Here is a 56,805-nt window from a genome sequence, read left to right as displayed (position 1 = left end):
CTCCCGGTGCCCAGCTACTCTCGGACCGGCGTCACTTGATTGCGGAAACCGAATCCCCGGGAGTTGGCGAAATGACGGTCTCGTCCGAATTGTCTAGCGCGGCATGGGCTGCGAGTTTGCCCGACTCGTTGCGCGGCAACCTCGTATCGCTCGAGGAGGCGTACTTCCGCCACGTCGACGCGGGCGACGCCGACTGCGCGGTGCCCGCGACCTCCACCCAGATCTTCCGCTGCCACGTGGATCTCGCGGTCAAGCGCGTGCCCGGCACCGCCAATGTGCGTGTGTACCACCACGATGACGACACCGATCTCGGCGCCGCCGTGCAGCTGGTCACCGATGACATGCCGCTGCTGGTGGAATCGGTCACCTCCTTCCTGAGCCGCATGGGCGTGAGCCTGAGCGAGGTCGTACACCCCATCTTCGAGGTCACCCGCAACGGTGACGGCCTGCTGGAAACCGCCGTGCCGCACGAGGTCGACGGCAACGGCGCCACCGGCCTGCGCGAATCCTGGATGCATCTGCAGCTGCACCCCTCCGTCAGTCGCGAACTGCTGGAGAAGGTCGAGACCACGCTGCCCGACGTGCTCACCGACGTCCGCCAGGTCATCGAGGACACCAGCGCCATGCGCAAGGCGCAGGAACAGGTTGCCGGCGAACTCGTCGCGGCGGTGGCCGCGGGCACATCCCCCTACCCCGCAAGCGATCTCACCGATTGCGCGAACCTGCTGCACTGGCTGGCCGACGGGCACTTCACCGTGCTCGGCTACGCCCGCTACGAGCGCACCTCGATCGACGGTCACCCCAAGTCGACCATCGTGCCCGGCACCAGTCTCGGCGTGCTGCGGCCCAACGTGGGCACCGACTTCCGGGTACCGGACAACAGCGGCGATCAGCCGCTGCTGATGCTCACCCAGGGCCTGGTGCCCGCCACCGTGCACCGCGCGGTCTACCCGTACTTCGTCGGCGTGGCCGCCATCGACACCGACGGCACGGTGCTGGGCGTCCACCTGTTCATCGGCGTCTTCACCGTCACCGCGCTGCATGAGAACGTCCTGGACATCCCGGTCATCGAGGGCCGGGTGCACTCGATCATCGAGTCCAGCGGATTCGACCTGGACTCGTTCTCCGGTCAGGAGATGCTCGAGGTCATCCAGTCGTTCCCGCGCACCGAGCTGTTCTCCTCCGACGGCGACACCCTGCGCCGGACCGCCAGCCAGGTCCTGAATGTCGGTATGCGGCGGCAGGTTCGGCTCTTCATGCGCATGGACACCTACGGCCGCTTCGTGGCCTGCATGGTGTACCTGCCGCGCGATCGCTACACCACCCGGGTCCGGCTCGAGATGCAGGACATCCTGGTCCGCGAACTCGCCGCCGACTCGATCGACTATTCGGCCAGAGTCTCCGAAAGTGACCTGGCGAGTGTGTATTTCACGGTCCGCCTGCCGGATCAGGGCGGTGCGGCCGACACCTCCGAGCCGAACCGGCTGCGCATCCAGCACCTGCTCGCCGAGGCCAGCCGCACCTGGGACGACCACCTGCGCGACGCGGTCGCCAACTCCACCACGGTGGATCCGGCGGTGGTGCAGCGCTACGCCGACGCCTTCCCCGAGAGCTACAAGGAGGACTTCAAGTCCTCCCGGGCCCTGGCCGATATCGTTCGGCTGCAAGGACTTCGGGAAGGCGGGATCGAGCAGCATCTGTACCGGCGCGCCGATTCCGATCCGGGTTCCTGGCGCTTCACCCTCTACATCGGCGGCACCGGCATCTCGCTGAGTCAGGTGCTGCCCGTGCTGCAGAGCCTGGGCGTGGAGGTGATCGACGAACGCCCGCACCAGATCGAGCTGGGCCGCGGCTCCGAACAGTGGATCTACGATTTCGGCCTGCTCGCCCGCCCGGAGCTGCTGCGCAGCGCGCTGGACAGCAACCTGGACGCCGAACTGGTGGAATCCTCCGCCCGCATGGCCGCCCTCGACGATCACGTGCGCGGCTTACGCGAGCGCTTCACCGAGGCGTTCGAGGCGCTCTGGTACGGCTACGCCGAAGCCGACGGACTCAACGAGCTCGTGCTGCGCGGCGGCCTGGACTGGCGCGCGGTGTCGATCCTGCGCGCCTACGCCAAATACCTGCAGCAGGCCGGATTCCCGTACAGCCAGGCCAATATCACCCGCGTGCTGCTGGCCTACCCGGACGCCGCCCGCATGTTCGTCGACCTGTTCGCCGCGCTGTTCGATCCCGACTCCGCCGACGACGAACACGCCCGCGATCTGGAAGGCGCGGTGCGCCATCGCATCGACGAGGTGGTGAGCCTGGACGCGGACCGCATCCTGCGCGCCATCCTCGGCCTGATGAAGGCGACGCTGCGCACCAACTACTACGTCACCGACGCCGAAGGCCAGTCGCGGCACTACCTCTCGTTCAAGGTGGAGCCGCGCGAGATCGCCGAACTCCCCAAGCCGCGACCGCAATTCGAGATCTTCGTGTACTCGCCCCGGGTGGAGGGCGTGCACCTGCGCTTCGGCCCGGTCGCGCGCGGCGGCCTGCGCTGGTCGGACCGCCTGGAGGATTTCCGCACCGAGATCCTGGGCCTGGTCAAGGCCCAGGCGGTGAAGAACGCCGTCATCGTCCCGGTCGGCGCCAAGGGCGGGTTCGTGGTCAAGCAGCCGCCGGCCGCCACCGCCGATCCGGTCGCCGACCGGCAGGCGCTGCAGAACGAGGGCGTGGCCTGCTACCGCACCTTCATCTCCGGCCTGCTCGACGTCACCGACAACGTGGATCGCGGCACCGGCGAAGTCATTCCGCCGCACCGGGTTCGCCGCCGCGACGGGGACGACACCTACCTGGTCGTCGCCGCCGACAAGGGCACCGCCACGTTCTCCGACATCGCCAACGCCGTGGCCGAGCACTACGGCTTCTGGCTGGGCGACGCCTTCGCCTCCGGCGGATCGGTGGGCTACGACCACAAGGCCATGGGCATCACCGCGCGCGGCGCGTGGGAAAGCGTCAAGCGGCACTTCGCCGAGATGGACATCGACACCCAGACGCAGGATTTCACCGTCGTCGGCATCGGCGACATGAGCGGTGACGTGTTCGGCAACGGCATGCTGCTGTCCCGGCACATCCGCCTGGTCGCGGCATTCGACCACCGGCACATCTTCCTCGACCCCGATCCCGACGCGGCGACCTCCTACGCCGAGCGCGAGCGCATGTTCGCGCTGCCGCGCTCGTCCTGGGCCGACTACGACCGCTCGCTCATCAGCGAGGGCGGCGGCGTCTGGGACCGCACGGTGAAATCGGTTCCGGTCAGCGCGCAGGCCCGCGCGGCCCTGGGCCTGGCCGACGACGTGACGGCGCTGTCCCCGCCCGAACTCATGCGCGCGATCCTGCAGTCCCCGGCGCAGCTGCTCTGGAACGGCGGCATCGGCACCTACATCAAGTCGGCCGCCGAAACCAACGCCGAGGTCGGCGACAAATCCAACGATGCCATCCGCGTCAGCGGAAAGGACCTGCGCGTCAAGGTGATCGGCGAGGGCGGCAATCTCGGCGCGACCGCGCTCGGCCGCATCGAGTTCTGCCTGCACGGCGGCAAGATGAACACCGACGCGCTGGACAACTCCGCCGGCGTGGACTGCTCGGACCACGAGGTCAATATCAAGGTGCTGCTGGACGGCGTGGTGTCGGGCGGGCAGCTGCCCGAGTCCGAGCGCAATCCGCTGCTGGCCTCGATGACCGACGAGGTCGCCGCACTGGTGTTGCAGGACAACGTGTCCCAGAACTTCCTGATGGGCCTGTCGCGGGCCGAGGCGCCGCGCATGCTGAACGTGCACAAGCGCGTCATCGAGGAGTTGGAGGAGCGGCGCGGGGTCGACCGTGAGCTCGAGGCGCTGCCCAACGACGCCGAGATCAAGCACCGCACCGAACTCGGCATCGGCCTGACTTCGCCCGAGCTGTCGAATCTCATGGCGCACGTCAAGCTTTCGCTCAAGTCCGACCTGCTCGCCGGTGATCTGCCGGACAGCCCGTACTTCTCGGCCCGGCTGCCGCACTACTTCCCGACCGCGCTGCGCACCCGCTTCGGCGCGGCCATCAAGAAGCATCGGCTGCGCCGCGAGATCACCACCACCATGCTGGTGAACGAGGTGGTGGATCTGGGCGGCATCACCTATGCCCATCGCCTCAACGAGGAGATCGGCGCGACCGCGTCGGATTCGGTGCGCGCCTTCACCGCGGCGACCCAGATCTTCGGCCTGCACTCGATCTGGGAGCGCATTCGCGCGGCCGAGGTGTCCACCGCGGTTCAGGACATCCTCGAGCTCGAGACCAAGCGCACCCTGGATCGGGCCTCGCGCTGGCTGCTCAACAACCGGCCGCAGCCCATCGCGGTCGGCGCGGAGATCCACCGGTACACGCGCGAGGTCGCCGAACTCGCACCGCAGGTGCAGGGCTGGCTGCGCGGGCATCACATCGACAACCTGCACGGGCAGTCGCAGACCCTCATCGATCAGGGCGCGCCCGCGGATCTGGCGACCGAGGTGTTCGCGCTGCTGAATCTGTTCCCCCTGCTCGATGTGATCGATATCGCCGACATCACCGATCGCGACGGTGCGGAGGTGGGCGCGCTGTACTACGCGCTCAACGATCACCTCAAGATCGATTGGCTGTTGCAGGCGGTCAGCCACCTCGAGCGCGGTGATCGCTGGCACGCGCTGGCCCGGCTCGCGCTGCGCGACGACATGTACGGCTCCCTGCGCTCGCTGACCCTCGATGTGCTCTCCGGCGGTGACCCGGAGGAGACAGCCGAGGAGAAAATTGCATACTGGGAGTCGAAAAATCAGTCCCGGCTGGGTCGCGCCCGCGCTGCCCTCTCGGAATTGTTCGAATCAGGAACCCACGACCTCGCCACGCTGTCGGTCGCGGCGCGGCAGGTGCGCAGCATGGTGAGCGGGGTGGGAGCCCAATCGGAGGTACCGCGTTGACGAGTGTCGATTCGCTGAACGGCCACGAGCAGGCTGTGCGCAGCGGCGCACCGCGCCGTTTCCACACCAAGGTCGAGGTGCGCTGGTCGGATATGGATGCCTTCCAGCACATCAACCATGCCCGTATGGTGACCCTGCTGGAGGAAGCCCGGATTCCGTGGCTGTTCACCGATGACCGCCCCACCGTTCGGCTGCGGACCGGGTGCGTGCTCGTCGATCTGCGCGTGCAGTACAAGGGGCAGCTTCGGCACGAGGATTCCCCGCTCGATGTGTCCCTGTGGATCGAGCGGCTGCGGGCGGTGGACTTCCGCGTCGGCTACGAGGTGCGCGCCGCGGGCGCCGATCCGGATTCCCCGCCCGCGGTGATCGCTTCCACCCAGCTGGCCGCGTTCGACATCGACACCCAGCGACTACGCCGGATCACCCCCGAAGAGCGCGATTACCTGGCGCTGTGGCTGGCCGACTGAGCCGACCTCGCGACAGTGACTTCGGGAGAACTCACCCTCCACGTTCCCGACCCCGCCGAACGCGAGAATCTCGCGGCCTTCCTGACCCATGCGCTGCGCCTGGATCCGGCGGCGGTGGTCCGGCTGCGCCGGCGCGGTGATCGGTACGTATCGGCGTGGGCCGGAACAGGTTTCGAGGCGCTGGCGGTCCGCACCGTGGTCGCGACGCTGGGCATGGACGATGTGACCGTCGCCGGTGACGTCGTGCGCTCCGGCCTGCACGGCCCGGATTCGGCCGCACCCTTCGCGCTGGGCTACGCGATGGATTCGGCCTGGCGCACCGCGCTGCCGCCCGAGTCCGGTTTCGTGCACGTGGACGACGTGCCCGCGCGCATGCTCGTCGAACTCGCCGAGCGCGGTGCGGAATTGGCCCAGGAGCACGGCAGCGGTCACGGCCCGCCCGCCTCGCTGCTGGACCAGACGGTGCTGACGGTCTCCGGCGCCGGCCAGGAGGTCGGTGTGCCCATGCGGGTCGTATTCGCGCTCACCGCAATGGATTTCATTCCGCACGGCGGTGAGAAGGTTGATTCGCGGCGCATTTCGGTGGACGAGATCGTCCGGGTCCGGGCCGCGCCGACCTGGCTGCGCCTGGATGCCCGCTACGGCTCGGTGGCGCGCCGCCGCGGTGCGGGCCTGTCCCTGTTCACCAATTGAGCGCGGCGCCCGCCCGGGAAACGCAGGAATTTCCTTGGCGGGCACCGTTTTTCCGTAATTCGGGTGTTCGCCCGGCCGGGAAGCCTCATAACCGGCAGCAAATCGCAACACAGGTGCGCTTTGCGCGCGGCCGTGTTGAAATCTAGCCATGACAAACCCCAAGCCCCCGACCTGGGCTGTTCTGGTTGTCCTGGCCGTGGCGGCCGCCGTGGCCCTGTCCGCGCTCTTCGTGGTGGTCATCGCGGTGACCTCCGATACCCTGCCGCTGCTGGTCCCCGGTGTTGCCGCGCTCGTGCTGGCCGGCTGGGTCGGCAATCGCGGCCTCCAGCTGCGCGCCCGCAGCACCGCCGACTGACGCCTGGCGCGAAAACCTGTGTGCGGCTGCCGATTCACGGCAGCCGCGGTTCAGTGCACCCCGAGAAAGCGCAGCCCCGCCGTGACGAACGCGGCGGCCAGAATCACCACCAGCAGCGGTGCGCGCCGCCATGCCAGGGCGGTGGCAACGACCACGCCCGCGGGTAGCGCCAGGCCGATCTCGGTGTCGCGCGCGGGCATGAGGGTGGTGACCACCAGGGCGGTCAGCAGGACGACCGAGGCGATCTCGAGGAGCTTCACGATCCGGGGCGAGACCTTGACGCGGCTGCGCAGCGCCGGACCGGCGAAGCGAAAAGCGAAGGTGCCCAGCGCGAGTGCGAACGCGCCCAGCAGCAGGGCCTTGGTCACGGCCGCCTCCGGTGGCGGGCGGTGGCTGCGGACGAGTGCCTCATGCCGGTTCGGCCGTCTGCTCGGCGTCGTCCGGCGCGGCCCGGCGCGCAACCAGCAGCACCGCGGTCAGGGCCAGCAGCACGGGGAGTCCCGCACCGACGAACGGCGTGGTGATCGCGGCGACCGCCGCGCCCGCGAGCGCGGCGGTGCGGGTGAGCGGGTCGCGCAGCGCGGGCAGCACCAGGGTGATGAGCACGGCGGGGAAGACCGCGTCCAGGCCGAAGGCGTTGGGGTCGGGCACCACCGAGCCCAGCGCCGCGCCGATGGCCGCGCCGAGTGGCCAGGCCGCCACCACCGCCAGCCCGCAGGCCCAGTAGGCGGCGTGCCGGCGCGGCCGGTCGGGCTGGGCCAGCGCCATGGCGACCGATTCGTCGTTCATGACGTGGGTGCCGATCAGGCGTCGCCAGCCGGTGCCGACCACGTCCGGCACGGACAGTCCGTACGGCACGTGCCTGGCGTTGACCAGCAGGCCCGCCAGCACCGCGGCGACGAGTCCGCCGCCGGCGGTGATGATGCCGATGAACACGAACTCCGAGCCGCCGGCGACCACCGCCACGCTGAGCAGGATGGGCAGCCAGGCGGGCAGCCCGGCGGTGACGGCGTTCGCCCCGTAGGAGACGCCGATCATGGCCACGGCAAGGCAGATCGCCGCGATACCGGTGAGCACACCCCGATCCAGTGTTCGCCATATCGAACGCATGACGTCTATATTGAACGCATCGGGCGCGGTTAGTCAAAGCCGAATCGGTCACGGCGGGTACTGTGTGTATCCGTCATGACGCAGTCCGAAAGTCCTTCGCCCCGGCCGGCCCAGCCGCCGCAGCAGACGATCGCGGCCGCGCTGCGCCGCGAGCGCACCCGCGCCGGGCTCTCGCTGACCGAGGTCGCGCGCCGTGCCGGGATAGCGAAATCCACACTGTCGCAACTGGAATCGGGCGCGGGAAATCCGAGCATCGAAACCCTGTGGGCGCTGTGCGTCGCGCTGGACATCCAGTTCTCCCGACTGCTGGATCCGCCGAGCCCGCAGGTTCAGGTGATCCGGGCGGGCGAGGGCGCGATCCTGGCCTCGTCCCAGGCAGAGTATCGGACCACGCTGCTGGCGGCGTCACCGCCGAACGCGCGCCGCGACATGTACCGGGTCACCGCCGAACCCGGGCACCCCCGCGAGTCGGACCCGCATTCACACGGCGTGGTCGAGCACATGGTGCTGGGCGCGGGCCGGGCCATGGTCGGACCAGCCGAGGCCCCCGTGGAACTGGGTCCCGGGGATTACATCTGCTACCCGGGCGACCGCCCGCACGTCTTCGAGGCGCTGGAACCCGGTACCTGGGCGCTGCTGATCAGCGAATACAGCTGATCAGGCCGCGCCCTCGCCGAGATACTGCAACCACGTCGGATCCAATTCCGAACTCGCCGACAGCAATCGCCAGTGCGGTCCCTTGGGGGAGACCAGCTGATGATGCAGCGTCCAGCCGAGCTCGCTGAGTAGCTTGTCCGCCTTGCGGTGGTTGCACGGCGCGCACGAGGCGACGCAGTTCTCCCAGGTGTGCGGCCCGCCGCGACTGCGCGGGATGACGTGGTCGATGGTCTCGGCCTTCGCGCCACAGTAGGCGCAGCGATATCGATCGCGATGCATGAGCGCCGCGCGGGTCATCGGCACCCGGGCGCGATAGGGGACGTGCACGTAGTTGCGTAGTCGAATGACCGAGGGGAGCGCGACCGAGGTGCCGGCGGAATGCACGACCGGGCCTTCGGGATTGTCGTGCACGGTCTGGGCCTTGTCGCAGATCAGCAGGACGATCGCGCGGCGCGCGGACAGTGCGGTGAGCGGCTCGTAGGTGGCGTTGAGCAGCAGGACGCGGCTCTTGGACCAGACCGAGACGGCCGGTGTTTCGGGCGGGCGATGCGCGGAATGCGCGCCGGGATACGAATGGTCGGACAAGATGTGCAGCGGAGTAGCCCCCGAGCCACGATTGTGGACGTCGGCGGGCTGGAGTTGTCGATGAGTGCGCCCCTCGTGCCGGGCGCCGTGCCGCTGCTTCATTGGGCATACCCCGAGTTCGTATTCGTCCGATGGTGTGGTATCTCGGCAGACTGCCACCCAGTTGACCATGGAATCCCGCAGATTGCACGGTGATTTCGCACATTGTCGGGCACAAACGGATGAACGGCCCGTGACAATCCGGAATGGGCCCTTCACCGGCGCGGAAGCGGCCCGTCCGGGCGGTTTGCGCGGGCGGTGCGCGGGGTGCGAGCGGCCCGCGGGCGGCCGCCCCGGCGCGGGGCCGAAGTGGACACTGCACAATGGATGCCGTGACTGGCGAGCAGACAGCGACATCGTTCTATGAGGCCGTGGGCGGCGCGGAGACCTTCGATCGGCTGGTCTCGGTCTTCTACCGGGAAGTCGCCCAGGACGAACTGCTGCGCCCGTTGTATCCGGAGGAGGATCTCGGTCCCGCCGAGCGCCGCCTGCGCATGTTCCTCGAGCAGTACTGGGGTGGCCCGCGCACCTACGGCGAGGAGCGCGGACATCCGCGCCTGCGCATGCGCCACCATCCGTTCAAGGTCGGTCCGCTCGAGCGCGACGCGTGGCTGCGCGCCATGCACATCGCGGTCGCCGAGATCGAACCCGAACTGCTGGACGCACCGCATCGTAAGCAGCTGCTCGACTACTTCGAGATGGCCGCCAATTCGCTCATGAACTCGCCTATCTGAATTCATTTCGCAGAAGTACCACGCTCCCACAGTGTTTCCTGTAGGGCGCGTTGTCCGCTCATCATTTGCTGAATCTGGACAAGTGTCGCCGACGCGCCTCCAACGGCGCTGGGCTTTGGCACCATTGCGGCTGTGAACGAGAACTCCGCCGCCCTGCCCGCCGACCTATCCGCGCCGGCGGCGCCGTGGTGGAGATCGGCGGTGTTCTATCAGGTGTATCCGCGCTCGTTCGCCGATTCGAATGGCGACGGCGTAGGTGACCTGGGCGGGTTACGCGAGAAGCTGGGATATCTCGAACTGCTCGGGGTCGACGCGCTCTGGATCTGCCCGGTCATGCTCTCGCCCATGGCCGATGGCGGATACGACGTCGCCGACCCGCGCGATATCGACCCGCTCTTCGGCGGGCTCGCCGCGATGGACGCGGTGCTCGCCGAGGCGCACGACCGCGGTCTGCGGGTCACCATGGATCTGGTCCCCAATCACACCAGCGATCAGCATCTCTGGTTCCAGCAGGCCCTGCACGCGCCGCCCGGCAGCCCGGAGCGCGCCCGCTACATCTTCCGGGACGGCCGCGGTCCGAAAGGCTCGGAGCCGCCCAATAATTGGCCGAGTATCTTCGGCGGCCCGGCCTGGACCCGCGTGATCGAGTCCGACGGCCTGCCCGGGCAGTGGTACCTGCACATCTTCGCGCCCGAGCAGCCCGATCTGAATTGGGAAAACCCGGAGGTGGCAGCCGATTTCGAGGACACCATCAGATTCTGGCTGGCCCGCGGGGTCGACGGATTCCGGATCGATGTCGCGCACGGTATGGCCAAACCCGCCGGCCTGCCCGATATGGCGCACCCGGAAGGGCAGTTCGACGGCGACACCCTGGTGGTGCACGACGACGGCGATCCGCGTTTCAACGATCCCGGCGTGCACGCCATTCACCGGCGATTACGCACGATCATGGACCAGTATCCGGACACGGTCGCCATCGGCGAAGTCTGGGTCGACGACAATGTGCGCTTCGGTGAGTACGTCCGACCCGACGAGCTACATCTGGCATTCAACTTCCGTCTCGCCGAAACACCATTTCACCCGGACCGAATTCGCGCGGCCATCGACAATTCGCTGTGCGCCGTGGAGGCGGTTGGCGCGAGTCCGACCTGGACCCTGTCCAATCACGATATCGAGCGCGAGGTCACCCGCTACGGCGGTGGTGCGGCCGGTCAGGCCCGCGCTCGCGCGATGATCCTGCTCGAACTCGCATTGCCCGGCGCGGTATTCGTTTACAACGGAGCCGAATTGGGCCTGCCCAATGTCGATGATCTGCCCGAGTCGGCGCTGCAGGATCCCACCTGGGAGCGTTCCGGGCACACCCTGCGCGGGCGGGACGGCTGCCGGGTGCCGCTGCCGTGGGAGGGGCAGCGCCCGCCCTTCGGATTCTCCACCGCCGATCCCTGGCTGCCGATGCCCGGCCTATGGTCCGCGCTCACCGTGGAGAAACAGCTCGAACGGCTGGATTCGATGTTGTCGCTCTATCGGATGGCCATCGAATTGCGCGGCGCGCGGCCGGAATTCGGCGGGTCCGGACTGGAGTGGTATGCGAGCCCGCCGGGCTGCCTGGCATTCCGGCGGGACGGCGGCCTGCTGTGTGTGCTCAATGCCACTGAATCGCCGATTCTGCTGCCCGCGGGCGAGGTGCTGCTGACCAGCGCCCCGATAAGATCTAGAAAACTTCCGGCAAACTCTACCGCCTGGCTTGTGTGAGCGGAATTCCGGCGACACGTGCGTGTGCATGCTCACCGGTCGGTGATGTCGATCCGAGCATCCATTACCGTTGGGCTGTGAGCATTCTCCAGACAGTGCTGATCTACGTCGGCATCCCGCTTGCGATCTATCTGGTGATCGCCGGATTGTCGTTCCTCGGTAAGCCGCTGCCCGGTAAGAAGCCGGACCCCTTCGTGCTCGGCGCGAAGTGGACCCAGCCGCCGGTGCTGTGGAGCGCGACCGATGAAGTGACCGGTTCCGGTCATCACGACAATGCTGAGTCGTCGCATGGCAACCATGCGGCTATCGAATCCGCGCATGCGGACCTGATCGGAGGCCGGGCAAGTGGCAAGTTCTAATTGGCCCGCGGTGAACGAGGCCGACCTACCGCACGGCTCGGCGCTGACCGCCAGCGGCCGGGTGTCCGCCGTGCACGAGGCCGGCGACGTGTTCAGCGAGGTTCCCTTCACCGATCACGATCGGCTGCTGATCGACAACGCGCTCACCGATGCCACCCGGTCCACCAAGGTGCGCTTCAACATCTACATCGGCGACCTCGGCGCGGATTCCGCCGCGGGCGCCGACGCGATCTTCCCGGGCACGCCCGAAGCCGCCCGTTCGGTGCTGATCGCCGTGGATCCGAACACCAACTCCGTCGAGATCCGCTCCGGCGCCGACGTCGCCGACCGCGCGAACGACCGGGTCTGCCAGCTGGGCGCCACCGCCGCACTGAGCCCCTTCCGCCAGGGCGAGCTGATCGACGGCCTCGTGGCCGCGGTCCGCAACATGGCCGCCCACATCGGGCGGTAGTAAGAGACCGCATCCCCCGCATCTTCAGCGCACGGCCTCGAAGCCGTGCGCTGAGTCGTATAGGGCCACTTATCTGCTGTGAGCAGAACGGGGACTGGGGTGAGGGTGGGGGATTTAGGCTCGGGGGATGTCCGAGTTGCCGCGTCTTCATTCCATTCCCGGTGGGCGTCAGGATGCCGACCGTGCGCCGCAGTCCGCGCGTGGAGCGGGGAGGGGCGGGGTGCGGTCGTTGCGGCCGGCCCCGGGGGCCGAGCGGCAGGGGGCCGCGGAGCGGGAACCGCTGTGGCGGGAAGTGCTGGGGGAGAGGTTGCGCGCGTTGCGGCTCGATCAGGGGGAGAAGCTCACCGAGACGGCGGGGCGGGCGGGGATCTCGCCGCAGTATCTGTCCGAGGTGGAGCGGGGGCGGAAAGAGCCCTCCAGTGAGATGATCGCGGCGCTGGCGGGGGCGCTGGGGACCACGCTGGGGCACCTCACGTCGGAGGTCGCGGCGGATCTGTTGCGGCGGCAGCGGACTCGGCTGCCGATCTCCGGGCCGGTGCTGATGGCGGCCTGACCCGGAGATCGGTGGCAGTCGGTTCCGGGCCTCAGTTCCGCGGGCCGAGCACCTGGTCGACCAGGCCGTAGTCCATGGCCGCCTGTGCGGTGAAGACGCGGTCGCGGTCGGTGTCGCGGCGCAGGGTCTCGGGGGTTTGACCGGTGTGCGCGGACAGGATCTCCTCGATCTCGGCGCGGATCCGCACCACCTCCTCGGCCTGCAGGATCAGGTCGGGGATCGTGCCGCGGCCCTGGGTCGCGGGCTGGTGCAGCACGATTCGGGCGTGCGGGAGCATCATGCGGCGGCCGGGCGCCCCGCCGGCCAGCAGCACCGCGCCGACCGCGATGGCCTGGCCCACGCAGGTGGTCACCACCGGCGAGGAGATGTGCTGCATGGTGTCGTAGACCGCGAGCATGGCCGACAGGTCGCCGCCCTCGCAGTTGATGTAGAGGTTGATCTCGTGCCCTGGGCTCTCGGCGTCCAGGTGCAGCAGCTGGGCGATGAGCGCGTTCGCGACCCCGGAATCGATGGGGGTGCCGAGGTAGACGATGCGCTCGACCAGCAGGTGCGAGTAGACGTCCATGATGCGCTCGCCGCGCGGATGCTGGGCGATGACATTGGGAATGGTGTAGCTGCTCATGCGATTCCCACCTTGTGCCGCTGCGGAACGACCTGCCAGAACGAGTCGACGATGGCGTCGATGAAGCCGTACTCCTTGGCCTGCGGCGCGGTGAACCACCGATCGTGCAGGGAGTCCTCGTAGATCTGCTCGTACGGCTGCCCGGTGTCCGCCGAGATCAGCCCGAGCACGGTTTGCACGGTGTGACGCAGGTCGTCGGCCTGCACCTGCACCTCGACCGCGCTGCCGCCGATGCCCGCCGAGCCCTGATGCATGAGGACGCGGGCGTGCGGCAGGGCGAAGCGTTTGCCCGGGGTGCCCGAGGACAGCAGGAATTGCCCGGCGCTGCACGCCAATCCGAGCGCGAGCGTGGAGACCTCGCAGGGCACCAGTCGCATGACGTCGCGAATGGCGAGCATGGCGGGCACCGAACCGCCCGGTGAGTGGATCCACAGGGAGATGCCGGTGTCCGGATCCTCCGCGGCCAGGGTGAGCAGCTGCGTCATGAGCAGCGCCCCGTTGTCGTCGTCGAGCGGGCCGTCCAGCACCAGGATTCGCCGCCCGAAGAGTTGTTCGCGTGTGCGCCAGTTGAAGCTCGGCGTCTTCTCCTCGTGTGCCATGACCCCACCGTGCCCGCCCCGCACCGGGTTTCGCGCCCCACGCTGCCCACAGCAGATCCGCCCACGGCAGCGTGCGGCTCGTGCCCAGCTCACGGGCCCCGCGCGTGGTCTCGGTGCACTGCCGCGGCCGGGAGACATCGACTCGCTCGTGCCCGGGGTGGATCCCGAGCACACCGGAACGACCGCAGCCCCTTTCGCGACTGCGAAAGGGGCTGCGGGGGGCGATGTTCCACCGCCGATGTGTTCCTACTGCCGGTCGAACGCGCGGGCGCGCAGCGAGCGTTCGATTCCCGCCTTGCCCTCCACGACCAGGCGGCGCAGCGAGGACGGGTGATCGCCGGACAGGAACTTGTCCGCGATGGCGACCGCCTCCTCGCTGATCGCCCAGTGCGGGTAGAGCCCGACCACCACGGTCTGGGCCACCTCGCTGGAGCGGCGCTCCCACACCGCGGGGATCTCGGCGAAATACCGCTCCACGTACGGGGTCAGCAGGTGCCCCTGACCCACCGGCGCGAAGCCGGTGACGATCGCGCGGGCGGTGATGTTCGGCACCGAGTCGTCGTCCATGACCGTGGCCCACGCCTGCGCCTTGACCGGGATCTGCGGCCGGGCGGTGGCGGCCGCGGCGGCCTGGCGGCGGCCCGCGGCGGTGGGGTCGCGCTCCAGTTCGGCGTCGATGACCGGGGATTGGGTGCCGTCGGCATCGAGGTCGCCGGCCGCGGCCAGGGCCTGGATGAGCCGCCAGCGCAGATCGGTGTCCACCGTGAGGCCGGGCAGTCCGGCGGTCTCGGGATCGGACTCCAGCACCTGGCGCAGCGCCTCGATGTGCCGCACCGACAGGTGCGCGCCGGTCAGGGCGTTGACGAACGCCAGCTGTTCGTCCGAGCCGGGCGCGGCGGCCCGGGCCAGTTGCAGCAACCGATCGGCGAACTCCGGCCAGCCCGTGTCGACGGCCCAATTCGGATCGGCGTAGGACGACAGCGCGGTGTGCGCCTGCATCAGCAGCCGCTGCACCACACCGATTTCGGTCTCGGCGCCGACGCCGCTCTGCACCAGCGCCACGAAATCGCGGGCCTTCATCTCGGCCTGGCGGGTCATCTCCCAGGCCGCCGACCAGCACAGCGTGCGGGGCAGCGGTTCGGCGATATCGGCGATGCGGTCGACGACGGTCTCGAGCGAGGCCGGATCCAGGCGGACCGAGCAGTAGGTGAGATCGTCGTCGTTGACCAGCACCAGCTTGCCCCGGGCAACCCCGATCAGATCGGCGACGCCGGTGCGCTCGGCCGGATCGATGTCGAGCTCGACACGCTTGGTGCGCACCAGCTTTCCGTCGACATCGTCGTAGACGCCGATGGCCAGGCGATGCGTGCGGCGCTCGCCCGCGCCCGGCTGCGCACCGTCCTGCACGACGGTGAACGAGTCGTAGTTGCCGTCCGCGTCCACGGTGAACTCGGGGCGCAGGATGTTCAGGCCCGTGGTCTTGAGCCACTGCGCGCCCCAGTCGGACAGGTCGCGGCCCGACGCCTTCTCCAGCGCACCCACCAGGTCGTCGAAAGTGGCGTTGCCGTAAGCGTGTTCGGTGAAGTAGTCGCGCAGACCCGCCAGGAACGGCTCCTGCCCGACGTACGCCACCAGCTGCTTGAGCACCGAAGCGCCCTTGGCATAGGTGATTCCGTCGAAATTCACCTCGACCGCGTGCAGGTCCGGGATGTCGGCGGCGATGGGGTGGGTCGAGGGCAGCTGATCCTGCCGGTACGCCCAGGACTTCTCCACATTCGCGAAAGTGGTCCAGGCATTGGTGTATTCGGTCGCGCTGACCTGGCACAGCACCGAGGCGAAGGTCGCGAACGATTCGTTCAACCACAGGTCGTCCCACCACTTCATGGTGACGAGATCGCCGAACCACATGTGCGCCATTTCGTGCAGCACGGTCTCGCAGCGGCGCTCGTAGGAGGCGCGGGTCACCTTGGAGCGGAACACATAGTCTTCGAGGAACGTGACCGCGCCCGCGTTCTCCATGGCGCCCGCGTTGAACTCCGGCACGAACAGCTGGTCGTACTTGCCGAACGCGTACGGCACGCCGAAATTCTCGTGATAGAAGCCGAAACCCTGTTTGGTTTCGGTGAAAAGCCGTTCGTGGTCCATGAATTCGGCCAGCGAGGCGCGGCAGTAGATGCCCAGCGGGATCTCGCCGTGCCCGTCGCTGAAGCTGTCGGTCCACTTGGCGTACGGCCCGGCGATGAGCGCGACCAGGTAGGTGCTCATGCGCGGGGTGGTCGCGAAGGTGTGCTCGACGACCGCGCCGATGGTGCGGGTGCCGGCGGCCGCGCCGTTGGAGATGACCTCCCAGTCCGCCGGGGCGGTGGCGATCACGTCGTAGGTGGCTTTGAGATCCGGCTGGTCGAAGCAGGCGAACATCCGCTTGGCATCGGCGGTTTCGAACTGCGAGTACAGGTAGACCCGGTTGTCGGTCGGGTCGACGAACCGGTGCAGGCCCTCGCCGGTGTGGGAGTACTCGCAGTCGGCCTCGATGACGAGTTCGTTGCGCTCGGCCAGGCCGGTCAGGGTGAGACCGGCCGACTCGTCGTAGCCGGAGACGTCGAGCGCGACGCCGTTGAGTACCGCCGAGCGAATGCCCGCGCCCACGAAATCGATGAAGGTCTGCGCGCCCGGGGTGGCGGTGAACGTCACCGTCGAGCGCGAGAAGAACAGATCGCTGGTCGCGGCCTCGGCGCTGGTCGGCTGCCCGGTCAGATCCAGTTCGACGCGGTAGTTCTCCACCTGGACCGTCGCGGCGCGTTCGATCGCCTGTTCGCGGGTGAGGTTCGGTGCGGACAAGGGGGCTCCTTCGCTCTCGGAAGCTGTGCGGTGCGATCGGCCGCGCGGGGCCGGTGCGCATCGCGGCCTTGCCAACAATGCCATGCGCGCCGATCCGGTGGCGGCCACACGCTCGGGTTTTCGCCCTCGGTAGGGTGTGTGGCGGCAGCACGTCTACGAGGAGGACCGTTGAAGCACATCCACGCCGGTAAGGTGCGCGATCTGTACGAGGACGGCGATTCGCTGATCCTGGTCGCCTCCGATCGGGTGTCGGTGTACGACGTGGTGCTGCCCACCCCGATCCCGGGCAAGGGCGCGATGCTCACCCAGCTGTCGAACTGGTGGTTCGACTTCTTCGCCGACGTGCCCAACCACATTCTCTCCACCACCGACGTGCCCGCGGAGTTCGCCGGGCGCGGGGTGCGGGTTAAGCCGCTGAAGATGCTGAAGGTCGAATGCGTCGCGCGCGGTTACCTGACCGGCGGCGGCCTGGCCGAGTACAACCGGACCGGCACGGTCTCGGGCATCGCGCTGCCGCCCGGCCTGCGCGACGGCGACAAGCTGCCCGAGCCGATCTTCACCCCGTCGACCAAGGCGGACGTCGGGCACGACGAACCCATCTCCTTCGCCGACGTGGTGAACCAGGAGGGCCGGGAGCTCGCCGAGCGGCTGCGCGACCTCACCCTCGACATCTACTCGCGCGGCGCGGACCACGCCGCCGCGCGGGGGGTGATCATCGCCGACACGAAGATCGAACTCGGTTGGGACGGTGACGTTCTCACCCTCGGCGACGAGGTCCTCACCTCGGACTCCTCGCGGTTCTGGCCCGCCGACGACTACGAGCCCGGCCGCCCCCAGGCGTCCTTCGACAAGCAGTTCGTGCGCGACTGGTCGACCTCCACCGGATGGAACAAGGAATACCCCGGCCCGGAGATTCCGGCCGACGTCGTCGAGGTCACCCGCCGGAAGTACGCCCAGGCCTACGAACTGATCACCGGCAACGCCTGGGAGCCCGCGAACTGATCCGGGCGCGCGCCCGCCCGGGTTGAGCCCGGTCCCCGCCCTCGCATCGACGATCAGACGCGAATGGATACCGCTGGGCCGCACACCGTTTCGGCCGTAGATCAGGCCGGGACGCGGTCCGAAGCCAGGAACTCCTCGACGAATCCTGCCGCCTTGGCCTCGAATTCGAGGAAGTGGGCGGCCTTGGCGTCACCCGCGATCGCGTCGCCGATCGACAGGTTGCCCTCGGCGTCCAGGCGCTGGGGACGCTCCTCGGCGTCGGGGAGCAGGCCCACCCGGGAGTCGGAAAAGCCGCAGTAGTAGGCGATTCCGGCGCTGAGCTGGGCGTCCAGAGCCTCGGTCATCGCGGGGACGATATCGTCGTCGGCGGTCGCCCCGGCCAGGGCGAGCCACAGGATGCGCTTGCCCGCCAGACGGGGTTTGCTGCGGCCGTAGGCGAAGCCGTAGTTCCAGACCCGGTCGATCCAGCCCTTGAGCAGGGCGGGCGGGCCCATCCAGTAGACGGGGAAGGCGACGACGACGATGTCGGCGGCCAGGATACGGCGCATCTGCGCCTCGGTGTCCGCGGAGTAGACCTTGTCGCGATCGCCCCAGTCGGGCTGGTCGGCCACGGTCATGCGCGGGTCGTAGCCCTCGGCGTTCAGGTCGAGCAGGTCGACCGCGTAGCCTTCCGATTCCAGTTGGCGCACAGTGCGATTGCCGATGTGCGCGGTCAGGGAATCCGGGCGATGATGGGACACCACGACGAGGGCGGTGCGGCGGGCATTCGGGGCGTCGTTGTTCGACACGATGGACTCCTCGGGGCTCTGCGATCTCGTGGATGTTCGCCGCGACTGCGATGTTCGCCGGCGATGTGCTGCTGTGACGTATTCAGTACATCCCGTCCGCCGTGGACGATCCATGGGTGAGAAGCTCGCATCGATAGGAATTCGTCTACGCTGAGATCGTGGATCCCCTGAGTTCATTGCTGAGCGGTATTCGAGCCGAGGGTTCGGTCGTCACCCACGCGGTGCTGCGCGCGCCCTGGACCATTAGGTTCCCGGATCGCGCGCCACTGACCATGATCAGCGTGTTTCGCGGCGGCGGGACGATCATTCTCGAAGACGGCTCGCGCACTCCCGTCGCGGCCGGTGACACCGCCGTCGTGCGCGGTGCGGAGCTGTTCTACCTCGCCGATCAACCCGAATGCGATGGCACGCCGCACACCGAGTACGAGATCGCCTGCTTCGGCCCGAACGCCGATCCGTCCGGCTGCGGGGCCGAGGAACTGAGCGGAATCCGCTGGGGCACAGGCCCGGCGGAGGCCACCGCGCTGATCGTCGGCGCGTACCGCACATCGAGCCGCAGGCACGAACGACTGCTGCGCGCGCTGCCGCCGGTGCTGGTGGTCGGTGAGGAAACCGCGGTCTGCCCCTGGCTGGAGGTGGCGGCCGTCGAGGCCGCCGACAAGAGCGCGGGGTCGCAGGCCCTCATGGACCGGCTGCTGGACTGGGCGCTGGTGTGCGCCCTGCGGCTCTGGTTCGACCACGCGGGCGAGGCCGCGCCCGGCTGGTTCCGCGGCCTGTCGGACCCGGTCGTGGCCCCTGCGCTCGAGGCCGTGCACACCCGCCCCGGAGACGCGTGGACGGTGGCGAGCCTGGCGGCCGAATCCGGGGTCTCCCGAGCGCTTTTCGCCAAACGCTTCAGCGGCGTCATGGGCCGCCCGCCGCTGACCTACCTCACCGAGTTCCGGATGGACGAGGCGGAGGAGTTGCTGGCCGAATCGGACCTGACCGTCGCCCAGGTGGCCAAACGCGTCGGCTACGCGGACGCCTTCGGCTTCAGCGCCGCCTTCAAGCGCCACAAAGGTCTGAGCCCCACGGCTTTTCGGGCGGCCGCCGCCGACTGGTTCCCACCCGGCGCGGGTACGCATGATGCCGGTCTTCTCGGCAGCGGCCGTAATTCACTGCGCGGGAGATGATTTCAGTTCGCGGAGGTGGGCCGCGCGCAGGGTGAGATAGTCCCGTTCCGGGAGGCTGGTCGTGCGCCGGGCGGCGGAGAGATAGGCGGTGATGGCGGCGCTGTGGTCGCCCGTCATCTCGTACAGGTGGCCGCGGACCGCGTCGAGTCGGTGCGAGCCGGCGAGCGGTTTCTCCAGGGTGGCAGCCAGTTCCAGGCCGGCCTCGGGTCCGTGCACCATCGCATTGGCCACCGCGCGGTTGAGGGTCACCATGGGACCGGGCGCGACGCGTTCGAGCGCGTTGTACAGCAGCAGGATTCGATCCCAGTCGGTGTCCTGCGGGCGCAGCGCCTGTGCATGCAGCACCGCGATGGCGGCCTGGATGCGATACGGCCCGAGCAGCCCGCCCGCGACCGAGGCCGAGGCCAGCCGCACGCCCTCGATGATCATCGTCCGATCCCAGAGACTCCGGTCCTGCTCGGTGAGCGGAATGAGCTCGCCGTGCGGTCCCGAACGTGCCGCCCGCCGTGCGTCGGTGAGCAGCAGCAGCGCCAGCAGTCCGGTGACCTCGTGATCCTCGGGCAGCAACCGGTGCAGCGCCCGCGCCAGCCGAATCGCCTCGACCGCGAGGTCATTGCGCCGCAGCTCCGAACCGGCCGCGGAGTGCCCCTCGGTGAAGATCAGGTACAACACCCGCAACACCGCGCCCAGCCGCTCCCGCCATTGCGCCGGATACCCGTCCGGCCGCTCCCGGGGTGATTCGGCCGCCGGAAGCCGGCCGTCCCGCTCTTCGTCCCGCGGCATGGCGAAGGGCCGGTCGACGTCCGCCAATCGCTTCTTCGCACGCGAAATGCGCTGTGCCATGGTGGCTTCGGGCAGCAGGAACGCGCGGGCGATCTCCTCCGTCGTGAGCCCGCCGACCGCTCGCAGGGTGAGGGCGATGGCGCTGGCGGGGGAGAGCGCGGGGTGGCAGCAGAGGAAGAACAGGGTGAGGGTGTCGTCCTGATCCGTCTCCGGCGTGGGGTCGGCGGGCTGCACTTCGCCCAGCGCACTGGCGGCTTCGCGAGTGCGCCGCGATACCTCCGCACGGATGGCGTCCACCAGCCGCCGCTGCCCGACCTGGATGAGCCAGCCGCGCGGGTTGTCCGGCCTGCCCTCGCCCGGCCACTGGGTGGCCGCCGCGAGCATGGCCTCCTGCACCGCGTCCTCGGCCGCGTCGAAGTCCCCGTACCGCCGCACCAGCACCCCGAGGACCTGTGGTGCGAGTGTGCGCAGCAGATCCTCGGTCTCGCGATCGAGCGCCGGGGTCACGCGTCGGTGACGGGTGCGCTCATGATCGCCCGCACCTCGATGTACTCGCCGATCGGCTTGCCGCCGGGACCCGGGGCGGCCGAGGCCTGGGCCGCGATCTCCACCGCGCGCTCGGGGCTCTCGACATCGACGATCCAGTACCCGGCCAGGAATTCCTTGGTCTCGGCGAACGGCCCGTCGGTGACCATGGGCGCGGACCGCCCGTCCGAGCTGACGATGCGCGCCTCGTCCGGCCCGGCCAGGCCCCGGGCATCGACCAGCTCACCGGATTTGGCCAGTTCCGCGCTCAGCAGTCGCTGGAAATCGATGTGGGCGGCGATCTCGTCCATGCTCCACTGCTCGATCGGGATGGGGCAGTGCGCGGCGGGGCCGTAGGTCTTGAGCAGCATGTACTTCATGGTGTCCTCCGTGTTCGCCGGGCGCCGCGGTGGCGCTCGCACAGGTAGGTCGAAGCCGGGCCCGCGATTTCGACGTACTTCGCGAGCGTGCCTGTGAGCGTAGCCACCGCGGGGCGGGTCAGAGCGGTACGGCGGTATCTGCGAGACGGTCCGGGTCGGCGGGCGCACCGCTCAGGATCAATTCCTTGATCCGGTCGGTCACGTCCCACACGTTCACGTTCATGCCCGCGAGCACCCGATTGCCGGAATCGAGCCAGAGCGCCACGAACTCGCGCGCGCCGACGTCACCGCGCACCACGACGCGGGTCTCCTGCTTGCGCGCGACGTACCCGGTGTACTCCATGCCGAGGTCGTACTGATCGGTGAAGAAGTACGGCAGCCGGTCGTAGACCGCGGGCCTGCCGAGCATGGTCGCGGCCGCCACCGCGGGCTGATTGAGCGCGTTGGCCCAGTGCTCCACGCGAATTCGCCGCCCGAGCACCGGATGCTGCTGATCGGCGATGTCTCCCACCGCCACGATGTCGGGATCGCTGGTGGCCAGGCTCTCGTCCACCAGCACGCCGTCCGCGGTGGCCAGCCCGGCGTCCACCGCGAGCTCGATATTGGGGCGCGCGCCCACCGCGATCAGCACCGCGTCGGCCTCGACGATCGTGTCGTCGCTCAGGCGCACCCCGGTCGCCCGCCCCGCCGCCGTGGTGATCTCCGCGACCCGCACGTCGGTGCGCAGATCCACCCCGTGCTCACGATGCAGGGCGGCGAATACCTCACCCATCTCCGTGCCGAGCACGGTGCGCAACGGGGTGGACAGCGACTCCAGGACGGTGACCTCGAGCCCGGCCGTGCGCGCCGCGGCGGTGACCTCGAGCCCGATCCAGCCCGCGCCGATCACCACCAATCGCCGGGCGGCGCCGAACATTTCGAGCAGCGCCTCGGAGTCGGGCGCGGTGCGCAGCGTGTACACGCCGTCGGCGTCCGCGCCCGGAACGGGCAGCCGGCGCGGGCGGGACCCGGTGGCCAGCGCCAGCTTGTCGTAGGGCAGCGTCGTGCCGTCGGGCAGTTCGACGGTCTTGGTGGCCCGGTCGATGCCGGTGACGGTGGTGCCGAGCAGCACCTCGACATGGTGATCGCGATACCACTTCGCGGGCTCGACCACCGCCTCCGCGGTCGTTTTCTTGCCCAGCAGGCAGTCCTTGGACAACGGGGGCCGCTCGTAGGGCAGCCGTTCCTCCCCGCAGACCAGGGTGACGGTGCCGTCGAAATCGTTGGCGCGCAAGGCCTGTGCGAGCTTGGCGGCGGCGAGTCCGCCGCCTGCGATGATGAACCCGGGAGCCGTGGTCATGGGGGTGACCTCCCTGCGCCGCACATCCGCGGTCGCGACGACGAGGTTGACATCCGACCCTATCGCGCGGTGCGTATCGGCCGGAGGAAATATCGGCAAGATTGTGTGTTGTTACCCATCACGGACAGCCGTGCCGGCTGTGACCGCATGCGAAAGGGAGACACCCCCGTGAGTGACACCAAGAAGGACCGGGTCGATTTCTGGTTCGACCCGCTGTGCCCGTGGTGCTGGATCACCTCCCGCTGGATCCTCGAGGTCGAGCAGGTCCGCGACATCGACGTGAACTTCCACGTCATGAGCCTGGCCGTATTGAACGAGGGCCGGGATCTGCCGGAGAACTACGCCGAACTGATGAAGACCGCCTGGGGCCCGGTGCGGGTGGCCATCGCCGCCGCGCAGGCCGAGGGCGACAAGGTGCTGTCCGGTTTCTACACCGCGCTCGGCACCCGCATCCACGACCGTCGCGCCGAGTACGAGACGCGCGAGAACTTCCTGTCGATCATCATCGACGAGGCGCTGGCCGAGGTGGGCCTGCCCGCCGAGCTCGCCGCGGCCGCCGAGTCCGGCGACTACGACGAGGCGCTGCGGGTCTCCCACCACGCGGGCATGGACAAGGTCGGGCCGGACGTCGGCACGCCCACCATCCACGTGAACGGTGTCGCGTTCTTCGGCCCGGTGCTCTCGCGCATCCCGCGCGGCGAGGTCGCCGGCACGGTGTGGGACGGTGTGGTCGCGCTGGCGTCCTACCCGCACTTCTTCGAGCTCAAGCGCACCCGGAACGAAGACCCCGTCTTCGACTGATCCCGCTGCGGCCGCTCAGTTACCGCGGCCCGGTGGGTAATTCGGTGGCTGCTCGCCGTATCCGGTCCCCGGATACGGCGGGTAGGAGCCGTAGGGGAGCGGGGGCTCGGTGAAGCCGCCGCCCGCGGGGCGCGGGGGTTCGGTGAAACCGCCGCCCAGCGGCCGCGGCGTGTCCGGGAAGCCGCCGCCGTACGGTCCGGGCGGCGGGCCGCCGGGCGCGACCGGCAGGGCCGGGGGATCGGGACGCAGGAACAGCTTGCCGTGCCTGCTGCGATCCCGCAGCGCCCACATGCGCCAGGTCAGCACCGGGTGGCTGGACAGCGCGTTCACGATCCAGACCCAGAAGCCCCGCTCCTGCGCGGCCCGGTCGGCCATCTCGTCGAAGCCGGTGATGCTGTTGAGGTACTTGCCCGCCGCGAGCGTGCGCATCGCGCCCGAGGCGCCCTCGTGCCGGAAGCAGTACCCGTGATTGTCGGCCGTGTACTCCTGGGAGCGGATCAGCGCGTTGCCCAGGAACGGCAGGAACGGCACCAGGAACATGCCGAACTGCCGCCAGTACGAGACGTGCCCCGCGGCGATGTGCCCGACCTCGTGGCCGATGATGAACGCCAGCGCCTCGGGTTGCCGTGCGGCGCCGCCGACTTCGAACAGATCGCTGTAGACCGCCACGTAGCGGCGGAACCCGTGCCCGGAGGCGAATGCGTTGATCTGCCCGTTGCCGAGCACCACGAAGGCGTCCGGCGCCTTGGCCATGCCCAGTCGCTCGGCGGCCTCCTGCACCAGGCGATAGCCCTCGGGGAACTGGGTCGGCGACATCTTCACGCCGTTGACCCGCATGGTCGCGTAGTTCATACCGCGGCCGATCCACAGGATCGCGGGCGCGAACACCAGGATCAGCACGTACTGGTTCCACTCGCCGAAGACGAACATCAGCAGTGCGAACAGATACGCCAACGCGGTGGTCAGCACGACCAGGACCAGCAGCGGGATCTCCCAGCTGTGCCGCGCGGGATTGCCGAAAGGCGAAAGCCCCCAGCGTCCGTCGTTCGGCGGCACGCGCGGCGGGGTGTACCCGGCCTGCGGGGCCCAGCCGGGCGGGCCCACGCGCGGATCCCACCCGGTCAGGCCGGTGGCGGGATTCCAGCCGGGATGCCCGGCCGCGGGCGGCTGGTTTAGGTGGGGGCCGCCGGGCGACTGGGCGGGATAGGTACCGGTGACCGGTTGTGCGGGATACGAACCCGTCGGCGGGTACACCGGGTGGCTGCCGGTCGGCGGGTGCGCGGGATGCCCGGCGACCGGCGGCGGAATCGGGTGACCTCCGGTCGGCGGGTGCGCGGGACCGCCGGTGGCGGGCGGGGATTCGCGGTGCGCGACCGGCGGCGGCAGCTCCGGATACCGCTGCCCCGGAGGCCGGGCGGGCTGCGGAGCCTTGACCGGCTCGTCCGCCTTGTCCATGGTGACGGGCGGTTCCGGTTTCGCGGTGTCGTTCTCGGGTCCCCCCACGGAGCCCTCGGCAGGTGTCGGCCCCGGTGCTGCGTTCGGCGGCTGCGACTGATCGTCGGACGTCATGAGATGAACTCTATTCAGTTGTGCCAATGGCGCTACCGCCCGGCGGATTGACGCGCCCGCCGGGCGGATTCGAGCGGCCGGCACACCGGGCCGGAATGGCGGCCCGGGCGTCGGCCGGACCGTCCGCGCGTTATCGGGCGAGCTCGGGTTGCTTCGGCCATTGCGCGGCGGGCGGAACCGGGACCGAACGCGGCGGGCTGGGGCGCAGGAAGAGTTTTCCGTGACGGCTGCGATCGCGCAGCGCCCACATGCGCCAGGTGTGGACCGGGTGGCTGGCCTGGGCATTGGTGAGCCAGACGAAGAATCCGGTTTCGGTGAATGCGCGATCGGCCATTTCATCGAAACCGACCAGAACATTGAGGTATTTGCCGCCGGCGAAGGTCGTCATGGTGGGTGCTGCGCCGGTGTAGCTGTAGCTGTATCCGTGATTGTCGGCGGTGTATTCCTGTGAGCGACTCAACGCGGGTCCGAGGAAGGGAATGAATTGCATGAGAATGGTGCCCAGCTGCCGCCAGTAGGAGGTGTGCCCGGCGGCGATATGGCCGACCTCGTGGCCGATGACGAAGGCCAGCGCCTCGGGTTGCCGTGCGCGCCCGCCGATTTCGAACAGGTCGCTGTACACGGCCACGTACTTGCGGAAGCCGTGCCCGGCCGCGAAGGCGTTGAGCTGCCCGTTGCCCATGATCACGTAGGCGTCCGGCGGCTTCTTCATGCCGAAGCGCGCGGCGGCCTCGGCGACCATGCGATGGGCCTCCGGGAACTGCGTGGGCGACATCTTCACCCCGTACACCCGCGCCTGCGCCCACTGCGAGCCGCGCACGAACCAGATCAGGATCGGCGCGAACGCCAGCAATCCCAGATACACGTTGTCGGTGCCCTTGACCACCGCGTACAGCGAGAACGGATAGGCCACCACGGTCAGCAGCACCACGATCACCAGCAGCGGGATCTCCCAGCTGTGCCGGGCGGGCCTGCCGAACGGCGACAGATCCCGCACCTGCGGATCCCGCGGCAGCGCGGGCGGAATGCGTTGCGGCCGGGTCTCGTCCCGCTCCGCCGGACCCCAGCCGGGCGGACCGGTGCGCGGATCCCAGCCGCTGAGCCCGGTCACCGGGTTCCACGCCGCGCGCTCGGCGGTGCGACTCGTGCCGGGCGCCGGTCCGGCGACGGCCGCCGATGCGGGGGAGTCGGTTTCGTGTTCGTCATAGCGCATGGCGCACCTTCGATTCGAGGGCCTGGTAACGGGGGCGCGCGCCCTCGGCGAGGGGTGCCGCGGGGTACGTGCGCACCCTGTTATTCGGGGTTTCGATCAGTCGGCGTTAATGGGTTCGACACCCCGGTGAACCGGGTGTGCGCGGCCTGACAGAATTGCGGCCATGCGCGTATACCTGGGTGCCGATCACGCCGGCTTCGAACTGAAGAACATCGTCAAGGCTCACCTCGAAGGACAGGGCCACGAGGTCACCGACTGCGGCGCTCTGGAATACGACGCCGTCGACGACTACCCGGCCTTCTGCATCGAGGCCGCCCGCCGCACCGTCGCCGATCCGGGCAGCCTGGGCCTGGTCTTCGGTGGTTCGGGCAACGGCGAGCAGATCGCCGCGAACAAGGTGCCCGGCGCGCGCTGTGCCCTGGCCTGGAGCGTGGAGACCGCTCAGCTCGCGCGCCAGCACAACAACGCCCAGCTGATCGGTGTCGGCGGCCGCATGCACAGCACCGAGGAGGCGCTGGCCATCGTCGACGCCTTCCTGAGCGCCGAGTGGTCGGACGAGGCCCGGCACCAGCGCCGCATCGACATCCTGGCCGACTACGAGAAGACCGGTGTCGCGCCCGAGGTTCCGGCGTACTGATCCGCTCCGCCCGGTAGTCGCCCGCGCCGTCGCGAACTCCTCGTTCGCGGCGGCACCGTCGTTCCGGGGCCCGCGTTCGGGCTGAGCGGCTCGTCCGCTCGCGACGCTCCCCGGTGACGCGGACATCCGTCAGAGAGGGTCGCATCGTGCCCGAGGGCCACACCCTGCATCGCCTGGCCGAGCTGCACGACAAGCGTCTGGCCGGAGGGGTCGTGCGCGTGTCCAGCCCGCAGGGGCGGTTCGCGGCCGAGGCCGCGCGGCTCGACGGCCACGTCCTCGAGCGCGCCGACGCCTGGGGCAAACACCTGCTGCACCACTACGATTCGGGCCTGGTCGTGCACGTGCACCTGGGGCTGTACGGCAAATTCTACGAATCCGCGGTCCCGATGGGCGCTCCCGTCGGCGAGGTCCGCATGCGCATGTTCGGCGACGGGCGCGGGACCGAGCCGTACGGAATAGACCTGCGCGGCCCCAACACCTGCGAGATCCTGCTGGACCCCGAGGTCGACACACTCACCGCGCGCCTCGGCCCCGATCCGCTGCGCGGCGACGCCGACCCGGACCGCGCGTGGTCCCGCATCAGCCGCTCCGCCCGCCCGATCGGCTCGCTGCTGATGGACCAGAAGGTCCTGGCCGGGGTCGGCAACGTGTACCGCGCGGAAGTCCTTTTCCGGCACAACATCTCACCGCATCGCCCCGGCAAGTCGCTGTCCCGCACCGAATGGGACGCGCTGTGGCAGGACCTGGTCGAGCTGATGAAAGTCGGCGTCCGCCGCGGGTTCATGCACGTGGTGCGCCCCGAACACGACAACGGCGCACCCTCCTACGCTCCCGACCGGCCGCGCACGTACGTGTACCGCCGCGCCGGCGAGCCCTGCCGCCTGTGCGGCAGCACGGTCCTGCACTCGGTCATGGAGGGCCGCAACCTCTTCTGGTGTCCCACCTGCCAGCCTCGGTGACCGCACTGCGGGCCGACCGCCCGGATCATTGAGCCGGCTCGGCCGAGTTGGCATCGATTCACGTAGCCGAGCGATAGCTATCGCACGGGACTCGGCCTGAGATCTACGGGTGCCCCGCCGTGGCCGGTGCGCGCCGAACGCCGTACCGGCTACCTCGATCCGGAAGCGGGCTGAGATCGGAGCGCCTGGACCCGGACCTGTGCTTTTGATCAGTCCGAGTCGGGCAATTCTTCGACAGCAGCGCGCGGGCATCGGCATTCCGCGCTCCGGAATCGCACGAGTTATGCAGGCCAATGGTCCCGCGACAGCCCTGGCGAGTGCCCGCCGCTGTTCGGGATCGCGGTCGGCGGTTACGAACCAGAGAATTTCTAGCTATCGTTAGAGATAGGAGTTTTCTCCTGGAAATCTGTGCCAAGGAGTTGATGGAAATGATCGCACGAAGGATTGCCGGCGCGGTGGCCGCGACCGTGGTCGCGTTCTCACTCGGTGTCGCGGGAGCGGCGGTGGCGTCCGCGAGTACGCCGGAGGCCGCACCGGTGGACGGGTCGGTCGGCATTTGTTTCACGATCCCGCTGCCGGGATCCGCTGATCTGTTCTGGTGCCTCTGAACAACTGAACTGATTCTCATCCGGCCCGACCCTTGCGGTCAGGCCGTTCGATCGCGCCGCGTACAGCACCGAACCTCATCGCCGCATCCTCCGAACTGGACGCCGACCAGTATCGCGACGGGCGCATGAGTCAGTCCGTCGATGGGTCCTGGCCGCGGGCGGCGATCCCGATCTTCGACGCTCCCGGCGTGCGGTGGTGGCGCTCGGCCATGGAAGGCCGAACCTGTTCTGCCGGACCGGCTGCCGCCCGGGCTGACGCGCTGACTCGGTCCGAGTAAAAATCCCGCTGCGTGAATATGCCCGTTCGACCGGCGAAGTCACGCCCGGCGGGCTAAATTGGTCGCGCGTCCAGATGGTTGTCCCGCGGCAGCGCGGGTGAACCTCCGGGCGGCAGACCCCGTTGTCCGAAGCGCCTGTTCCGCAGTGTGATTCGAGCGGCGGGTGCAGCGGCGGAGTGGCCCGGGTTGCCGCAGGCCCGCGTCCGATCTCCGCCGGACGGGACCACACGAGAGCAGCAATTCATGCGAAACACCATTCTGACCACCGGATTCATCGGCATCGCAATCGTTCTCGGGGGCGGATCCGCCGCGGCCGTGCCACTCACCGTGGAAGACGCGAGCGTGAGCACGGTCGACCCCGTCGAGAACGCGGAAGCCCCGGCTGCGGCCCCGGGCGCGGCCTGTCCGGAGGCCTTCCTCACCGGATCGGCCAAATCCGGTGCTACCGGGTCGATTACGGGCTCCGCGATCGGATTCCTCGGCGGATCCTCGGCCGGACCCCAGGCCGGCTCCGCCGCCGGTGCGACCAACGGGATCCTCAACGGCCTGGCCGCGGGTTCCGGTGGCGGAGCTGCCAATTGCGCGCTCACCGAGCTGGGCAACAACGGACCGGATGCCCTGACCGGCTCGACCGAGGGGCCGGGCAAGGGCTACCTGACAGGTTCGGCCGCCGGCTTCAACTCCGGTTCCCGCAACGGTCTGCCGAGCGGTCTCGGAATGAGTGTGCTCTCGGGCCTGTTCGGTGCTCTGACAAGCGGTTCCGCGAAGTAGGCGGGTGTCGGCGGGAACCGGTAGCGGTTCCCGCCGACCTTTGCACACCGTGCGTTATAGGCTCGCTGGCGGCGCGGCGGAATGCACGACGATGGCGGCCCGTCGGTACCAGCGATCCACGGTGTTGCCCTCGTTGCCCATGTAGCCGGTGAGCCGGTATCCGAAGGGTTCCAGCGGGGAACCCGTTGTCCCGGGGCAGAGTTCGTCGTCGTGGACGTACTGTCCCTCCGACGTCGTGATCGCGCCGGCGCGATCCATCCACCACTTCAGCGTGATGGTCGGACCGTAGGAATCGCCGAGCACGACCTCGGCCAGGTACTCCGGATGGTCGGCGGGCCGGTCATTCCCGTGATCGAAATCGGCGCCGTAGTAGTCCTCTTCGCCGTCGATGGACTCCCAGTTCTCCTCGACGAGGGTCCAGGTGTTCTCGACCAGTTCCCATCGACGCCGGCGTCCGCACATCCATTCCTCGTCCTCGAGGTAGTCGCACGCGTTCGCCTCCCGCACTTCGGCGAGTGCCAAAGTGGGCTGGTAGCCGCTATTTTCGGCGGCCGCGACGAGGGCGGCCGCCCGCGCCGCGTCGACCCCCTTGAGCTGATCCCAGCCGATGCCGCGCTGTGAATACTGGTGTTCGAGCAGGTAGACCAGGCGGGTGGGCGGCTGGTGCTCGGGGCCGTCGCCGCGACGCCACTTCGGCATCGGAACGGGTGTGGTGAAGTACTCGCGCACGAGTTCGGCGAGCGCGCCGACGTCGCCGCCGCCCGTGTCGCTACCGCCGGCGGCGGCGATCAGGTTGTAGGTCAGCGTGATTCGATAGCCTTCGGTGACCGGCAGCACCTCGTGATCGCAGTCCGCGTAGAAGGCGACCAGGGCGAGCTCGCCCGGCGCGCCGGCATCGCTCACCCGCTCTCCCCGATGCTCCACCACCAGCTCGCCGCCGCTGAACTCCGAGGGCATGGTCACCACCAGCGTGCCGATCATGCCCTCGGCCTTCTCCGAATCCTGGTGCCGGTGGAAGAACTGCCCCTTCTCGTACACCAGCATCGAATGCAGCTCGGCCGACAGCGTGCGGTCCGCCGGCAACCCGAGGTCGGCCCGCACGGTGTCCAGGATCGGCGCGAGCGCTGTGCCCCAGCGCTTTTCGTCGATGCGCACGAGTTCGCGCGGCACCTGCCAGGTATCGCGCACGCTCGTGTCGAGCAGCGTCTGCTCGCGCAATCCGTAGTGCGCCGGCCGCGCGACCGAGCACAACTGCCGCGCCTGTTCCGGCGATACGGGCCAGCTCAGCACGCCCACCCCCGCGACCTCGAGTTCGAGATCGGCGGCCGGCGCGGTGCGGCGGGTGGCGTACGATCCCGTCGTCCGCGTCGCGTCCAGCAATGTCCCGATCGTCGCGAGCGTCTGCACCGTCATTCTGTTCTCCCAGCCCCGGCATTCTCGTAATGCCGCCTCGGCCAGCAGTATTACCGAGCCCGCCGACAATCCCGAATCAGCGGTCCCGGGGCGGGGACAGGTGGCCGCGCCGGGATCAAGCGGTGGGCGCGGGCGGGGAAGCAGGGAAGTCGAACGCCGCGACCAGGTCCGGATCGTGGAACGCGCACACGCGGCTGATCCCGGTGGGGGTGGCGGTCAGGAGGACGATGCCGGCGGCGTGAAAAGCGTTCGCGTCCCGGTGGTACAGCACCGCGGCGGGCTGGCCGTTCGCCGCGGTGGGCGTCAGCCGCCAGGCTCCCGGGATGTGCAGAACCTGCGTGCGCAGCAGGTGCAGGCAGTTCTCCCGGCCGGCGCGCCAGTCCGGGAAGGGTGTCGCCTCCAGGGTGGCGTCGGTGCGCAAAACCTGTTCCAGCAGTTCGACATCGGAGTGTTCGAAGGCCGCGATGTAGGCCCCCAACAGCGCCCGCGCCCGGGGATGGTCCGGATCCAGCAGCCGGGTGGGTGCGGGTTCGAGCTCGCGCAGCCGGGCGCGGGCGCGTTGCAGGCCGCTCTTCACCGCCGCGGTCGTGGTGCCGAGGATGGCCGCCGTCTCCGCGGCCGAGAAGTCGAGCACCTCACGCAGCAGGAGAATCGCGCGCTGGCGAGCGGGCAAATGCTGCAGGCTCGCGATCAGGGCCAGCCGCAACGATTCCCGGGTGATCACGGTGTCGGCGGGGTCGTCGGGCCCGGGGGCCGCCCAGCTGTCCGGAAACGGCTCGAGCCAGGAAACATCGTGTGGAGCAGTGTGATTCGTTGCCCCCGCGAGTCCATCGACTGGTCCGGAGAGGCCCGAGGGCAGGACCCTGACGCGCGCGGGGCGCAAAGCCGTCAGGCAGACGTTGGTTGCGATTCGGTAGAGCCAGGACCGAACCGAGGCGCGGCCCTCGAAATTCGGGTAGCCGCGCCAAGCCCGCAGATACGTCTCCTGCACCAGATCTTCGGCATCCTGCGCGGAGCCGACCATGCGGTAGCAGTGCGCCAGCAGTTCCCGGCGGAACGGCGCGGTGTCCGCGGCGAACCGGTCCGGGTCGGCCATCCGCTGGGGCACCGGCATGGACCGAGTGTAGGACCCGGGGGTGGGTACGAGTCCCGTCGTAGCCGATCCGCTCGTCATGTGCACTCCTTCGTCCGGGCGGTCCGGGTGGACCGTCTCCGGTAGTGACCACCGCGGCGGCGAAAAGGAATCGAAGCCCAGGTCAGCGCGGCGTCACGGCAGCAGCGCGAGCTTGCCGACGGTAGTCCGGGCAGCCAGGCCGGCCAGTGCCTTCGGCCCATCGGCCAGGTCGAAAGCGACCGGGCGCACCGGGGTCAGGACCTCGGCGCGGATGAGCTCGGACAGCTCGGCCTTGAGCGCGCCGAACAGTCGCGGCGCGGACCGCGCCAGCACCCCGACATTGCAGCCGATGAGCTGAATGTGATTGCGGTACACCAGCTCCCAGTTGGAGACGATGGCCTCTCCGCCCGCCAGTCCGTACACCACCACCCGCCCGGTCACGGGCCGCGCCGCTGCCAGGCTCCGCGCGAAGGTGTCGCCGCCGGCGCATTCGAGCACCAGATCCGCGCCCGCGCCCCCGGTCAGTGCGCGCACGCGCGCGACGAGATCGGCATCGCCCGACTCCACCACGTGCTCGGCGCCCAGCGCCAGCACGGTCTCGTGCTTGCTCGCGGCGGCGACCGCGATCACCCGCGCGCCGTAGTGCCGGGCCAGGGTGACCGCGGCCTGTCCGGTCGCTCCCGCCGCGGCGTGAATCAGCACGGTCTCCCCGGCGGAGACTCGGCCCAGGGTGCGCAGCGCCGCCAGGGCGGCGGGCCAGTTCACCCCGAGTCCCAGCGCCTGCTCGGGCGTCCAGCCGGGCGGCACGGGGACGGCGGTGGCGGCGGGCAGTGTCATGTACTCGGCGAACGCGCCGTTTCCGATCCCGGCGACGAGAACGCCGAGCCCGGGATCGGTTACCGCCGATCCCCGTTCGATCACTTCCCCGACCGCTTCGAATCCCGCCGTGTACGGCGGTCGCGGGCCACCGCCGAACGTGCCGTACGACCGGGAGACATCGGCGAAGTTCACCCCGGCCGCTCGCACCCGGATCAAGACCTCCGCCGCACCCGGACGCGGTACCGGAGCATCGTGCACGAGCCGCATGTCCTGCGGTCCGTCGAACGAATTCTGCTGCAGGGCACGCATGGTGATCGGTAGTCGCATAGCGGTGCCTTTCCCCTCGTGTGCGGCCGCATCGCCGGGCCGCACCCTCGCACAGGTAGACCGCGGTGACGGCGCGAAGGAATCGGCCGGGCTCGTCAGCGCGCCCAGGGAGCGAGGATCGGCGGCTGGCCGGGGATCAGGCCGTGTCCGCCGACCGGGAGGACGACGACGGCCTCGAACGGCTCGCCGTTCGGGTTGGACATCGCGAACAGCTGGTGGGCAGGGACTATCAGGGCGTCTCCGGCTGCGACGGTGAAGGTTTCGTCGTTCATGGTGACCGTCATGGAGCCGGAGAGGGCGATGAAGATCTCCTCGCGGTCCAGGGAGTGTGCGGGTGCGGTGGTCTCGGGTTTGATGGACAGCCGCCAGGCGCTGTTCTCGGTGGAGCCGCGGCTCGGGGCGGCCAGGCCGATGAAGGTGGCGTGGTCGTTCTCGAAGCGGGGAGCCTGGTCGGCGGTGACGAGTGGCACGGTGTCTCCTCGGTTGTCTGGGGAAGCGGTGTTCGGGGCTACTGGGCCCAGGGCGGGGCGACACGGTCGCCGCCCGGCGCCTGCGCGTAAGCGCCCACGGGCAGGATCGCGACGGCTTCGAAGGGTTCCGCGCCGGGCACGGCGAGCCGGAAGTTCGTGTGCGCCGGGATGATCAGCGCGTCACCGGCGTTCAGCTCGCGCGTCTCGCCGTCGAGGGTGATCTCGGCGCGGCCGGCGAGGGCGATGAAGATCTCCTCGCGCGAGACCGAGTGCTCGTGGCCCGGGTTGCCCGCCGCCAGGGTGAAGCGCCAGACGCTGTTCTCGGTGGAACCCCGGCTCGGGGCGGCGAGGCCGACGGCGGTCATGCCGGGGCCGGTGAACGTGGGTGCGTCGGTGGACTTGATGAGCGGCATTGCGGTGTCTCCTAACATTCACGCAAGATGTTCAACCAAGGTATTCAACTAAAGTTGAACAACTAGAGTTGAACATATTCGCGAGAGAGGAGTCAAGGGTGGATTTCGGCATTCTGCTCGGCCGGGCGTACCAGGGCTTCGTGGCCGACCTGCACGCGCACATGGCCGAGCGCGGGCATCGCATGCTGGGCGCATCGTACGGCTACGTGATGCGCGCGCTGGACGAGAAAGCGCTCACCGCAAGCCAACTGGGGGAGCGGCTGGGCATCACGGCGCAGGGCGCGGCCAAGGTCGTGGACGAGATGGTGCGATACGGCTACGTCGAGCGCCGCCCGGACCCGGGCGACAAGCGCGCCAAACTCCTGCACCTGTCCGCGCGGGGCGTCGATCTGCTGGAGACCGTGCGCGCCTTCCACACCGCATACGAGAACGACCTGATCGCGCGCATGGGCGCGGATCAGGTCGCGACGGTTCGGGCGGTGCTGGGCGAGATCGCGAGCACGGACCAGCCCGGATTCCGCCCGCTGTGAACGGGCCTATCCGGGGCTGGTGACCGCCGCCGAACGCCGGGCCAGCAGCAGGTACATGCCCGCCGCGAGCAGCGCCGCCCCGGCCAGGATGTAGCCGTCCCCCGGAATGTGCTGCCACCACGCCCATCTCAGCTCGCGATCGTCCCCGTTCGGTACCAGCCCGGGCCCGATCAGGAACAGCGCCGCGAACCCGGCGATCATGGCGATGGGCACGCGGCCCGGCCGCGTGCTCGCCCACGCTCCGGCGGCCACCAGCGCCGGGCCCACCCACACCCAGTGGTGCGTCCAGGACACCGGTGAGATCAGCAGCAGCACCGCCGCGTTCACGAACAGCGCGACGACCGAGTAGACGGTCACCGGCGCGCTCGCGGCCAGGCGCTCCAGGCCGAACAGGTGATGGATCAGCGCCGCGCCGAGGCAGGTCACCACCACCGCCAACCCGAGCCACACGGCCGTGGAGATCGTGTGCGGCAGCCCGAGCCGGAAGATCGTGCCCTTGATCGACTGATTGCCGACGTAGTGCGGCGACCCGATGCGATTGGTGTCGCTCACGGCGTGGAACCAGTACGCGCGGGATTCCTTGGGGAACACCACGAATCCCGCTCCCACGACGGCCGCCGCGGTGAGCGCCGCCCGGCCCGCGGCCTTGAAGTCACCACGAATCAGGAAGAACAGCACGAAGGCCGCCGGGGTCAGCTTGGTCACCGCGGCGATGCCGATGAGCACCCCGCGCGGCCAGCGCGGCTTCACGCTGAGGGTGTCCAGCGCGACCGCCGCCATGAGGATCAGATTGATCTGCCCGAACCACAGCGTGGTGCGGACCGGCTCCACCGCCAGCAGCGCCACCACGGCCGCCGTGCTGATCGTGGCCTTGGCGCGGGCGTCGAGATCGGGCCGGATGCGCGAGAGCACCAGCCAGATCGTCACCCCGAGACTGCCCAGGGAGCTCGCCGTCACCGCGAATTCGGCCAGCCACAACGGCATGAGCGCGAGCGGGATCATGAGCACGGCCGCGGACGGCGGATAGGTGAACGGCAGATTGGTGTGCCCGGCGACCGGCAGGATGGGACCGTACAGTTCGCTGTGGTGCAGCCAGGCTCGGGTGGCGACCTGATAGACCTGCAGGTCCAGAAATCCGTGCAGCGCCGAGACCAGCGCGACGATGGAGATCGAGAGCACGATACCGAGCACGATCGGGATGCGCGGAATGTAGCTGTGTTCATCGGACTTCGGTGTGCGCGGCAAGCTTCCCCGCCCCGTGCGCATCGTGATCATTCGGCCGACACTAACCTTTCGGCTTTCGCATAAGTTGTCCGGATTGCATTGTGCAAGTGGCTAATTGATGGCTAGCGGTTGTCCCGCGCGGCCGCCCCACCGGGCCGCTCGACTCTCCGGCGCGGCGAACCAGGTCGCGTGGAAGGTGAACACCACCGCGCCCAGCACGCCCAGGACGACCAGTCCCGACGGGACGGGATGATCGGCCATGGTGGTCGCCAGGAATCGGTAGGACAGCAATAGCCCGGCGAATACGGCGATTCCGAGCACGACCGCGCGGACCCGGTACCGGTTCCACCCGCGCTCGGGATCACGCAGCGCCGATTCCACGGTCAGGCACAGCACCGCGCCCGCCACCAGATCGACGCCGTAGTGATAGCCGAAACCCAGCGTCGCGAGCAGCGTGCCCACCAGCCAGAGTCCGCCCGCCCAGCGCAGCCATCGCGGTCCGACGCGCGAATGGATGAACAGCGCCAGCGCCCAGGCGGTGTGCATGGACGGCATGCAGTTGCGCGCGGTCTCGGTGTCGAAGGGCAGCGCCGCGGGTGTGAAGCTCAAGGTGGGCAGGACGTTCGGCCAGTCGCCGAGTTGCAGGCCGTTGCCTTCGGGCCCGTAGGCGAACACCGGGCCGACGACCGGGAACAGCACGTAGATCAGCGGCCCGATCATGCCGAGCACGAGGAAGGTGCGCAGCAGATTGTGCCGGGGCCAGGGGCCGGTCGTCACCCCGCGCAGCTGCCACACCGCGACCACCATCGCCGCCACGGGCAATTGGATGTAGATGACGTGCAGGATGGCTTTCGGGATCGCGCCCCCGGCCTCGAGCAGCGCGCCGACCACCCAGGACGGTTCGCCCAGCGCGTGATCGGCGAGCAGGAGATACGGGTCGAGGACGTCCGGGCCGGCGGCGATGCTGATCATCAGCCAGGTGTCGGCCAGTTTGGACGCCATGATCAGCAGCACGCCGAAGGCGATGGCGCGCATGGCCGCTCGCCGCGGGGGACCGTGCCAGCGCGCGACGGTCAGCGCCAGACCCGTCAGGGCGAGTGTGGGCCCGGTGCCGATCGAGACGTGCCAGCCGCACAGCAGTTGCAGTCCGAGGGTGAGCACGTCGAGGAGGACGGCCGCGCCCAGGGTGATGACCCGCAGGCGGGCGGGCACGCCCACGCACGCCAGCCCGAGGCCGGCCCAGGACACGAACGCCGACTGCGGATTGCCCAGGAAATCGGCGACCAGGCTCAGCAGGGGACCGAGGTGCCCGTGCGTCGAGGCCCAGAATTGCGATCCGCCCAGCAGGACCGCCGCCACGCCCAGCGCGGCGAGCGGGATCACCCGCGCATCCGTTCTCTCGCCGGACGACACCTCGCCGGCCGCGTTCACCTGAGGGTCGACCAGCACCGTCAATCCCTAACACAGGGGAAACGGAGGCACAAATTCCGGTTAGCGCCCGGGAAACTCGAGCCGGATGATCAGCGTGTCCCGAAGGACGTGCCGGGGCGGTGGCGCGAGGCCGGGACGCCCCGCCGGCGGAGACAGGCGGTAGAACGCCCGGCCGGCGGTCTGTGCCCGGAGCTTCGGGGCCTAGAACCCGCCGTCGAACCCGCCGCCGTCGAACCCCCCGAAATCCCCGAATCCGCCGCCGGCATCGGAGCCGGGGTCGATATAGCCGCCCTGATCGCCGTAACCGGGGTCATACCCGGCGTCGGCGGTGCCGGGGTCGTAGCCGCCGTCGCCCGCGCCCGCGTCCAGGCCGTCCTGATACCCGTCGCCGTAGCCGGATTCGAAGGCGGCCGAGTCGTATCCGACCCCGGACATGCCGGAGAACAGGGAACTGAACAGCAGCGCCGATCCGACGCCCCAGGCGCCCGCGACCAGGGCCGTGCGCCACCAGGGTTCGGAGTACCAGCCCGCGGGGACCGGGCGGCCCGCCACGCGCCCGCCGGGGTAGTAGTTCGGCGTCTGTGGCGAGGGACCCGGCGAGGCCGCGATCTCGCGGCCGTCGTAATCGATGACGCGCTCCTCGCTGACCCGGCCCGCCGCGCGCTGCCCGTCGAGTTCGGGGACGGCGGGTCCGGGATCCATGCCCGTGGCCGCGCGCGCGGCGCGGACGTAGTAGAGCCCTTCCAGGGCGGTCTCTTTCGCGAGTCCGGCCTGGGCGGGCGTGGCGGCCTGGTCGATCTGCGAGCCCGCCGCGGTGAAGCGTTCGGCGGCGTCGGCCAGGGCCTGCCGGGAGGGAGCGTCCGATCCGGTGAGCTGATACACCTGCCCGCCGAGGCGTTCGATGACCCGCCGGGCGTCGGCCTCGGCGTCGGCGAGCCTGGTGCTCGCGCGGGACCGTTGCCCGCGATTGACCACCAGGACCGCGAGCAGCACGCCGACCATGACGAGGAGTAGTACTACAACCGTGGCCACGATGATCAGCTTACGCGGCAGCAATAACTGACAAGTTGCTCAAGCCGATTGCCGATCGACGGGGGTCAGCCCGCCACTGCCGCGAAACGTGCCCCCGGGTTCTCTGAATCGACCTCCTCGTCGAGGTCCGACATGGCGAACTGGCGTTTGCCCGCCGTCTTGGCGGTGTACATGGCCCGATCCGCGCTGCGCAGCAGATCGGCGAAGTCGCACTCGCGCCCGGGCGGGCAGAACGCCGACCCGACGCTGGCCGAGGCGGGCACCGGGCCCGCCGCGGTGAGCACCGGTTCGCACAGTGCCGCGAGCACCCGGACGGCCAGTTCGGGCAGTATGTTGCGGCGCGCGGCCAGGGCGACCACGAACTCGTCGCCGCCGTACCGGGCGATGACCGTCTCGGGCGGACAGGCCGCGCGCAGCCGCTGGGCGATGGCGACCAGGACCTCGTCACCCACCGAATGCCCGTAGCCGTCGTTGATCTGCTTGAAGTCGTCCAGATCGATCAGCAGCAGCCCGACCCCGCGCGAGGGATCGGTGGACATCATGCGCACCCGCTCCTTGAGCAGCGAGCGGTTGGCCAGATCGGTGAGCGCGTCGTGGGTCGCGTCGTGCCGCAGCCGGGTCTGCAGCGCGGCGATCTCCTGTACCCGCACCGATACCGCTTCGGTCAGGCTCCGTTCCTGCTGGGCGAGCGCGCGCTGCTGCAGCGCCTCGGCATAGCTGTCGATGGCCTGGCTGGCGATGAACGGCCAGCGCGTGGCGATGAGCGATCCGGGCTCCCCGGGCGCGAGCCCGAGCAGGGCGCGACTTGCCGGCGCGAGCATGCGGGTCCGGTCGAACGGCGACTCGGCGAGGCGATGGCCGATGGCACGGGCGGCGGGCACCGGAAACGGTTCGGACCCGGCCAGTTCCAGGAGGTCATCGATGACGCGGCCGAAGATGCGGTGCATGTCCTCGGGTGGTAGTTCGGGACCGCCGCCCGCACCGTTCGGGTGGACCGCCCGCACCCACTCGCGGATGGTGGCCGTGACAACGATGGTGGTTCGAGTGTCGATTCGGATGGGCATGCGCGCTCACCCTGCGTCGTGCATAAGGTCGGAGCCAGCGGCCGTGCCGGTGACACCTCTCAGATCGAACTGTCTACCTTGCGGTCGGCATGTTCGGTGCATGCTCACCGCCCCCTTTCCAGATACACCCCCGCGTCCGGACAAAAAGGATCCTAGCAAGCCACCCGGCATCGAAATACCCTGTTTCAGAACGGGTTCCCGCTGCCTCGCGAATGGCGATCGGATGCGTTATCGCTCGGGGGCCTCCGGTGTTACACACTTTTTCGGCGCGCTGACGCGACTCGCCGCAGCCCGTCCGTGAGCGGGGGCGACCTGGGTGAACGCGGCCCGATTGGCATATGCGGAGTGAGGTTCGGTACAGTGCTCTCGCAAGCCGCACCGGTTCCGGTGGGTGTGCACGCGGGTGTAGTTCAATGGTAGAACTTCAGCCTTCCAAGCTGATAGCGCGGGTTCGATTCCCGTCACCCGCTCTTCTCCCGTCCGCGGGGATGTCCCGCCGACGAGGCCGGACGGGTTACGGGGTGTAGCGCAGCTTGGTAGCGCATCCGCTTTGGGAGCGGAGGGTCGCAGGTTCAAATCCTGTCACCCCGACCATCTTTCACTCTTCTGGGAACAGGTTTCAGAAGTCTGTTGTGTCCCGCCCGGGGGATTCGTTCGGTGGGGGCGATTCGCGGGTTTTTCCCGGCCTGCGGTGTGCTCGAGATCACGGCTGGTGCAAGGGATCTCGACAGACTGCTCGGCATGTCGCGCCCGGCGCGTCGGGGTGATCACGAGTCGTGGGCCCAATCGTCGCCGTGTTCGTGGCGCAGGTGCTCGGCCAGGATCGCGGCTTGGGAGCGGCGGGCCAGGCCCAGTTTGCCCAGCAGGGCCGAGACGTAGTTGCGAATCGTCTTCTCCGAGAGGAACACCTGGGCGGCTATCTGCTTGTTGCTCAGCCCCTGACCGATCAGGGCCAGGATCTGGCGTTCGCGGTCGGTGAGGTCGGCGGTCGCCAGCGGGCCGGGAGTGGCCGGGCGGGCGGTGAGTTCGGCCGCGACGTCCGGATCGATGAGGGTTTCCCCGGCGGCCACGCGGCGAATCGCGTCGACCAATTGCGGTCCGCGAAGCTGTTTGAGGACATAGCCTTTGGCGCCGGCCAGCACCGCGCCCAGCAGGGCCTCGTCATCGGAGAACGAGGTCAGCATCAGCACGTTCAGGTCCGGCAGCTCCGAGAGCAGGTCGCGGCAGACGCTGATGCCGTCGCCGTCCTCCAGGCGCACGTCCAGCACCGCGACGTCGGGGCGCACGGCGGGAATCCGGCGCAGCGCCTCGGCCGCGCCGCCGGCTTCCCCGGCGACTGCGATGTCGCCCTCGGCCTCGAGCAGATCCTGGAGCCCGCGCCGCACGATCTCGTGATCGTCGAGCAGGAAGACGCGGATCTTTCCTGAGCTGTCCACCCGGTCATCCTCGCAGGTCACCGGGCTCTAGCCGGGGATCGGACGCGGCGAGCGGCGATCCGCATCAGCCACCCGCCGCGTTCCTTTCCGGCACCGGGACGTTGTTGGCCCGGTGCGGTCTCTAATACGCGATCAGGCCCTGTTCGCGAAAGGTCATGCGCGCCCGTTCGACCTGCGCCGCCGTGGGCGCCGGGGTGTCGGCGAGTACGAACCTGCGGCCCAGCTCCGCCCATTTGGCGCTGCCCAGGGTGTGGAAGGGCAGGACGTCGACGCGGTCCACGACGCCCAGCCCGGCCGCGAAACGCGCGACGGTCTCGACTTCCGCCGGTGCGTCGGTGATGCCCGGCACCAGGACGTAGCGCACCCACACCGGTGTGCCCCGGGCGGCGAGGCGCTCGGCGAAGCGCAGTGTCGGGTCCAGATCACGGCCGGTGAGCCGGCGATAGGTCTCGGGCTGCCCGGCCTTGATGTCCAGCAGCACCAGATCTGTGGCGTCCAGCAGTTCGTCCGAGGCCGCGCGCCCGAGGAACCCGGAGGTGTCCAGGGCCGTGTGCAGGCCGAGCTCCCGGAAACCGCGCAGCAGCGCGCTCGCGAACCCGGGTTGCTGCAACGGCTCTCCGCCGCTGACGGTCGCGCCGCCACCGCTCGCGGTGATGAACGGCACGTATTTGGCGGCCTCGCCCAGCATGTCGTCCGCGTCGCACCGAATTCCGTTGCCCCGCGCCCAGGTATCGGGGTTCTGGCAGTACAGGCAGCGCAGCGGGCACCCGCTGAGGAAGGCGACGAACCGCGTGCCCGGCCCGTCCACGCCCGTGGAGATGTCCCAGGAGTGCACCGAACCGGTGACCGGTGCGAGGGCGGCGGTCATCACAGACTCGCGTGGAAGGTGCGATTGATGACGTCGAGTTGCTGTTCGCGGGTCAGGCGCACGAAGTTCACGGCATAGCCCGAGACGCGAATCGTCAACTGCGGGTACTTCTCCGGATGCTCCATGGCATCGGTGAGGGTGTCTTTGTCCAGGACGTTCACGTTCATGTGGAAGCCCCGGGTGGCGATGTACCCGTCCAGGATGCCGACGAGATTGCCGACCCGTTCGGTGGCCGTGCGGCCCAGGCCCTGCGGGGTGACGGTGGTGGTGAGCGAAATGCCGTCCCGTGCGTGCTCGTACGGCAGCTTGGCCACGGACATGGCCGAGGCCACGATGCCGTGCCGATCCCGGCCGTTCATCGGGTTCGCGCCCGGGGAGAACGGCTCGCCCGCCCGCCGGCCGTCGGGCGTGTTGCCGGTCTTCTTGCCGTACACCACATTCGAGGTGATGGTGAGCACCGATTGGGTGTGCTCGGCACCGCGATAGGCCGGGTAGGCGCGAATCTTGGCCATGAACCGCTGTACGAGTTCGGCGGCCATGGCGTCGACCCGATCGTCGTTGTTGCCGTACGCGGGGAACTCACCCTCGATGCGGTAGTCCACCGCCAGCCCGGTGTCGTCGCGCAGCACATGGACTTTCGCGAACCGGATGGCCGAGAGCGCGTCCGCGGCCACCGCCAGCCCGGCGATGCCGCAGGCCATGGTGCGGCGCACGTCGGTGTCGTGCAGCGCCATCTCGATGCGTTCGTAGGCGTATTTGTCGTGCATGTAGTGAATGACGTTGAGCGCGTGCACATAGGTCCCGGCCAGCCAGTCCATGAGCCCGTCCAGCGCCAGATCGACCTCGTGGTAGTCGAGTACGTCCGAGGTGATCGGTGTGAAACCGCGTGCGACCACCGTGCCGGTGCGCTCGTCGCGCCCGCCGTTGATGGCGTACAGCAGCGTCTTGGCGAGATTGACTCGCGCGCCGAAGAATTGCATCTGCTTGCCGACCTCGGTCGCCGAGACGCAGCAGGCGATGGCCGTGTCGTCGCCCGAGACCTGGCGCAGCAGCTCGTCGGATTCGTACTGGATCGAACTGGTGTCGATGGAGACCCGTGCGCAGAAACGCTTGAAGCCCTCGGGTAGTCGCGGCGACCACAGCACGGTCAGATTGGGTTCGGGGGCCGGGCCGAGGTTGTAGAGGGTCTGCAGCAGCCGGAAGCTGGTGCGCGTCACCAGCGGTCGCCCGTCCACGCCGAGTCCGCCGATCGATTCGGTGACCCAGGTGGGGTCGCCGGAGAACAGCTCGTCGTACTCGGGGGTGCGCAGGAAACGCACGATGCGCAGCTTGATCACGAAGTCGTCGATCAACTCCTGGGCGTACTCCTCGGTGATCAGCCCGGCGACCAGGTCGCGCTCGAGGTAGACGTCGAGGAAGTTGGCGACGCGGCCCAGCGACATCGCCGCGCCGTTCTGCTCTTTCACCGCGGCCAAGTAGGCGAAGTACAGCCACTGGATGGCCTCGCGGCCGGTGGCGGCGGGCCGCGAGATGTCGAAGCCGTAGGCGGCCGCCATGCGCTTCAGCTCGTCCAGCGCGCGGATCTGCTCGCTGACTTCCTCACGCAGCCTGATGGTTTCGTCGTCGGCCCAGCGGGCGTCCAGGGCTGCGTGATCGGCGCGCTTGGCGGCGATCAGCCGATCCACGCCGTAGAGCGCGACCCGGCGGTAGTCGCCGATGATGCGCCCGCGCCCGTAGGCGTCCGGCAGGCCGGTGATGATGCCCGCGCCGCGGGCGGCCCGGATGTCGGCGGTGTAGGCGTCGAAAACGCCGTCGTTGTGTGTCTTGCGGTACGTCGTGAAGATCTCCGCGACCCGCGGATCCTCCTCGACGCCGTAGGCGCGCAGGCTCGACCGCACCATGCGGTAGCCGCCGTTGGGCATGATGGCGCGCTTGAGCGGCGCGTCGGTCTGCAGGCCGACGATGAGTTCGGCCCCGGCGTCGATGTAGCCGGGCGCGTGCGCGGTGATTGTCGAGGGGGTGTGCTGGTCGACGTCGAGGATGCCGCGCTCGCGTTCGGCGGGAAACAGGGCGCCGAGCTTTTCCCACAGCCGCAGCGTGCGGTCGGTCGGGCCGCACAGGAAGCCGTCCGCGCCTTCGTAGGGTGCGTAGTTCTGCTGGATGAAGTCCCGCACGTCGATCTCGTTGCGCCACCGGGCGCCCCGGAACTCGTCCCAGGCGCCGAGACGGGTCACGTTTTCGATCATGGTCATTGCGGGCTCCTTCGCGGGTCGGTCCGGTGCTGTCTCCAGCCTGCTGCGGTCCGACACTCCCGCACAGAGACAAATGTCCCGAGGTAGCCAGTGAGTAACCTCTCGTTATGCCGACCGATCCGTGGGGTGGGGTTCCGGATGAATTGCGCGGTTTGTCCGCACCGCGCGAGCGCCTGCACGATCTGGTCGAAGCCGTGTACGCAGTGGTCTCGGACCTGGATGTGGCCGTGGTGCTCCGCCAATTGGTAGCGGCGGCCACCCGATTGGTGAACGCCGACTTCGGTGCCCTGGGTCTGCTGGACCCCGAGAGCGACCCCGGCGACCGCGCGCTGGCGGAGTTCATTCAGGTCGGAATGGACGCGGCGACCGTGGCCGCCATGCCGGGCTGGCCCCGGGGGCGCGGGGTGCTGGGGGTGGTGCTGGCCGGCGAGCGCCCGGTGCGGCTGGACGATGTCGCCGTGCACCCGGCGTTCGAGGGCTGGCCGCCCGGGCATCCGGTGATGCGGGGATTCCTCGGCGTGCCGGTGCGCTACCGGGGCCGGGTGCTGGGCGACCTGTATCTCGCCAGTGCCCGCCCGGGCGCGTTCACCGCCGAGGACGAGCGGATCATCGAGGCGCTCGCGGTGATCGCGGCGGTGAAGATCGCGAATGTGCGCATGTACGAACAGGTCCAGCGGGACGCGGTGCGCAGGCACGAGGATTCGATCACCATCGCGGTGATGAGCGATCGGGACCGGATCGCCAGGGATCTGCACGATTCGGTCATCCAGCGCATCTACGCGGCGGGGCTCACCGCGCAGGGCGCACTCCGGCTCGAACCCGCACCGGAGGTCACGGAGCGACTCGAGCGCGTGGTGGCGGCGCTGGACGAGACGATCCAGGACATCCGGGCGACCATCTTCTCGATCCGGTCACCGGCGCCCGGTGTCGCGGGATTGCGCGGGGAGATAGCGGAATTGGCAGCCTCGGCGGCAGCGCACCTGGGTTTCACCCCCGCGCTGGAGCAGACGGGGCCGATCGACGGGGTGCCCGGGGATATCGCCGGGCAGGCGCTGGCGGTATTGCGCGAGGCGCTGTCCAATACCGTCCGGCACGCGCACGCGACGCGCGTTGATATCGCCGTTTCGGTTGAATTGGGCCATTTGCGAATTTCGGTCGCCGACAATGGCATCGGCCTCGGCGACAATGGACTCGGAGACACCGCGCATCGCGGGGGATTGCGGAATATGGCCGAGCGCGCGCGGGCGCTCGGCGGAGAACTCGACCTGTCGCCCGGGATGGACGGCCGGGGCGCGACCGTCCTGTGGCACGTACCGTTGCCCGGCTGAGGGTGTGCCGCCCCGGTGCTCGGGGCGGACTCTCTGTGCCCCCGGCTAGTTCGGCTGCGTGGAAACGCCGGGCTGGGCGGCGGGCTGGGCCGCGGGCTGCGGGTCGGCCGCGGGGATCTGCCGGCGGTCCGACCACTTGGTGGTGTCGCTCGGCGCGTTCATCGTGGCGAGCAGGTCGATGCCCGCGGCGATCAGGGTCGGGCCGCCCACCGCGAGCGTGCCGATGATGCCACCCGCCGCCGCGCCGGTGGTCAGGCCCGGAATGCAGCCCGCGACCAGGGTGGCGATGCAGCCGATGGTGGCGCCGATCGCGGTGCCGATGAACCCGCCGATGGTGGTGGCCAGGCCGAACTGGGTGATGAACGCGTTCAGCGCGCGGTCGTTCTCCAGCTGCGAGGCAACGGGTTTCACGGTCAGCGGGCCGGCGAGTTCGAGCCCGGCGGGCTTGGCGGCGGTGAGCGTGAGCACGGTGTTGTGCTGCTCCAGCAGCGGTGTGACCGGGATGGCGACGCCGCCCACGCGGAAATCCAGCGGCAGGGTCAGCAGAATGCCGCCCCGCGAGTCCTTCACGTCGACCACGGTCACCGCGTCGGCGGGGGCGACCGCGGCGCCGTCGGCGGCGAACAGCGCGCCGTCGCGCTCGACGAGGCGGGTGGTGATCCCGGCGGCCAGATCGGCGCTGCGGGCCTTGGAGAGTTCGAACATGCCGCTCTCTAGCGTGGTGACGACCGACTTGTCCACGAGCTTGGCCGAGTAGGCGATGCTCGCGGAGTCGGCGGGCTCGGCGTGTGCCACGCCGGTTGCCGAGGTCAATGCGCCGATGGTCAGGGCGGCGGCCGCGGTGACGCTGCGGAATTCCATGCGGTATCCAATCCGTCATCAGGTAAGGGCCGAACAAATCCGGAAGCCTAATGGGAAATCCCAGCGCAGGAGGGGGTTTCATCGGAGTGATGACCGACTGGATCAAGATCGCGTGAATTGCGAATTTTGACCGGGAAATTCCATTTGCTGGAATATTGCCCACTGTGCCCGACCCCGATGTGCGCGAGTGGCGCGCACGCGGCAGACTGCCGGAATGAGTCTCAGGTACAGCGCGGGGGTCCTGCTCTTCCGCCGAGCGCCCGCGGTGGAAGTGCTGATCGGGCATATGGGCGGGCCGCTGTGGGCGCGCAAGGACGCCTCGGCGTGGTCGATTCCCAAGGGGGAGTACGACCCCGCCGAGGAGGGCGCTCAGCTCGCCGCGCGGCGCGAGTTCACCGAGGAACTGGGTCTGCCCGTGCCCGAGGGGGATTGGCTGCCGCTGGGCGAGGTCGAGTACGGCAGCGGGCGCGGGCGCAAGCAGGTCGCCATCTGGGCCGTGGAAGCCGATCTCGATCCCGCCCTGGTGGTTCCGGGGCTTTTCGACATGGAATGGCCGCCTCGTTCCGGGCGCGTGCAGCAGTTTCCGGAGATCGACCGCGCCGAATGGTTCACCCCGGATCTGGCGCTGCCCAAACTCGGTGCGGGGCAGCGTCCTTTCCTGGAACGCCTGACCACCCTGATCGCCGCGCGCTGACCACGCCGGCTGCCACCGGCCGTTCGGCCCGGGCCGTAAAGGCCCGGGCCACAGGTTTTCCGGTAGGACGCTACAGACGCGGGTCGATGGGCGCGGTCTCGAGTGCGAGCACCGCGAACACCGCCTCGTGCACCCGCCACAGCGGCTCCCCGGCCACGAAGCGGTCCAGCGACTCCAGGCCGAGCGCGTACTCGCGCAGCGCGAGTGAGCGCTTGCCGCCCAGACCGCGCTGGCGCAGCCGGCCGAGGTTCTCCGGGCGCAGGTACTCCGGGCCGTAGATGATGCGCAGGTATTCCGGGCCACGGCATTTCACGCCCGGCTGCACCGGCCGACTGCTGCGCGACCCGGTGCCCGCGACCAGCGATTCGGCCGGTTTGACCACCATGCCCTCACCGCCCGCCGCCGTCATCTCGGTCCACCACGCGGTGGCCGCGGCCTCGCTCTCGGGATCGTCGAGATCGACCCGCAGTCGCCGGGTGGTGGTGAACAGCCCGGGGTCGGCCTCGATCAGCGCGTCGATGCGTGCCAGGTGCCAATCATGCTCGCGCACGGCGTAGTTCGCGCCCTGTGCGGCCAGAATCTGGAACGGCGCCAGCCGCACCCCGTCTAGTCCGTCGACCGGCCAGCAGTATCGGCCGTACGCGGTGGTGAACGCCGCCGCGTCCGACTCGCGCGCCAGGGTGCGCGCGGCGAGTTCGCCGACGTCCTGTCCGCGTTCGGCCACCGCCGCGAGCACCCCGGCGGCCGCGGCGAGCGACGCCCGGGCGGCCGCGCCGACCGCCGCGTACTGGGTGCGCAGCAGTCCCATCGCCTTGGCCGACCACGGCAGTAGTTCCGTGTCCAGCACGAGCCAGTCGGAGCCGAGTTCGTCGAACAGGCCGGACTTCTCGGCGGCGGCGCGCACCCGGGCCAGCAGCGCTTCGGTGCGCTCGCCGTCGTCGAAGAAGGGCCGTCCCGTGCGGGTGTACACCGCGCCGGTGCCGCCGTCCTCGACGCCGAACCGCGCACGGGCCGCGGCGGGCGAGCGGGCCAGCACCACGACCGCGCGCGAACCCATGTGCTTCTCCTCGCACAGGACCGACCGCACACCTTCGGAGCGGTAGTACTCGAACGCCTGCGCCGGGTGCTCCAGGTAGCCGTCCACCGTGGATGTGGCACAGGGCGACATCGTCGGCGGCAGGTACACGAGCCAGCGCGGATCGACGGCGAACCGGCTCATGACCTCGAGCGCCGCGCTCGCCGCGTCCTCCTGCACGCCGACCCGGCCCAGGTGCTTGGTCTCCACCACGCGCCTGCCCAGCACATCGTCGAGATCGAGCACGCCGGGATCGCGGTGCACCGCGCCCTCGGCGGTGGCGAAGGTCGGCAGCAGCGGCCGCGTCGGCTCGTACCAGACCTGTTCGGCGGCAACCGAAACCGTCTCGCGCTCCGGGTACCGCAGCGCGCTCAACCGGCCACCGAACACCACGCCGGTGTCCAGGCAGAGGGTGTTGTTCACCCACACCAGATCCGCCACCGGGGTGTGCCCGTACACGACCATCGCCTTGCCGCGATAGTCGTTGGCCCACGGGTAGCGCACCGGCAGCCCGTAATCATCTGTCTCCCCGGTGGATTCGCCGTACATGGCGAACTCGCGGACGCGCCCCGACGCGCGGCCCTGGAACTGCTCCTTGAGACCGGCGTGCGCGACGACGAGGTTGCCCTCGTCCAGCACGTAGTGACTGACCAGGGCGCGCATCCACTCCTGCACGTCCTTGCGGAAGTCCGCGTCCTCGGCCTCGAGCTGACCCAGCGATTCGGCGAGGCCGTGCGCTACCTTGACCTTGCGGCCGTCCAGCGCGCGCACCAGCTTGAACTCGTGATTGCCGGTGACGCACAGCGCGTTCCCCGCGCGCACCATGCCCGTCACCAGGCGCAGCACGCCCGGGGTGTCCGGGCCGCGATCCACCAGATCGCCGACGAAGACCGCCGTGCGCCCCAGCGGGTGTCGCGCGTCGACTGCCCGCTCGGCGGCGTCCCGGGTGATCTCGTAGCCGAGTTCGCCCAGCAGCGTTTCCAATTCGGACCGGCACCCGTGGATGTCGCCGACGATGTCGAACGGCCCGGTCAGTTCCCGCTTGTCGTTCCAGAGGCGCTCGAAGGTGAAGGTGGCGGCGTCGATCGCCTCGACCCCGCGCAGCACGTGCACCCGGCGAAAGCCCTCGCGCTCCAGGAACTTCAGGCTGCGCCGCAACTCCCGCTGCTGGCGGTTCACCACGTGCGCGGGCAGGTGCGCCCGTTCGGCGCGGGCGGTGTTGCGGGCCAGGCACTCCGCGTCCGGCACGTCCAGCACGATCGCCACCGGCAGCACGTCGTGCGCCCGGGCCAGGTCGATCAGCGCCTGGCGGGCTTTGGGCTGCACGTTGGTGGCGTCGATGACCGTGCGCAGCCCGCGCCGCAGGCGCACACCCGCGATGTGGTGCAGCAGCGCGAAGGCGTCGTCGGTGGCCGACTGATCGTTCTCGTCGTCGCTGACCAGGCCGCGGCAGTAGTCGGAGGAGATGATCGCCGTGGCCGGGAAGTGCTTGCGCGCGAAGGTGGATTTCCCGGATCCGGTGCTGCCGACCAGGACCACGAGCGACAGCTCCGGGATAGTGAGTTCAGCCATTACGCGGCTCCTTTCTCGTCGGCATCGCCGGCCCCGGCGGCGGGTGTCGTGCCCGCCGTGGCGTCGGATTTGGTGAACAGGGCGAGCTGGGTGGGCGCGCCGCGTTCCGCGTCGACCGGGCCGACCGGCTCGAAACGCACCGTGTAGCGGTAGTTTTCGCACACCCGCCCGGCCCACGCCGCGAATTCCGCCCGGCTCCACTCGAATCTGTGGTCGGAGTGCCGGAAAGCGCCCGCGGCCAGCGTCTCGTACAGCTCGTTGTACTCCCCGTTGGGGGTGGTCACCACGACCGCGCCCGGCGCGGCCGCCCCGAACACGGCCTGCTCGAGCGCGCCCAGCCGCGGTTCGTCGACATGCTCGATGACCTCCATCAGCACCGCGGCGTCGTACCCCCGCAGCGAGGCGTCGGTATAGGTCAGCGCCCCCTGCCGCACGCTCACCCGCCGTGCCTGGAACTCCGGAAGCCGCCGCAGCCGCCGCTCCGCGATCTTCAAAGCCCGCACCGAAACGTCAACTCCCACAATCTCACCGAACTCCCTGGCCGCTGCCAGCTCCAACAGCAGCGCCCCTTCGCCACACCCGAGGTCCAGCACCCGCCCGGCCCCCGCCGCCCGCAGCGCACCCAGCACCGCCGCCCGCCGCTGCACCCCCAGCGAAGGCCCCCGCCCCGAGCGCTCGGACTCGCCGCCCGCGGTCACACCGGCACCGTCGGCGACGTCGCCCGACGGCTCGCCGGCCCCGGTGGCTGCGCTAGTCCCCGTCGTGCTCGTGCCGGGCGTAGGCCGTGATTCGGCTTGCGCGTCCTGTTCCTGCTTCGAGATGACCTCGGGGACAGCGGTTTCCGTCTCATCCATGCTCGTGTCGACCGCGTCGAACTCCTCCGGTTCCGCGTCGTCCAGCTCCGCCAGCCGCGCCAGCGCGGTGCGGACCAGGGTGTGGCGGCGGGTCAGGTAGCGGCGGGTGATCCATTCGCGGTCGGGGTGGGATTCGAGCCAGCCCGCGCCGAAGCGCAGCAGCTTGTCGATCTCGGCGGCGTCCAGGTAGTAGTGCTTGGCCCCGTCCAGGGCCGGGAGCAGGACGTAGAGGTGGGACAGGGCGTCCGAAAGGCGCAGCACGCCGGTCAGTTCCAGTCGCACGTAGTGCGAGTCGCCCCAGTCCGGGAACGCCGGATCCAGGGGCAGCGCGGTGGCCGTCACCGTCCAGCCCAGGGGCGCGAAGACGCGTTCGGCCCACTCCGTGCCGCCCTTGCAGGGCACCGCCGGCAGCTCCACGCGCAGCGGCAGCGCGGTCTCGGCCAGCTCCGGGCGCTGGGCGCAGCGCCCGTGCATGGCCGAGCCGAAAACCTGGGCGATGGCGACGGCCAGCAGCGACGAGGCCGCGTACGGGCGGTCGTTCACGTACTGCGCGAGACTGAATTCCGGCGTGCCCCTCGTCTTTCCGCGCACCAGCCGCACCGGATCGATCTCCAGCAGCAGCGCGGCGGTGCAGCGTTCGGCGGTCGCCTCGGGGTAGAGCACATGCGCCACCCCGTACGACTGCTCGAAGGTTTGTACGCGCGCGGGGTTCTTGTGCAGCAGGAAGCCCAGTTCGTCGGCCGCCCAGGCGGCGCCGTCAGGTCGCGTACAGGTAATGGTCAACAGCACCCCGCGATGCTCCCGCACCGTCCGCGAGCGCGGCAATCACTTTTCCACGGCCCGCGCGGGCGGGGCGGCGTGCCCGGTGGTCCTCGGGCGGGATGGAACGAGCGCTGGTCACCGCCACGGCGAACCCCGGCCGAACACGGCGCGCCGGGCCCTAACCACCTCGGCGCGCCGGGGGCCGCTCGCGCCGTGTAGGTTTCGGCGCGATGCCGTAAGCCTTGCGGCGGTCCGGAACTCGACGAGCAGGAGCGGGAATGCGCGTGGTGGGCAAGGTCGGTGCGATCGGAATGGTCGCGGCCGCGGTACTGCTGGTGGCGGGCTGTGGTGGCGATGACGACAGCAAGGCCGATTCGTCCGCGACGACCACCGCGGCGCGCTCCGCGGCGGCGACCACGACGCCCGCGAGCAAGGGCCGCGAGTGCACCGCCGACGACATCAAGGTCGACGGCGGCTACGGCGAAGCCCCCAAGATCACCATCCCGGACGACTGCGATCCGCCCAAGCAGCTGATCGTCAAGGACCTGGTCGCGGGCTCGGGCCCCGGCGCGGTCGCGGGTCAGCCGCTGTCGATGAACTACACCCTCATCACCTGGTCCGACAAGAAGAAGCTGGACAGCTCCTTCGATCGCGGCAAGGAATTCACACTCAACCTCGGCGCGGGCGAAGTCATCAAGGGCTGGGACCAGGGCCTGGTCGGCGTCCAGCAGGGCGCTCGTCGCCTGCTGATCGTGCCGCCGGACCTGGGCTACGGCTCGGGCGGGCGCGGCATGAAGCCGAACGAGACCCTGGTCTTCGTGACCGACGCCGTCAAGGTCGGTTCCTGACCGTTCGACCGCTGTACCAGGGCGGCTGGTGAATCACCAGCCGTCGCGGTGCCGTCTGCCACGACCGGTTACACGCCCCCCGGACCGGTCAACTACCCTGGTCGGGATGCGTTCGGGGGGACCTAACGTCAAATGTTGAACTACGAACAAGGAGCATGTCCGTGAAGAGCACCGTCGAGCAGCTGAGCCCGACCCGGGTCCGGATTAACGTCGAGGTGCCCTTCGAGGAGCTGAAGCCCGACTTCGACAAGGCCTACAAGGCCCTGGCCGGTCAGATCAAGATCCCCGGTTTCCGTCCGGGCAAGGCTCCGGCCAAGCTCATCGAAGCGCGCGTCGGCCGTGGCGCCGTGCTCGAGCAGGTCGTCAACGACGTGCTGCCCAAGCGCTACAGCGATGCCGTGATCGCCACCGAGGCCAAGGTCATCGGCCAGCCGGAGATCGAGATCACCAAGATCGAAGACGGCCAGGAGCTCGCCTTCACCGCCGAGGTCGACGTCCGCCCGGAGATCACCCTCCCCGACTTCTCCGCGATCGCCGTCACCGTCGATCCGATCGAGATCAAGGACGAGGACATCGAGGAGCAGCTCACCTCGCTGCGTCAGCGCTTCGGCACCCTGACCGCCGTCGAGCGCGAGATCGCCGACGGTGACTTCGTCTCCATCGATCTGACCGCCACCGTCGACGGCGTCGAGGTCGAAGAGGCCTCCACCACCGGTCTGTCGCACGAGGTCGGTTCGGGCCAGCTCATCGAGGGCCTCGACGAGACCCTGATCGGCCTCAAGGCGACCGAGTCCAAGGACTTCACCTCCAAGCTGGTCGCCGGCGAGCACGCCGGTAAGGAAGCCGTCATCACCGTGACCGTGCAGTCGGTCAAGGAGCGCGAGCTGCCCGAGGCCGATGACGAGTTCGCCCAGCTGGCAAGCGAATTCGACACCATCGACGAGCTGAAGGAAGACCTCAAGGGCCGCGTCGAGCGCGTCAAGAAGGTCACCCAGGCCGGCGAGATCCGCGACAAGGTGCTCGAGGCGCTGCTCGAGGCCACCGAGATCCCGCTGCCGGAGAAGGTCGTCCAGGCCGAGATCGACGCCGTCGTGCACGACGCCGTCCACGGCTTCGACCACGACGAGGCCAAGCTGGCCGAGGCCCTCGAGGCCCAGGGTTCCTCGCGCGAGGAGTTCGACAAGGACACCAAGGAGTCGGCCGAGAAGTCGGTCAAGACCCAGCTCCTGCTGGACGCCGTCGCCGAGGCCGAGAACACCCAGGTCGGCCAGGACGAGCTGTACGAGCGGATCATCTTCCAGGCCCAGCGCTACGGCATGAGCCCGGACCAGTTCATCCAGCAGATCCAGCAGGCCGGTCAGCTCGGCGCGGTCTTCGCCGACGTGCGCCGCGGCAAGGCCCTGGCCGGTGTGGTGACCTCCGCGGTCGTCACCGACACCACCGGCGCGAGCGTCGACACCGCCGAGATGTTCGGCAGCCCGGCCGAGGAAGCCGAGGAGATCTCCGCCGAGGAGCTCGCCGAGGTCGCCGACGCCACCGAGGCCGTCGAGGCCGAGGCCAAGTAACAACTACATTCAACGGCCGGTTCGTGCGGGAGACGGGGTGAATTCCCCGGCTCCGGAGGGCCGGGTATCCGGGGGCTCGGTTCCCGAGAACCCCCCGCGAGTGCGGCCGTGTCAGCGCCCACGTAGTTTTGCGCTGTGAGCGAAGCAGGGCGGTACCGGGAGTTCGGTACCGCCCTGCTTCGTTAGGGTTTGTGTCAGCGCTGGAACTTCCTAAGTGATCAGTAGGGCTTGGTGGGACCGAGCCGGTGAGAGAGGGCAGGTATCCGTGACAACTAATCGGGCAGGGGTGCAGATGGCATCCGCGACTGCTGGTCTGAACCTCAGTGATTCGGTGTACGAGCGGCTGCTGAGCTCGCGCATCATCTTCCTGGGCAGCCAGGTCGACGACGACATCGCCAACAAGCTGTGCGCCCAGATCCTGCTGCTGTCGGCCGAGGACGCGGAGCGCGATATCTCGCTCTACATCAACTCGCCCGGTGGTTCGGTGACCGCGGGTATGGCCATCTACGACACCATGCAGTTCGCGCCCTGCGACATCCGCACGGTCGGAATGGGTTTGGCCGCGTCCATGGGCCAGTTCCTGCTCGCCGCCGGCGCCAAGGGCAAGCGTTTCGCGCTGCCGCACTCGCGGATCATGATGCATCAGCCGTCCGCCGGTATCGGTGGCTCGGCGTCGGACATCGCCATCCAGGCCGAGCAGTTCGCCTACACCAAGCGCGAACTGAATCAGCTGCAGGCGCTGCACACCGGCAAGTCCGTGGAGCAGGTCACCGAGGACGCCGACCGCGACCGCTGGTTCACCCCGACGGAGGCGCTCGAGTACGGCTTCATCGACCAGGTGATCACGCACGCGCGCCAGGCCGACGGCGTCAGCTAGTCACCGACCACCCCACAGACTTTGGAGACGCATATGTCGATCGATCCGCGTGCCGCGGGAATCACTTTCGCCGCTGCCGGTTCGCTGCCGCAGTCGCGCTACATCCTGCCCCAGTTCACCGAGCAGACCACCTACGGCGTCAAGACCTCCGACCCGTACAACAAGCTGTTCGAGGAGCGCATCATCTTCCTGGGCAACCAGGTGGACGATATCTCCGCCAACGACATCATGGCGCAGCTGCTGGTGCTCGAGTCCCAGGATCCGGACCGTGACATCACCATGTACATCAATTCGCCCGGTGGCTCGTTCACCGCGCTGATGGCCATCTACGACACCATGCAGTACGTGCGTGCCGATGTCGTCACCGTCTGCCTGGGCCAGGCCGCCTCCGCGGCCGCCGTGCTGCTCGCGGCCGGCGCCCCCGGCAAGCGCGCCGCGTTGCCCAACGCCCGCATCCTGATCCACCAGCCCTCCAGCGGCGGCATTCAGGGTCAGGTCTCGGATCTGGAGATCCAGGCCGCCGAGATCGAGCGCATGCGCCGGCTCATGGAAACCACCCTGTCCCGCCACACCGGCCGGGACGCGGAGACCATCCGCAAGGACACCGATCGCGACAAGATCCTGACCGCCGACGAGGCGAAGGACTACGGGATCGTGGACACGGTTTTCCAGTACCGCAAGCTCAGCGCCCAGAAGTGAGGCGCGGGGGTGGCGGGGTTCCATGATCCCCGCCACCCGGTCGGTTTCGTGTCGGCTCGGCGGGGAAGTCCTCCCGATACGGCGGGGGACGGTGAGTCGAGGCACATGTTCGGCGAGAAACGTGCCGAAGTTGTCGACCTCGGTCGCCCGCAGCGGGTACGGTCACTCTAGGGACCTTGGCTCGTGGTTGTCGGCTCCGCCTTTGTTCGGCTCGCTTTCGTCGGACTCAGCCGAACCGCTGTATCCGCATTCCTAGCGGAAACGGCATACGCTTTATAGGTGGCACTTCGCCGGCAACCGAGACAGACGGTTGCACGCGGACAAGGAAGTAGGGACCCAAACGATGGCGCGCATCGGTGATGGCGGCGATCTGCTCAAGTGCTCGTTCTGCGGAAAGAGCCAGAAGCAGGTCAAGAAGCTCATTGCGGGACCAGGGGTGTACATCTGCGACGAGTGCATCGATCTGTGCAACGAAATCATCGAAGAGGAGCTCGCTGAATCCAGCGAGGTCAAACTCGACGAACTGCCGAAGCCCGCGGAAATCCGCGACTTCCTCGAGCAGTACGTGATCGGACAGGACTCGGCCAAGCGCACGCTGGCGGTCGCTGTCTACAACCACTACAAGCGAATTCAGGCCGGCGACAAGGGTCGCGACTCCCGAGGTGAATCGGTCGAGTTGGCCAAATCGAACATTCTCATGCTCGGCCCCACGGGTTGTGGCAAGACATATCTGGCGCAGACGCTGGCCAAGATGCTGAACGTCCCGTTCGCCATCGCCGACGCCACCGCGCTGACCGAGGCCGGTTATGTCGGCGAGGATGTCGAGAACATTCTGCTCAAGCTGATCCAGGCCGCCGATTACGACGTCAAGCGCGCCGAGACGGGCATCATCTACATCGACGAGGTCGACAAGATCGCCCGTAAGTCGGAGAACCCGTCCATCACCCGCGACGTGTCGGGCGAGGGCGTGCAGCAGGCGCTGCTCAAGATCCTCGAGGGCACCCAGGCCTCGGTGCCGCCGCAGGGCGGCCGTAAGCACCCGCATCAGGAATTCATCCAGATCGACACCACGAACGTGCTGTTCATCGTGGCGGGTGCGTTCGCGGGCCTGGAGCGCATCGTGCAGGACCGGGTCGGCAAGCGCGGCATCGGTTTCGGCGCGGAGGTGCGCTCGAAGGCCGAGATCGACACCGCCGATCACTTCGCCGATGTCATGCCCGAGGATCTGATCAAGTTCGGCCTGATCCCCGAGTTCATCGGCCGTCTCCCGGTCGTCGCCTCGGTCACGAACCTGGACAAGGAGTCCCTGGTTCGCATTCTGGCCGAGCCCAAGAACGCGCTCGTCAAGCAGTATGTACGCCTGTTCGAAATGGACGGCGTGGACCTGGAGTTCACCCAGGACGCGCTCGAAGCCGTTGCGGACCAGGCCATTCTGCGCGGCACCGGCGCTCGTGGCCTGCGCGCCATCATGGAGGAGGTCCTCCTCCCGGTCATGTACGACATCCCCAGCCGCGACGATGTCGCCAAGGTCGTCGTCAACGCCGACACCGTGAACGACAACGTGCTGCCGACCATCGTGCCGCGCAAGCGTCAGTCCCCGGAACGCCGCGAGAAGTCGGCGTAAGGTACTTCACCACGGCGGCCCCGCGAGAATGCCTCGCGGGG

Annotated in this window: 51 protein-coding genes, 2 tRNA genes and 1 pseudogene; 27 read left to right on the top strand and 27 right to left on the bottom strand. The window is 69.1% G+C overall.

The genetic code is table 11. The annotated features are described in order from the left end of the window. Positions 1-71: 71 nt before the first annotated feature. The 4 genes from ABZ319_RS12940 (at position 72) to ABZ319_RS12925 (ending at position 6,488) form a co-directional block, all read left to right on the top strand. Complete coding sequence (locus tag ABZ319_RS12940) at positions 72-4,973, top strand: NAD-glutamate dehydrogenase (protein WP_354986561.1); 4,902 nt, start codon at positions 72-74, stop codon at positions 4,971-4,973. Between the two features lie 35 nt (positions 4,974-5,008). Next, positions 5,009-5,440 (top strand): thioesterase family protein, encoded by a 432-nt coding sequence (locus tag ABZ319_RS12935; protein ID WP_354986601.1) that lies wholly within the window; start codon positions 5,009-5,011, stop codon positions 5,438-5,440. 15 nt (positions 5,441-5,455) lie between these two features. Further along, positions 5,456-6,133, top strand: coding sequence for a hypothetical protein (locus ABZ319_RS12930; protein ID WP_354986560.1), 678 nt, complete (start codon positions 5,456-5,458; stop codon positions 6,131-6,133). A gap of 148 nt (positions 6,134-6,281) precedes the next feature. Then, positions 6,282-6,488: a hypothetical protein gene (locus ABZ319_RS12925; protein ID WP_354986559.1), complete on the top strand. Its 207-nt coding sequence runs from the start codon at positions 6,282-6,284 to the stop codon at positions 6,486-6,488. A 50-nt stretch (positions 6,489-6,538) separates the two neighbouring features. On the opposite strand, the gene ABZ319_RS12920 is transcribed toward ABZ319_RS12925, so the two are convergent. Continuing rightward, the gene (locus ABZ319_RS12920; protein WP_354986558.1) at positions 6,539-6,856 is read right to left on the bottom strand and encodes an AzlD domain-containing protein; all 318 of its coding nucleotides are present in this window, start codon (positions 6,854-6,856) and stop codon (positions 6,539-6,541) included. Positions 6,857-6,896: 40 nt separating this feature from the next. Continuing rightward, positions 6,897-7,598, bottom strand: coding sequence for an AzlC family ABC transporter permease (locus tag ABZ319_RS12915; RefSeq protein ID WP_354986557.1), 702 nt, complete (start codon positions 7,596-7,598; stop codon positions 6,897-6,899). Between the two features lie 75 nt (positions 7,599-7,673). Between ABZ319_RS12915 and ABZ319_RS12910 the strand changes: the two genes are divergently transcribed. Beyond that, a complete protein-coding gene (locus ABZ319_RS12910; RefSeq protein WP_354986556.1) occupies positions 7,674-8,255 on the top strand; it encodes an XRE family transcriptional regulator in 582 nt (193 codons plus the stop codon). Here the strand turns inward: ABZ319_RS12910 and ABZ319_RS12905 are convergent, their stop codons facing one another. Then, positions 8,256-8,942, bottom strand: a complete 687-nt coding sequence (locus tag ABZ319_RS12905; protein ID WP_354986555.1) for an HNH endonuclease — start codon at positions 8,940-8,942, stop codon at positions 8,256-8,258. Between the two features lie 260 nt (positions 8,943-9,202). Between ABZ319_RS12905 and ABZ319_RS12900 the strand changes: the two genes are divergently transcribed. The 5 genes from ABZ319_RS12900 (at position 9,203) to ABZ319_RS12880 (ending at position 12,728) form a co-directional block, all read left to right on the top strand. Beyond that, positions 9,203-9,613 (top strand): globin, encoded by a 411-nt coding sequence (locus tag ABZ319_RS12900; protein ID WP_354986554.1) that lies wholly within the window; start codon positions 9,203-9,205, stop codon positions 9,611-9,613. A 132-nt stretch (positions 9,614-9,745) separates the two neighbouring features. After that, positions 9,746-11,365, top strand: a complete 1,620-nt coding sequence (locus ABZ319_RS12895) for a glycoside hydrolase family 13 protein (protein WP_354986553.1) — start codon at positions 9,746-9,748, stop codon at positions 11,363-11,365. Between the two features lie 77 nt (positions 11,366-11,442). Next, on the top strand, positions 11,443-11,724 hold the full coding sequence (locus ABZ319_RS12890; RefSeq protein WP_354986552.1) for a hypothetical protein: 282 nt from the start codon (positions 11,443-11,445) through the stop codon (positions 11,722-11,724). Then, positions 11,711-12,175, top strand: a complete 465-nt coding sequence (locus ABZ319_RS12885) for a DUF5130 family protein (RefSeq protein ID WP_354986551.1) — start codon at positions 11,711-11,713, stop codon at positions 12,173-12,175. Before ABZ319_RS12890 ends, ABZ319_RS12885 begins: the two co-directional genes overlap by 14 nt. 220 nt (positions 12,176-12,395) lie before the next feature. Next, positions 12,396-12,728 (top strand): helix-turn-helix transcriptional regulator, encoded by a 333-nt coding sequence (locus ABZ319_RS12880; protein WP_354986550.1) that lies wholly within the window; start codon positions 12,396-12,398, stop codon positions 12,726-12,728. A gap of 31 nt (positions 12,729-12,759) precedes the next feature. On the opposite strand, the gene ABZ319_RS12875 is transcribed toward ABZ319_RS12880, so the two are convergent. From ABZ319_RS12875 to pepN, 3 genes are all read right to left on the bottom strand, one after another. Further along, complete coding sequence (locus tag ABZ319_RS12875) at positions 12,760-13,350, bottom strand: ATP-dependent Clp protease proteolytic subunit (protein WP_354986549.1); 591 nt, start codon at positions 13,348-13,350, stop codon at positions 12,760-12,762. Continuing rightward, a complete protein-coding gene (locus ABZ319_RS12870; protein ID WP_354986548.1) occupies positions 13,347-13,949 on the bottom strand; it encodes an ATP-dependent Clp protease proteolytic subunit in 603 nt (200 codons plus the stop codon). The genes ABZ319_RS12875 and ABZ319_RS12870 overlap by 4 nt, the downstream gene beginning before the upstream one ends. Positions 13,950-14,195: 246 nt before the next feature. Further along, the gene (gene pepN / locus ABZ319_RS12865; RefSeq protein WP_354986547.1) at positions 14,196-16,787 is read right to left on the bottom strand and encodes an aminopeptidase N; all 2,592 of its coding nucleotides are present in this window, start codon (positions 16,785-16,787) and stop codon (positions 14,196-14,198) included. Positions 16,788-16,955: 168 nt separating this feature from the next. Between pepN and ABZ319_RS12860 the strand changes: the two genes are divergently transcribed. Then, positions 16,956-17,789, top strand: coding sequence for a phosphoribosylaminoimidazolesuccinocarboxamide synthase (locus ABZ319_RS12860; RefSeq protein WP_354986546.1), 834 nt, complete (start codon positions 16,956-16,958; stop codon positions 17,787-17,789). Positions 17,790-17,890: 101 nt separating this feature from the next. Here ABZ319_RS12860 and ABZ319_RS12855 read toward each other — a convergent pair whose 3' ends face one another. Then, the gene (locus ABZ319_RS12855) at positions 17,891-18,577 is read right to left on the bottom strand and encodes an NAD(P)H-dependent oxidoreductase (RefSeq protein WP_354986545.1); all 687 of its coding nucleotides are present in this window, start codon (positions 18,575-18,577) and stop codon (positions 17,891-17,893) included. Positions 18,578-18,735: 158 nt separating this feature from the next. On the opposite strand from ABZ319_RS12855, the gene ABZ319_RS12850 reads away from it, so the two are divergent. Then, positions 18,736-19,749 carry an AraC family transcriptional regulator gene (locus tag ABZ319_RS12850; RefSeq protein WP_354986544.1) on the top strand — a complete coding sequence of 338 codons (1,014 nt, stop codon included), beginning with the start codon at positions 18,736-18,738 and terminating at the stop codon, positions 19,747-19,749. Here ABZ319_RS12850 and ABZ319_RS12845 read toward each other — a convergent pair. The 3 genes from ABZ319_RS12845 to ABZ319_RS12835 all read right to left on the bottom strand — a co-directional run bounded on the left by ABZ319_RS12845 (position 19,732) and on the right by ABZ319_RS12835 (position 22,776). Beyond that, complete coding sequence (locus tag ABZ319_RS12845) at positions 19,732-21,039, bottom strand: sigma-70 family RNA polymerase sigma factor (RefSeq protein WP_354986543.1); 1,308 nt, start codon at positions 21,037-21,039, stop codon at positions 19,732-19,734. The genes ABZ319_RS12850 and ABZ319_RS12845 overlap by 18 nt on opposite strands. Then, positions 21,036-21,437 carry a YciI family protein gene (locus ABZ319_RS12840; protein ID WP_354986542.1) on the bottom strand — a complete coding sequence of 134 codons (402 nt, stop codon included), beginning with the start codon at positions 21,435-21,437 and terminating at the stop codon, positions 21,036-21,038. The genes ABZ319_RS12845 and ABZ319_RS12840 overlap by 4 nt, the downstream gene beginning before the upstream one ends. A 118-nt stretch (positions 21,438-21,555) precedes the next feature. Next, the gene (locus ABZ319_RS12835) at positions 21,556-22,776 is read right to left on the bottom strand and encodes an FAD-dependent oxidoreductase (protein WP_354986541.1); all 1,221 of its coding nucleotides are present in this window, start codon (positions 22,774-22,776) and stop codon (positions 21,556-21,558) included. 168 nt (positions 22,777-22,944) lie between these two features. On the opposite strand from ABZ319_RS12835, the gene ABZ319_RS12830 reads away from it, so the two are divergent. Beyond that, positions 22,945-23,577: a DsbA family protein gene (locus ABZ319_RS12830; protein WP_354986540.1), complete on the top strand. Its 633-nt coding sequence runs from the start codon at positions 22,945-22,947 to the stop codon at positions 23,575-23,577. A 240-nt stretch (positions 23,578-23,817) separates the two neighbouring features. On the opposite strand, the pseudogene ABZ319_RS12825 reads toward ABZ319_RS12830, so the two are convergent. Both ABZ319_RS12825 and ABZ319_RS12820 read right to left on the bottom strand, forming a co-directional pair. Continuing rightward, positions 23,818-24,633 (bottom strand): annotated as a pseudogene (locus ABZ319_RS12825) (M48 family metallopeptidase); the annotation flags it as partial. A 643-nt stretch (positions 24,634-25,276) separates the two neighbouring features. Further along, positions 25,277-26,359 (bottom strand): M48 family metallopeptidase, encoded by a 1,083-nt coding sequence (locus ABZ319_RS12820; RefSeq protein WP_354986539.1) that lies wholly within the window; start codon positions 26,357-26,359, stop codon positions 25,277-25,279. Between the two features lie 163 nt (positions 26,360-26,522). On the opposite strand from ABZ319_RS12820, the gene ABZ319_RS12815 reads away from it, so the two are divergent. From ABZ319_RS12815 to ABZ319_RS12800, 4 genes are all read left to right on the top strand, one after another. Further along, positions 26,523-26,996 (top strand): ribose-5-phosphate isomerase, encoded by a 474-nt coding sequence (locus ABZ319_RS12815; protein WP_354986538.1) that lies wholly within the window; start codon positions 26,523-26,525, stop codon positions 26,994-26,996. A gap of 146 nt (positions 26,997-27,142) precedes the next feature. Beyond that, positions 27,143-27,955 (top strand): DNA-formamidopyrimidine glycosylase family protein, encoded by an 813-nt coding sequence (locus ABZ319_RS12810; RefSeq protein WP_354986537.1) that lies wholly within the window; start codon positions 27,143-27,145, stop codon positions 27,953-27,955. A gap of 428 nt (positions 27,956-28,383) precedes the next feature. Continuing rightward, on the top strand, positions 28,384-28,563 hold the full coding sequence (locus ABZ319_RS12805; RefSeq protein ID WP_354986536.1) for a hypothetical protein: 180 nt from the start codon (positions 28,384-28,386) through the stop codon (positions 28,561-28,563). Between the two features lie 521 nt (positions 28,564-29,084). After that, entirely contained in the window at positions 29,085-29,612 is a 528-nt protein-coding gene (locus ABZ319_RS12800) for a hypothetical protein (RefSeq protein WP_354986535.1), read from the top strand. Between the two features lie 54 nt (positions 29,613-29,666). On the opposite strand, the gene ABZ319_RS12795 is transcribed toward ABZ319_RS12800, so the two are convergent. From ABZ319_RS12795 to ABZ319_RS12775, 5 genes are all read right to left on the bottom strand, one after another. Continuing rightward, positions 29,667-31,025 (bottom strand): 2OG-Fe(II) oxygenase, encoded by a 1,359-nt coding sequence (locus ABZ319_RS12795; RefSeq protein ID WP_354986534.1) that lies wholly within the window; start codon positions 31,023-31,025, stop codon positions 29,667-29,669. A gap of 115 nt (positions 31,026-31,140) precedes the next feature. Then, the gene (locus ABZ319_RS12790) at positions 31,141-32,139 is read right to left on the bottom strand and encodes an RNA polymerase subunit sigma-70 (RefSeq protein WP_354986533.1); all 999 of its coding nucleotides are present in this window, start codon (positions 32,137-32,139) and stop codon (positions 31,141-31,143) included. Between the two features lie 153 nt (positions 32,140-32,292). Continuing rightward, complete coding sequence (locus ABZ319_RS12785; RefSeq protein ID WP_354986532.1) at positions 32,293-33,285, bottom strand: zinc-binding dehydrogenase; 993 nt, start codon at positions 33,283-33,285, stop codon at positions 32,293-32,295. A gap of 95 nt (positions 33,286-33,380) precedes the next feature. After that, positions 33,381-33,755, bottom strand: coding sequence for a cupin domain-containing protein (locus ABZ319_RS12780; protein ID WP_354986531.1), 375 nt, complete (start codon positions 33,753-33,755; stop codon positions 33,381-33,383). 38 nt (positions 33,756-33,793) lie between these two features. Further along, positions 33,794-34,168: a cupin domain-containing protein gene (locus ABZ319_RS12775; protein WP_354986530.1), complete on the bottom strand. Its 375-nt coding sequence runs from the start codon at positions 34,166-34,168 to the stop codon at positions 33,794-33,796. 98 nt (positions 34,169-34,266) lie between these two features. Between ABZ319_RS12775 and ABZ319_RS12770 the strand changes: the two genes are divergently transcribed. Then, positions 34,267-34,698, top strand: coding sequence for a MarR family transcriptional regulator (locus tag ABZ319_RS12770; protein ID WP_354986529.1), 432 nt, complete (start codon positions 34,267-34,269; stop codon positions 34,696-34,698). A 6-nt stretch (positions 34,699-34,704) separates the two neighbouring features. Here the strand turns inward: ABZ319_RS12770 and ABZ319_RS12765 are convergent, their stop codons facing one another. From ABZ319_RS12765 to ABZ319_RS12750, 4 genes are all read right to left on the bottom strand, one after another. Then, complete coding sequence (locus ABZ319_RS12765; protein ID WP_354986528.1) at positions 34,705-35,973, bottom strand: glycosyltransferase 87 family protein; 1,269 nt, start codon at positions 35,971-35,973, stop codon at positions 34,705-34,707. Between the two features lie 60 nt (positions 35,974-36,033). Beyond that, the gene (locus tag ABZ319_RS12760) at positions 36,034-37,281 is read right to left on the bottom strand and encodes a phosphatase PAP2 family protein (protein ID WP_354986600.1); all 1,248 of its coding nucleotides are present in this window, start codon (positions 37,279-37,281) and stop codon (positions 36,034-36,036) included. Between the two features lie 273 nt (positions 37,282-37,554). Next, positions 37,555-38,355: a DUF1542 domain-containing protein gene (locus ABZ319_RS12755; RefSeq protein ID WP_354986599.1), complete on the bottom strand. Its 801-nt coding sequence runs from the start codon at positions 38,353-38,355 to the stop codon at positions 37,555-37,557. 95 nt (positions 38,356-38,450) lie between these two features. Then, entirely contained in the window at positions 38,451-39,449 is a 999-nt protein-coding gene (locus tag ABZ319_RS12750) for a GGDEF domain-containing protein (protein WP_354986527.1), read from the bottom strand. A 399-nt stretch (positions 39,450-39,848) separates the two neighbouring features. Here ABZ319_RS12750 and ABZ319_RS12745 point away from each other — a divergent pair. Both ABZ319_RS12745 and ABZ319_RS12740 read left to right on the top strand, forming a co-directional pair. Next, positions 39,849-39,919, top strand: a tRNA-Gly gene (locus ABZ319_RS12745). Positions 39,920-39,966: 47 nt separating this feature from the next. Further along, a tRNA-Pro gene (locus ABZ319_RS12740) sits at positions 39,967-40,043 on the top strand. A gap of 173 nt (positions 40,044-40,216) precedes the next feature. Here the strand turns inward: ABZ319_RS12740 and ABZ319_RS12735 are convergent. From ABZ319_RS12735 to pflB, 3 genes are all read right to left on the bottom strand, one after another. Beyond that, positions 40,217-40,885 (bottom strand): response regulator transcription factor, encoded by a 669-nt coding sequence (locus ABZ319_RS12735; protein WP_354986526.1) that lies wholly within the window; start codon positions 40,883-40,885, stop codon positions 40,217-40,219. Between the two features lie 121 nt (positions 40,886-41,006). Further along, on the bottom strand, positions 41,007-41,753 hold the full coding sequence (pflA, locus tag ABZ319_RS12730; protein ID WP_354986525.1) for a pyruvate formate-lyase-activating protein: 747 nt from the start codon (positions 41,751-41,753) through the stop codon (positions 41,007-41,009). Continuing rightward, on the bottom strand, positions 41,753-44,005 hold the full coding sequence (gene pflB, locus ABZ319_RS12725) for a formate C-acetyltransferase (protein ID WP_354986524.1): 2,253 nt from the start codon (positions 44,003-44,005) through the stop codon (positions 41,753-41,755). The genes pflA and pflB overlap by 1 nt, the downstream gene beginning before the upstream one ends. A 107-nt stretch (positions 44,006-44,112) precedes the next feature. Here pflB and ABZ319_RS12720 point away from each other — a divergent pair, with 107 nt between their 5' ends. Beyond that, positions 44,113-45,333 (top strand): GAF domain-containing protein, encoded by a 1,221-nt coding sequence (locus tag ABZ319_RS12720; protein ID WP_354986523.1) that lies wholly within the window; start codon positions 44,113-44,115, stop codon positions 45,331-45,333. A gap of 45 nt (positions 45,334-45,378) precedes the next feature. On the opposite strand, the gene ABZ319_RS12715 is transcribed toward ABZ319_RS12720, so the two are convergent. Beyond that, positions 45,379-46,194 carry a hypothetical protein gene (locus ABZ319_RS12715; RefSeq protein WP_354986522.1) on the bottom strand — a complete coding sequence of 272 codons (816 nt, stop codon included), beginning with the start codon at positions 46,192-46,194 and terminating at the stop codon, positions 45,379-45,381. A gap of 214 nt (positions 46,195-46,408) precedes the next feature. Here ABZ319_RS12715 and ABZ319_RS12710 point away from each other — a divergent pair, with 214 nt between their 5' ends. Next, positions 46,409-46,888 carry an NUDIX domain-containing protein gene (locus ABZ319_RS12710; protein ID WP_354986521.1) on the top strand — a complete coding sequence of 160 codons (480 nt, stop codon included), beginning with the start codon at positions 46,409-46,411 and terminating at the stop codon, positions 46,886-46,888. Positions 46,889-46,958: 70 nt separating this feature from the next. On the opposite strand, the gene ABZ319_RS12705 is transcribed toward ABZ319_RS12710, so the two are convergent. Next, positions 46,959-49,535, bottom strand: coding sequence for a polynucleotide kinase-phosphatase (locus ABZ319_RS12705; protein ID WP_354986520.1), 2,577 nt, complete (start codon positions 49,533-49,535; stop codon positions 46,959-46,961). Further along, entirely contained in the window at positions 49,535-51,178 is a 1,644-nt protein-coding gene (locus ABZ319_RS12700) for a 3' terminal RNA ribose 2'-O-methyltransferase Hen1 (protein ID WP_354986519.1), read from the bottom strand. The genes ABZ319_RS12705 and ABZ319_RS12700 overlap by 1 nt, the downstream gene beginning before the upstream one ends. 251 nt (positions 51,179-51,429) lie before the next feature. Between ABZ319_RS12700 and ABZ319_RS12695 the strand changes: the two genes are divergently transcribed. From ABZ319_RS12695 to clpX, 5 genes are all read left to right on the top strand, one after another. Then, a complete protein-coding gene (locus tag ABZ319_RS12695; protein WP_354986518.1) occupies positions 51,430-51,999 on the top strand; it encodes an FKBP-type peptidyl-prolyl cis-trans isomerase in 570 nt (189 codons plus the stop codon). Positions 52,000-52,160: 161 nt separating this feature from the next. Then, positions 52,161-53,564, top strand: coding sequence for a trigger factor (tig, locus tag ABZ319_RS12690; protein WP_354986517.1), 1,404 nt, complete (start codon positions 52,161-52,163; stop codon positions 53,562-53,564). Positions 53,565-53,856: 292 nt separating this feature from the next. Beyond that, complete coding sequence (locus tag ABZ319_RS12685) at positions 53,857-54,441, top strand: ATP-dependent Clp protease proteolytic subunit (RefSeq protein ID WP_354986516.1); 585 nt, start codon at positions 53,857-53,859, stop codon at positions 54,439-54,441. A gap of 33 nt (positions 54,442-54,474) precedes the next feature. Beyond that, positions 54,475-55,140 (top strand): ATP-dependent Clp protease proteolytic subunit, encoded by a 666-nt coding sequence (locus ABZ319_RS12680; RefSeq protein WP_354986515.1) that lies wholly within the window; start codon positions 54,475-54,477, stop codon positions 55,138-55,140. Between the two features lie 343 nt (positions 55,141-55,483). After that, complete coding sequence (clpX, locus tag ABZ319_RS12675; RefSeq protein ID WP_354986514.1) at positions 55,484-56,764, top strand: ATP-dependent Clp protease ATP-binding subunit ClpX; 1,281 nt, start codon at positions 55,484-55,486, stop codon at positions 56,762-56,764. Positions 56,765-56,805: the final 41 nt, after the last annotated feature.

The sequence above is a fragment of the Nocardia sp. NPDC005978 genome (assembly GCF_040614455.1).
Lineage (GTDB): Bacteria > Actinomycetota > Actinomycetes > Mycobacteriales > Mycobacteriaceae > Nocardia.
Note: the sequence above shows the minus strand (reverse complement) of the source record. Positions and strands in the feature narration are given on the sequence as shown.

Bases quoted from the DNA above. Each gene is read 5' to 3' on its own strand.
- ABZ319_RS12915 (WP_354986557.1), bottom strand. From the start codon at position 7,598: ATGCGTTCGATATGGCGAACACTGGATCGGGGTGTGCTCACCGGTATC.
- ABZ319_RS12805 (WP_354986536.1), top strand. From the start codon at position 28,384: ATGATCGCACGAAGGATTGCCGGCGCGGTGGCCGCGACCGTGGTCGCG.
- ABZ319_RS12680 (WP_354986515.1), top strand. From the start codon at position 54,475: ATGTCGATCGATCCGCGTGCCGCGGGAATCACTTTCGCCGCTGCCGGT.
- ABZ319_RS12710 (WP_354986521.1), top strand. From the start codon at position 46,409: ATGAGTCTCAGGTACAGCGCGGGGGTCCTGCTCTTCCGCCGAGCGCCC.
- ABZ319_RS12715 (WP_354986522.1), bottom strand. From the start codon at position 46,194: ATGGAATTCCGCAGCGTCACCGCGGCCGCCGCCCTGACCATCGGCGCA.
- ABZ319_RS12905 (WP_354986555.1), bottom strand. From the start codon at position 8,942: ATGAAGCAGCGGCACGGCGCCCGGCACGAGGGGCGCACTCATCGACAA.
- ABZ319_RS12815 (WP_354986538.1), top strand. From the start codon at position 26,523: ATGCGCGTATACCTGGGTGCCGATCACGCCGGCTTCGAACTGAAGAAC.
- ABZ319_RS12695 (WP_354986518.1), top strand. From the start codon at position 51,430: ATGCGCGTGGTGGGCAAGGTCGGTGCGATCGGAATGGTCGCGGCCGCG.
- ABZ319_RS12940 (WP_354986561.1), top strand. From the start codon at position 72: ATGACGGTCTCGTCCGAATTGTCTAGCGCGGCATGGGCTGCGAGTTTG.
- clpX (WP_354986514.1), top strand. From the start codon at position 55,484: ATGGCGCGCATCGGTGATGGCGGCGATCTGCTCAAGTGCTCGTTCTGC.
- ABZ319_RS12875 (WP_354986549.1), bottom strand. From the start codon at position 13,350: ATGAGCAGCTACACCATTCCCAATGTCATCGCCCAGCATCCGCGCGGC.
- ABZ319_RS12840 (WP_354986542.1), bottom strand. From the start codon at position 21,437: ATGAAGTACATGCTGCTCAAGACCTACGGCCCCGCCGCGCACTGCCCC.
- pflB (WP_354986524.1), bottom strand. From the start codon at position 44,005: ATGACCATGATCGAAAACGTGACCCGTCTCGGCGCCTGGGACGAGTTC.
- ABZ319_RS12790 (WP_354986533.1), bottom strand. From the start codon at position 32,139: ATGCCGGTGCCCCAGCGGATGGCCGACCCGGACCGGTTCGCCGCGGAC.
- pflA (WP_354986525.1), bottom strand. From the start codon at position 41,753: ATGACCGCCGCCCTCGCACCGGTCACCGGTTCGGTGCACTCCTGGGAC.
- ABZ319_RS12820 (WP_354986539.1), bottom strand. From the start codon at position 26,359: ATGCGCTATGACGAACACGAAACCGACTCCCCCGCATCGGCGGCCGTC.
- ABZ319_RS12800 (WP_354986535.1), top strand. From the start codon at position 29,085: ATGCGAAACACCATTCTGACCACCGGATTCATCGGCATCGCAATCGTT.
- ABZ319_RS12795 (WP_354986534.1), bottom strand. From the start codon at position 31,025: ATGACGGTGCAGACGCTCGCGACGATCGGGACATTGCTGGACGCGACG.
- ABZ319_RS12705 (WP_354986520.1), bottom strand. From the start codon at position 49,535: ATGGCTGAACTCACTATCCCGGAGCTGTCGCTCGTGGTCCTGGTCGGC.
- ABZ319_RS12685 (WP_354986516.1), top strand. From the start codon at position 53,857: ATGGCATCCGCGACTGCTGGTCTGAACCTCAGTGATTCGGTGTACGAG.
- ABZ319_RS12925 (WP_354986559.1), top strand. From the start codon at position 6,282: ATGACAAACCCCAAGCCCCCGACCTGGGCTGTTCTGGTTGTCCTGGCC.
- ABZ319_RS12750 (WP_354986527.1), bottom strand. From the start codon at position 39,449: ATGCCCATCCGAATCGACACTCGAACCACCATCGTTGTCACGGCCACC.
- ABZ319_RS12910 (WP_354986556.1), top strand. From the start codon at position 7,674: ATGACGCAGTCCGAAAGTCCTTCGCCCCGGCCGGCCCAGCCGCCGCAG.
- ABZ319_RS12870 (WP_354986548.1), bottom strand. From the start codon at position 13,949: ATGGCACACGAGGAGAAGACGCCGAGCTTCAACTGGCGCACACGCGAA.
- ABZ319_RS12755 (WP_354986599.1), bottom strand. From the start codon at position 38,355: ATGGTCGGCGTGCTGCTCGCGGTCCTGGTGGTCAATCGCGGGCAACGG.
- ABZ319_RS12835 (WP_354986541.1), bottom strand. From the start codon at position 22,776: ATGACCACGGCTCCCGGGTTCATCATCGCAGGCGGCGGACTCGCCGCC.
- ABZ319_RS12720 (WP_354986523.1), top strand. From the start codon at position 44,113: ATGCCGACCGATCCGTGGGGTGGGGTTCCGGATGAATTGCGCGGTTTG.
- ABZ319_RS12900 (WP_354986554.1), top strand. From the start codon at position 9,203: ATGGATGCCGTGACTGGCGAGCAGACAGCGACATCGTTCTATGAGGCC.
- ABZ319_RS12775 (WP_354986530.1), bottom strand. From the start codon at position 34,168: ATGCCGCTCATCAAGTCCACCGACGCACCCACGTTCACCGGCCCCGGC.
- ABZ319_RS12765 (WP_354986528.1), bottom strand. From the start codon at position 35,973: ATGATCACGATGCGCACGGGGCGGGGAAGCTTGCCGCGCACACCGAAG.
- ABZ319_RS12785 (WP_354986532.1), bottom strand. From the start codon at position 33,285: ATGCGACTACCGATCACCATGCGTGCCCTGCAGCAGAATTCGTTCGAC.